At 72.1% G+C, this 56,012-nt stretch carries 51 protein-coding genes (1 of these 51 running past the window's edge); 27 read left to right on the top strand and 24 right to left on the bottom strand.

Features of this window, described 5'->3' with window-relative positions; all coding sequences use genetic code 11:
- A protein-coding gene (locus CGE01nite_RS09745; RefSeq protein WP_141370590.1) for a DUF6049 family protein crosses the window boundary here: on the bottom strand, window positions 1-1,662 show its 5' portion. It extends 606 nt beyond the left edge of the window; 1,662 of the gene's 2,268 nt are visible here — the first part of the coding sequence; the start codon lies at window positions 1,660-1,662; the stop codon falls past the left edge of the window.
- The gene (locus CGE01nite_RS09740) at window positions 1,659-2,225 is read right to left on the bottom strand and encodes an NUDIX hydrolase (RefSeq protein WP_048341985.1); all 567 of its coding nucleotides are present in this window, start codon (window positions 2,223-2,225) and stop codon (window positions 1,659-1,661) included. The genes CGE01nite_RS09745 and CGE01nite_RS09740 overlap by 4 nt, the downstream gene beginning before the upstream one ends.
- 93 nt (window positions 2,226-2,318) lie before the next feature.
- Between CGE01nite_RS09740 and CGE01nite_RS09735 the strand changes: the two genes are divergently transcribed.
- The 3 genes from CGE01nite_RS09735 to CGE01nite_RS09725 all read left to right on the top strand — a co-directional run bounded on the left by CGE01nite_RS09735 (window position 2,319) and on the right by CGE01nite_RS09725 (window position 5,878).
- Window positions 2,319-3,791 (top strand): CCA tRNA nucleotidyltransferase, encoded by a 1,473-nt coding sequence (locus CGE01nite_RS09735; protein ID WP_287920309.1) that lies wholly within the window; start codon window positions 2,319-2,321, stop codon window positions 3,789-3,791.
- A 133-nt stretch (window positions 3,792-3,924) separates the two neighbouring features.
- Window positions 3,925-4,470, top strand: coding sequence for a sigma-70 family RNA polymerase sigma factor (locus CGE01nite_RS09730; RefSeq protein WP_141370588.1), 546 nt, complete (start codon window positions 3,925-3,927; stop codon window positions 4,468-4,470).
- Window positions 4,460-5,878, top strand: coding sequence for a hypothetical protein (locus tag CGE01nite_RS09725; protein ID WP_141370586.1), 1,419 nt, complete (start codon window positions 4,460-4,462; stop codon window positions 5,876-5,878). The genes CGE01nite_RS09730 and CGE01nite_RS09725 overlap by 11 nt, the downstream gene beginning before the upstream one ends.
- Window positions 5,879-5,906: 28 nt before the next feature.
- Here the strand turns inward: CGE01nite_RS09725 and CGE01nite_RS09720 are convergent, their stop codons facing one another.
- Together CGE01nite_RS09720 and CGE01nite_RS09715 are read right to left on the bottom strand one after the other, a co-directional pair.
- Window positions 5,907-6,320, bottom strand: coding sequence for a hypothetical protein (locus CGE01nite_RS09720; RefSeq protein ID WP_141370584.1), 414 nt, complete (start codon window positions 6,318-6,320; stop codon window positions 5,907-5,909).
- 80 nt (window positions 6,321-6,400) lie between these two features.
- The gene (locus tag CGE01nite_RS09715) at window positions 6,401-7,705 is read right to left on the bottom strand and encodes an MFS transporter (RefSeq protein ID WP_170210935.1); all 1,305 of its coding nucleotides are present in this window, start codon (window positions 7,703-7,705) and stop codon (window positions 6,401-6,403) included.
- Window positions 7,706-7,869: 164 nt separating this feature from the next.
- Here CGE01nite_RS09715 and CGE01nite_RS09710 point away from each other — a divergent pair, with 164 nt between their 5' ends.
- Both CGE01nite_RS09710 and CGE01nite_RS09705 read left to right on the top strand, forming a co-directional pair.
- Window positions 7,870-8,412: an RNA polymerase sigma factor gene (locus CGE01nite_RS09710; RefSeq protein ID WP_048341981.1), complete on the top strand. Its 543-nt coding sequence runs from the start codon at window positions 7,870-7,872 to the stop codon at window positions 8,410-8,412.
- Window positions 8,402-9,766 (top strand): hypothetical protein, encoded by a 1,365-nt coding sequence (locus CGE01nite_RS09705; protein WP_141370582.1) that lies wholly within the window; start codon window positions 8,402-8,404, stop codon window positions 9,764-9,766. Before CGE01nite_RS09710 ends, CGE01nite_RS09705 begins: the two co-directional genes overlap by 11 nt.
- Window positions 9,767-9,877: 111 nt before the next feature.
- On the opposite strand, the gene CGE01nite_RS09700 is transcribed toward CGE01nite_RS09705, so the two are convergent.
- The 3 genes from CGE01nite_RS09700 to CGE01nite_RS09690 form a co-directional block, all read right to left on the bottom strand.
- Window positions 9,878-10,942: a hypothetical protein gene (locus tag CGE01nite_RS09700; RefSeq protein ID WP_229747327.1), complete on the bottom strand. Its 1,065-nt coding sequence runs from the start codon at window positions 10,940-10,942 to the stop codon at window positions 9,878-9,880.
- 233 nt (window positions 10,943-11,175) lie between these two features.
- Window positions 11,176-12,270 (bottom strand): inositol-3-phosphate synthase, encoded by a 1,095-nt coding sequence (locus CGE01nite_RS09695; protein WP_141370580.1) that lies wholly within the window; start codon window positions 12,268-12,270, stop codon window positions 11,176-11,178.
- Window positions 12,267-12,917 (bottom strand): PadR family transcriptional regulator, encoded by a 651-nt coding sequence (locus CGE01nite_RS09690; RefSeq protein WP_141370578.1) that lies wholly within the window; start codon window positions 12,915-12,917, stop codon window positions 12,267-12,269. Before CGE01nite_RS09690 ends, CGE01nite_RS09695 begins: the two co-directional genes overlap by 4 nt.
- Window positions 12,918-13,371: 454 nt before the next feature.
- Here CGE01nite_RS09690 and CGE01nite_RS09685 point away from each other — a divergent pair, with 454 nt between their 5' ends.
- From CGE01nite_RS09685 to CGE01nite_RS09660, 6 genes are all read left to right on the top strand, one after another.
- Complete coding sequence (locus CGE01nite_RS09685) at window positions 13,372-15,780, top strand: transglycosylase domain-containing protein (protein WP_048341975.1); 2,409 nt, start codon at window positions 13,372-13,374, stop codon at window positions 15,778-15,780.
- Between the two features lie 228 nt (window positions 15,781-16,008).
- Complete coding sequence (rpsF, locus tag CGE01nite_RS09680) at window positions 16,009-16,302, top strand: 30S ribosomal protein S6 (RefSeq protein WP_048341974.1); 294 nt, start codon at window positions 16,009-16,011, stop codon at window positions 16,300-16,302.
- Between the two features lie 75 nt (window positions 16,303-16,377).
- The gene (locus tag CGE01nite_RS09675; RefSeq protein WP_141370576.1) at window positions 16,378-16,887 is read left to right on the top strand and encodes a single-stranded DNA-binding protein; all 510 of its coding nucleotides are present in this window, start codon (window positions 16,378-16,380) and stop codon (window positions 16,885-16,887) included.
- 80 nt (window positions 16,888-16,967) lie between these two features.
- Window positions 16,968-17,204 (top strand): 30S ribosomal protein S18, encoded by a 237-nt coding sequence (gene rpsR / locus CGE01nite_RS09670; protein WP_013885186.1) that lies wholly within the window; start codon window positions 16,968-16,970, stop codon window positions 17,202-17,204.
- Window positions 17,205-17,219: 15 nt separating this feature from the next.
- Window positions 17,220-17,669 carry a 50S ribosomal protein L9 gene (gene rplI / locus CGE01nite_RS09665; protein WP_048341972.1) on the top strand — a complete coding sequence of 150 codons (450 nt, stop codon included), beginning with the start codon at window positions 17,220-17,222 and terminating at the stop codon, window positions 17,667-17,669.
- A gap of 219 nt (window positions 17,670-17,888) precedes the next feature.
- Window positions 17,889-18,380 (top strand): aromatic ring-opening dioxygenase LigA, encoded by a 492-nt coding sequence (locus CGE01nite_RS09660; protein WP_229747326.1) that lies wholly within the window; start codon window positions 17,889-17,891, stop codon window positions 18,378-18,380.
- A 148-nt stretch (window positions 18,381-18,528) separates the two neighbouring features.
- Here CGE01nite_RS09660 and arsA read toward each other — a convergent pair whose 3' ends face one another.
- The 3 genes from arsA to CGE01nite_RS09645 all read right to left on the bottom strand — a co-directional run bounded on the left by arsA (window position 18,529) and on the right by CGE01nite_RS09645 (window position 21,253).
- A complete protein-coding gene (gene arsA, locus CGE01nite_RS09655) occupies window positions 18,529-20,328 on the bottom strand; it encodes an arsenical pump-driving ATPase (RefSeq protein WP_141370574.1) in 1,800 nt (599 codons plus the stop codon).
- A 1-nt stretch (window position 20,329) separates the two neighbouring features.
- On the bottom strand, window positions 20,330-20,707 hold the full coding sequence (gene arsD, locus CGE01nite_RS09650; RefSeq protein ID WP_141370572.1) for an arsenite efflux transporter metallochaperone ArsD: 378 nt from the start codon (window positions 20,705-20,707) through the stop codon (window positions 20,330-20,332).
- A 120-nt stretch (window positions 20,708-20,827) separates the two neighbouring features.
- Window positions 20,828-21,253, bottom strand: a complete 426-nt coding sequence (locus CGE01nite_RS09645; RefSeq protein ID WP_141370570.1) for an arsenate reductase ArsC — start codon at window positions 21,251-21,253, stop codon at window positions 20,828-20,830.
- Between the two features lie 129 nt (window positions 21,254-21,382).
- Here CGE01nite_RS09645 and CGE01nite_RS09640 point away from each other — a divergent pair, with 129 nt between their 5' ends.
- The 4 genes from CGE01nite_RS09640 to CGE01nite_RS09625 all read left to right on the top strand — a co-directional run bounded on the left by CGE01nite_RS09640 (window position 21,383) and on the right by CGE01nite_RS09625 (window position 25,582).
- Window positions 21,383-22,057: an arsenate reductase/protein-tyrosine-phosphatase family protein gene (locus CGE01nite_RS09640; protein ID WP_141370568.1), complete on the top strand. Its 675-nt coding sequence runs from the start codon at window positions 21,383-21,385 to the stop codon at window positions 22,055-22,057.
- Window positions 22,058-22,248: 191 nt separating this feature from the next.
- Entirely contained in the window at window positions 22,249-22,941 is a 693-nt protein-coding gene (locus CGE01nite_RS09635; RefSeq protein WP_141370566.1) for a TetR/AcrR family transcriptional regulator, read from the top strand.
- A gap of 53 nt (window positions 22,942-22,994) precedes the next feature.
- Entirely contained in the window at window positions 22,995-23,927 is a 933-nt protein-coding gene (locus tag CGE01nite_RS09630; RefSeq protein WP_048341964.1) for an ABC transporter ATP-binding protein, read from the top strand.
- An 86-nt stretch (window positions 23,928-24,013) separates the two neighbouring features.
- The gene (locus tag CGE01nite_RS09625; protein WP_141370564.1) at window positions 24,014-25,582 is read left to right on the top strand and encodes an ABC transporter permease; all 1,569 of its coding nucleotides are present in this window, start codon (window positions 24,014-24,016) and stop codon (window positions 25,580-25,582) included.
- Window positions 25,583-25,675: 93 nt separating this feature from the next.
- Here the strand turns inward: CGE01nite_RS09625 and CGE01nite_RS09620 are convergent, their stop codons facing one another.
- Window positions 25,676-26,533 (bottom strand): NAD-dependent epimerase/dehydratase family protein, encoded by an 858-nt coding sequence (locus CGE01nite_RS09620; RefSeq protein WP_141370562.1) that lies wholly within the window; start codon window positions 26,531-26,533, stop codon window positions 25,676-25,678.
- A 344-nt stretch (window positions 26,534-26,877) separates the two neighbouring features.
- Here CGE01nite_RS09620 and CGE01nite_RS09615 point away from each other — a divergent pair, with 344 nt between their 5' ends.
- Window positions 26,878-28,329 (top strand): non-reducing end alpha-L-arabinofuranosidase family hydrolase, encoded by a 1,452-nt coding sequence (locus CGE01nite_RS09615; protein ID WP_141370560.1) that lies wholly within the window; start codon window positions 26,878-26,880, stop codon window positions 28,327-28,329.
- A 158-nt stretch (window positions 28,330-28,487) separates the two neighbouring features.
- On the opposite strand, the gene CGE01nite_RS09610 is transcribed toward CGE01nite_RS09615, so the two are convergent.
- From CGE01nite_RS09610 to CGE01nite_RS09590, 5 genes are all read right to left on the bottom strand, one after another.
- Window positions 28,488-29,615, bottom strand: a complete 1,128-nt coding sequence (locus CGE01nite_RS09610; RefSeq protein WP_141370558.1) for a GNAT family N-acetyltransferase — start codon at window positions 29,613-29,615, stop codon at window positions 28,488-28,490.
- A 107-nt stretch (window positions 29,616-29,722) separates the two neighbouring features.
- A complete protein-coding gene (locus CGE01nite_RS09605) occupies window positions 29,723-30,418 on the bottom strand; it encodes a VanW family protein (protein WP_229747325.1) in 696 nt (231 codons plus the stop codon).
- A gap of 288 nt (window positions 30,419-30,706) precedes the next feature.
- Entirely contained in the window at window positions 30,707-31,204 is a 498-nt protein-coding gene (locus CGE01nite_RS09600; protein ID WP_141370554.1) for a DUF427 domain-containing protein, read from the bottom strand.
- Between the two features lie 272 nt (window positions 31,205-31,476).
- The gene (locus tag CGE01nite_RS09595; protein WP_141370552.1) at window positions 31,477-31,860 is read right to left on the bottom strand and encodes a PIN domain-containing protein; all 384 of its coding nucleotides are present in this window, start codon (window positions 31,858-31,860) and stop codon (window positions 31,477-31,479) included.
- The gene (locus CGE01nite_RS09590) at window positions 31,857-32,120 is read right to left on the bottom strand and encodes a type II toxin-antitoxin system Phd/YefM family antitoxin (protein ID WP_141370550.1); all 264 of its coding nucleotides are present in this window, start codon (window positions 32,118-32,120) and stop codon (window positions 31,857-31,859) included. The genes CGE01nite_RS09595 and CGE01nite_RS09590 overlap by 4 nt, the downstream gene beginning before the upstream one ends.
- 19 nt (window positions 32,121-32,139) lie before the next feature.
- On the opposite strand from CGE01nite_RS09590, the gene CGE01nite_RS09585 reads away from it, so the two are divergent.
- The 3 genes from CGE01nite_RS09585 (at window position 32,140) to CGE01nite_RS09575 (ending at window position 33,695) form a co-directional block, all read left to right on the top strand.
- Window positions 32,140-32,559 (top strand): transposase, encoded by a 420-nt coding sequence (locus CGE01nite_RS09585; RefSeq protein WP_197080751.1) that lies wholly within the window; start codon window positions 32,140-32,142, stop codon window positions 32,557-32,559.
- On the top strand, window positions 32,540-32,812 hold the full coding sequence (locus CGE01nite_RS09580; RefSeq protein WP_141370548.1) for an integrase core domain-containing protein: 273 nt from the start codon (window positions 32,540-32,542) through the stop codon (window positions 32,810-32,812). Before CGE01nite_RS09585 ends, CGE01nite_RS09580 begins: the two co-directional genes overlap by 20 nt.
- A gap of 235 nt (window positions 32,813-33,047) precedes the next feature.
- Complete coding sequence (locus tag CGE01nite_RS09575; protein ID WP_141370546.1) at window positions 33,048-33,695, top strand: hypothetical protein; 648 nt, start codon at window positions 33,048-33,050, stop codon at window positions 33,693-33,695.
- Between the two features lie 527 nt (window positions 33,696-34,222).
- Here CGE01nite_RS09575 and CGE01nite_RS09570 read toward each other — a convergent pair.
- A complete protein-coding gene (locus tag CGE01nite_RS09570; RefSeq protein WP_141370544.1) occupies window positions 34,223-36,616 on the bottom strand; it encodes a replicative DNA helicase in 2,394 nt (797 codons plus the stop codon).
- Window positions 36,617-36,932: 316 nt separating this feature from the next.
- Here CGE01nite_RS09570 and CGE01nite_RS09565 point away from each other — a divergent pair, with 316 nt between their 5' ends.
- Window positions 36,933-38,267, top strand: a complete 1,335-nt coding sequence (locus tag CGE01nite_RS09565) for an MATE family efflux transporter (protein ID WP_048341993.1) — start codon at window positions 36,933-36,935, stop codon at window positions 38,265-38,267.
- A 41-nt stretch (window positions 38,268-38,308) separates the two neighbouring features.
- On the opposite strand, the gene CGE01nite_RS09560 is transcribed toward CGE01nite_RS09565, so the two are convergent.
- Window positions 38,309-38,677, bottom strand: coding sequence for a VOC family protein (locus CGE01nite_RS09560; RefSeq protein WP_048341952.1), 369 nt, complete (start codon window positions 38,675-38,677; stop codon window positions 38,309-38,311).
- Between the two features lie 61 nt (window positions 38,678-38,738).
- Between CGE01nite_RS09560 and CGE01nite_RS09555 the strand changes: the two genes are divergently transcribed.
- Window positions 38,739-39,200 carry a MarR family winged helix-turn-helix transcriptional regulator gene (locus tag CGE01nite_RS09555; RefSeq protein WP_048341951.1) on the top strand — a complete coding sequence of 154 codons (462 nt, stop codon included), beginning with the start codon at window positions 38,739-38,741 and terminating at the stop codon, window positions 39,198-39,200.
- Window positions 39,201-39,227: 27 nt separating this feature from the next.
- Here the strand turns inward: CGE01nite_RS09555 and CGE01nite_RS09550 are convergent, their stop codons facing one another.
- Window positions 39,228-40,091, bottom strand: a complete 864-nt coding sequence (locus CGE01nite_RS09550) for a GNAT family N-acetyltransferase (protein ID WP_141370543.1) — start codon at window positions 40,089-40,091, stop codon at window positions 39,228-39,230.
- A 137-nt stretch (window positions 40,092-40,228) separates the two neighbouring features.
- Here CGE01nite_RS09550 and CGE01nite_RS09545 point away from each other — a divergent pair, with 137 nt between their 5' ends.
- The 4 genes from CGE01nite_RS09545 to CGE01nite_RS09530 all read left to right on the top strand — a co-directional run bounded on the left by CGE01nite_RS09545 (window position 40,229) and on the right by CGE01nite_RS09530 (window position 45,432).
- On the top strand, window positions 40,229-40,996 hold the full coding sequence (locus CGE01nite_RS09545) for a MerR family transcriptional regulator (protein ID WP_141370541.1): 768 nt from the start codon (window positions 40,229-40,231) through the stop codon (window positions 40,994-40,996).
- A 76-nt stretch (window positions 40,997-41,072) separates the two neighbouring features.
- Window positions 41,073-41,372, top strand: a complete 300-nt coding sequence (gene merT, locus CGE01nite_RS09540) for a mercuric ion transporter MerT (protein ID WP_048341949.1) — start codon at window positions 41,073-41,075, stop codon at window positions 41,370-41,372.
- Window positions 41,373-41,439: 67 nt separating this feature from the next.
- Window positions 41,440-41,772, top strand: coding sequence for a YnfA family protein (locus CGE01nite_RS09535; protein ID WP_141370539.1), 333 nt, complete (start codon window positions 41,440-41,442; stop codon window positions 41,770-41,772).
- Between the two features lie 180 nt (window positions 41,773-41,952).
- Complete coding sequence (locus CGE01nite_RS09530; RefSeq protein ID WP_141370537.1) at window positions 41,953-45,432, top strand: EAL domain-containing protein; 3,480 nt, start codon at window positions 41,953-41,955, stop codon at window positions 45,430-45,432.
- Between the two features lie 40 nt (window positions 45,433-45,472).
- On the opposite strand, the gene CGE01nite_RS09525 is transcribed toward CGE01nite_RS09530, so the two are convergent.
- The 5 genes from CGE01nite_RS09525 to CGE01nite_RS09505 all read right to left on the bottom strand — a co-directional run bounded on the left by CGE01nite_RS09525 (window position 45,473) and on the right by CGE01nite_RS09505 (window position 52,926).
- A complete protein-coding gene (locus CGE01nite_RS09525) occupies window positions 45,473-46,465 on the bottom strand; it encodes a phosphotransferase family protein (protein WP_048341947.1) in 993 nt (330 codons plus the stop codon).
- 140 nt (window positions 46,466-46,605) lie between these two features.
- A complete protein-coding gene (locus tag CGE01nite_RS09520) occupies window positions 46,606-48,090 on the bottom strand; it encodes a glycoside hydrolase family 10 protein (RefSeq protein WP_141370535.1) in 1,485 nt (494 codons plus the stop codon).
- Between the two features lie 112 nt (window positions 48,091-48,202).
- Entirely contained in the window at window positions 48,203-50,344 is a 2,142-nt protein-coding gene (locus CGE01nite_RS09515) for a family 43 glycosylhydrolase (protein WP_141370533.1), read from the bottom strand.
- A gap of 111 nt (window positions 50,345-50,455) precedes the next feature.
- Complete coding sequence (locus tag CGE01nite_RS09510) at window positions 50,456-51,775, bottom strand: hypothetical protein (RefSeq protein ID WP_141370531.1); 1,320 nt, start codon at window positions 51,773-51,775, stop codon at window positions 50,456-50,458.
- Window positions 51,775-52,926, bottom strand: coding sequence for a HesA/MoeB/ThiF family protein (locus CGE01nite_RS09505; protein ID WP_048341944.1), 1,152 nt, complete (start codon window positions 52,924-52,926; stop codon window positions 51,775-51,777). The genes CGE01nite_RS09510 and CGE01nite_RS09505 overlap by 1 nt, the downstream gene beginning before the upstream one ends.
- Before the next feature lie 379 nt (window positions 52,927-53,305).
- Between CGE01nite_RS09505 and CGE01nite_RS09500 the strand changes: the two genes are divergently transcribed.
- Both CGE01nite_RS09500 and CGE01nite_RS09495 read left to right on the top strand, forming a co-directional pair.
- The gene (locus tag CGE01nite_RS09500; protein ID WP_048341943.1) at window positions 53,306-54,343 is read left to right on the top strand and encodes a LacI family DNA-binding transcriptional regulator; all 1,038 of its coding nucleotides are present in this window, start codon (window positions 53,306-53,308) and stop codon (window positions 54,341-54,343) included.
- Between the two features lie 260 nt (window positions 54,344-54,603).
- A complete protein-coding gene (locus CGE01nite_RS09495) occupies window positions 54,604-55,902 on the top strand; it encodes an ABC transporter substrate-binding protein (protein ID WP_048341942.1) in 1,299 nt (432 codons plus the stop codon).
- Window positions 55,903-56,012 lie beyond the last annotated feature (110 nt).

Here is a 56,012-nt window from a genome sequence, read left to right as displayed (position 1 = left end):
CGCGACGGCCAACGGAGCGAGGACCTCGTCGTCGATGCCCGCGAGGTACGCCTCCGGGTCGTCGAGGACCTCGGCGAACGAGCGCGCGTCCTCACGCGCGTCGGCGAGCGCGGTCACGGACTGCGCGCCGAGCTCGTTCTTGCCGTCCGTCGGCAGCGGTGCGCGCTGCGCCGGGACGGTCGAGTCGCCGGCCAGCACGCGGGACAGGGGCGCGGCCTCGGTCCACGGCGCGGACTTCAGCGCCTCGACGACCGCCGCGAGGGCCTCGCGACCGGGCGCGGTCTCCCGGTCGCCCGCGATGACCACGCCCGCGGGCGGCACCGCGCCGTGCGCGACCACGGCCAGGTCGGCGAGCGCGCGCTGGGCGATGCTCGCGGGCGTGGACTGCGCGCCGGCGCCGCCCGTGACCAGGCTCGTCAGCAGCGCGTCGGGTGCGATCGTGGTGACGTCGCCCGACGACGTGGCGACGGTCTGCAGCGCCTCCGACGACGCCTGCGCCTGCTGCGGCCCGGTCACCATCGCCGCGGCGCGCGTCACCTGCACGCCCGCGAGCGTCTGGGCGTCGGGCGTGCCGGGGTCGGCGCTCCACAGCAGGGTGTTCGCGTCGGCGAGGTCCTCGGTGCTGCGGGTGCGCTCGACCGCCACGGTAAGGAGCTCGCCCTGGTCGGCGTGCTGCACCGCAGCGACGTCCGGGTCCGCCCACGGCAGCGCGTACGTCTCGTGGTTGCCGATCGCGGTGCGCAGACGCTCAGCGAACCGCTGCGCGGTCGCACTGCCGGAGTCGGCCGCGGCGAGCAGCGACGGGTCGACGACGAGCGTCACGGACTCGTCGACGTTCGCCGCGGCGAGCATCCGGCGCAGCCGGCCGCCCTCGTCGGTGAGGTCGTCGAGGTCCTCGTCGGCCGTGGCGGCCGCGGTGACGGCTGCGGACGCGGCCGATGCGGTGCCGTCCGTCGGGGTGGGGTCGGGCGAGGGCTCCTCGGGCGACTCGGGTGCGGTGCGCGGCACGGGTGCGGTCGGGGGGCCGACGAACGGGACGACGACCGCGACGGGCACGCGCGGGGGCTCGTCGTCGGTCGTGCTCCACAGCACGTACGTCCGGGCCATGCCGAGCCGCTCCCGGTCCGCCCGGAACTCGAGCGCGAGGCCGCGCGGCCCCCACAGCCCGGGCAGGTCCGTGAGCCGCACGGACTCGGCCGGGACGATGATCGAGACCGTCCTGGTCGCGCGTGGCCCGAGCGGCTCGTCGAGCGGCTCCGAGACCGAGCGCTGGCCGGCGGGGTCCTGCAGGTCCCGCGCGGCCCACTCGGCGACCTCGTCGCGGCTGAACATGCGGAACCGGTTGAACCAGACGACGACCTCGGGGTTCTCGAGCACGTCGTCGGTCGTGTTGGTGACGGTCGCAGAGATGTGCAGGTCCTCGCCGGCGCGCAGCACCTGCGGCGCGATCGAGGTGAGGCGCACGGTGACGGGTGAGGCCTCGACGGGCGACAGCGCCGGCGTGCTCCCCGCGGCCGAGAGCGGCGACGGGTCGAGCGGGTCGTCCGCCGACGCGCGGCCCGCGCCCGGGCCGGCCACGAGGAACGGGACGAGCACGGCCAGGACGAGGGCCACCCGGGCGAGGGTCGCGCTCACCACCGGGCGCGCGGTACGTGCGGTCATGCCTCGCCGACGAGCACCACGAGCGCGGCCTCGGCGAGCCGACGCTCGTTGGGGTACGCCAGGCGGTCGGGGAGCATCGAGACGGGCACCCACGCCGCGTCCTCGGCCTCGCCGTCGGGGTCCCCCTCGACGGACAGCGAGCCGCCGACCGCACCGAGCAGGAAGTGGTGGACGACCTTGTGCACGCGGCGGTCGTCGCCCGAGAACCAGTAGTCGATGACGCCGAGCCGCCGAAGGACCTGCCCGCGGATGCCGGTCTCCTCGGCGATCTCCCGGACGGCGGCCTCCTCGGGCGTCTCCTCGCCCTCGAGGTGACCCTTCGGCAGGCACCACTCGAGCCGACCACCGCGGTTGCGGCGCGCGATGATCGCCGCGTGGTAGACGCCGTCCTTCATCAGGACGACGAGGCCGCCCGCGGAGGTCTCGTCGACGACGGGCAGCGGGGGAGCGGCCGGACCGTGCACGGGCCGGACCGGGGCGACGGGGCGTGGCGCCTGCAGGCGGTGCCCGCCGGGCGGCGCCGGGACGCCCCGCGAGGGGGACGGGTGCGCGGCGCCGGACATGCGTGCCACTGTAACGACTTGCCCGGGTCGAGCCCGAACCGACGGGACCCCGCGGCGCGGTCGGGTGAGCGGCAGCCACCTAGAATCGGGCAGGTGCCGGACGAGACGCCCTCCCTCCTCACGCTGCAGAAGCGTGCCATCGGCGTGCTCGCCGCCCTCCCGGCTGACGCCCTGGCCCTCGGTGAGCTGTTCCGCGCGGCCGGTCACGAGCTCGCGCTCGTCGGCGGGCCCGTGCGTGACGCGTTCCTCGGCCGCTCGTCGTCGGACCTGGACTTCGCGACGTCGGCGACACCCGACGAGACCGAGGCGATCCTCGCGCGGTGGGGCGACGCCCACTGGGACATGGGCCGCGAGTTCGGCACGATCGGGGCGCGCCGGTTCGGCTCGCGGCACGGCGGTGGCGCGGACGTGGTCGTCGAGGTCACGACGTACCGGACCGACGAGTACGACCCGTCGTCCCGCAAGCCCGAGGTCGTGTTCGGAGACACGCTCGAGGGCGACCTGTCGCGACGCGACTTCACGGTGAACTCGATGGCCGTGCGCCTGCCCGAGCTGGCGTTCGTCGACCCGTTCGACGGGCTCGCGGACCTCGCGCGCGGCGTGCTGCGCACCCCCGTGGACCCGCGGCAGTCGTTCGACGACGACCCGCTGCGCATGATGCGCGCCGCGCGGTTCGCCGCGCAGCTCGGCTTCGCGATCGACGACGCCGCACGCGCCGCGATCGTCGAGCAGGCCGAGCGGATCTCGATCGTGTCGGCCGAGCGCGTGCGCGACGAGCTCGTCAAGCTCCTGCTCGCGCGTCAGCCGCGGCTGGGCCTGCAGGTGCTCGTCGAGACCGGGCTGGCCGACCACGTCCTGCCCGAGCTGCCCGCGCTGCGCCTCGAGATCGACGAGCACCACCGGCACAAGGACGTCTACGAGCACTCGCTCACGGTGCTCGACAAGGCGATCGCGCTCGAGACCGGACCGGACGGCGCCGTGCCCGGGCCGGACCTGGTGCTGCGGCTCGCCGCGCTGCTGCACGACATCGGCAAGCCCCGCACCCGGCGGTTCGAGGAGGGCGGCGGCGTCTCGTTCCACCACCACGAGATCGTGGGCGCCAAGCTCGTCTCGAAGCGGCTCAAGGAGCTGCGGTTCGACAAGGCGACCGTGCAGGCCGTCGCGCGCCTCACCGAGCTGCACCTGCGGTTCCACGGCTACGGCGAGGGTGGCTGGACCGACTCCGCCGTGCGCCGCTACGTCACCGACGCCGGCCCGCTGCTCGAGCGCCTGCACCGGCTCACGCGCTCGGACTGCACGACGCGCAACGTCCGCAAGGCGCAGCGACTGTCCGCCGCGTACGACGACCTCGAGGTGCGGATCGCGCGGCTGCAGGAGCAGGAGGAGCTCGACTCCATCCGGCCCGACCTCGACGGCACGCAGATCATGGCGATCCTCGACCTGACGCCCGGCCGCGAGGTCGGCGAGGCGTACAAGCACCTCCTCGCGCTGCGCATGGAGCACGGCCCGCTCGGCCCGGAACGCGCCGAGGCGGAGCTGCGCTCGTGGTGGGCCGCTCGCTCCTGACCACCGCCCGGGCGTCGTCCCGGCGGGTGATCTCGACAGCTCCTTGCCGTCTCGCACAACCAGGCGTGACGCGGCTGCGTTCTCATGGTTGTCATCCGAGAGGTCGGGCCGGATCGAGAACCGGGAGGACGCCGTGGGCCATCGGTGGGAGCCGATGCTCGACGAGCTGGTGCGGAGCAGGTACCCGCGGCTCCTGATGCGAGCGCTCATGCTGACGGGATCGCACGCCGACGCCGAGGACCTGGTTCAGGAGGCGCTGGTCGCAAGCTTCTCGGGTGGTGCCCGGTTCTCCAGCCTCGGCGAGGCCGAGCACTACGTGCGTCGGGCGATCGCGTCGCGCTCGGTCGACCGGGCGCGACGCGCCGCCCGGTCGCGGACTGCGGAGCGTCGGCTCGCCGCGCTCGCCGTGCACCCGACCGAGATCGAGCTGCCCGGTCTGACCCGCCAGGTCGTCGACGCCCTCGCGACGCTGCCACCGCAGATCCGCGCGTGCGTCGTGCTGCGTCATCTCGAGGACCTGTCGGTGCGCGAGACGAGCGACGCCCTCGGCGTCTCGGAGGGTGCCGTCAAGCGCTACACGTCCGACGGCGTGCGCGCCCTGAACGCGATCCTCGGGACCGTCCCGCCGAGCGGCGAACCGGTCCTGCTGACCACGACGGAGGTGCACGGTGGAGCGTGACGACTCGCAGGGCCGCGACCTGGCGGAGATCCTGCAGGAGGCCGCCGACCGTGGCGAACGTCGCCTGGTCCGTGTGCCGACGCAGCAGCCCGCGCGCCGTGCGGCGCACGAGGTCGCACGCCGGTGGCGCGCCCGCGTCGGGGCACGGTGGGCGGCGGCAGCGGCGGCCGTGCTCGTCGTCGGGACGGGCGCCGTGCTGGCGGGCTCGGTGATGTCCGACGACGCCACGACGCCCGCGGTTCCGACGAGCACGCCGACCGATGTCTCGTCGACCCGGCCGACGCCCACGGCCGCGCCGAGCGGCGACCCGTCCACCACTGCCGACGCCGGCCCGATCCTGACCCGGCCGGGGCTCCCTCCGTATCGCGACCTCACGCCGGCCGTGCTCGCGAGTGCCGGCGCGGGGTGGGTCGCCGTGGCCTACGACGGCCAGGGCCACGACGACACCGACACCGGCACGAGCCGGTGGCCGACGACCTTCTTGCTCACCTCGCCGACGGGTGACGTGTACCTGGTGCCTGGTCCGGAGCGCACCGACGTCGTCGACGTCGTGAGCTGGCGCGCGGGCTCCTCGTCCCTCGTGGTCAGCCTCGACGACGCGCGACGGGCCAGGCTCGACCTGGCGACCGGTGCCGTCGCGAACGAGGCCCGCGGGCTCCCGACCGACGCCGCGTACGTCGGCCTCGGCGACGGCGGCGTCGAGATCTGGCGTTCGCCGCAGGGCTGGTGGACCGTGCCCGATGGCGGCGACGCGGTCCGGGGAGGGGCTCCCTCAGCCCTCGCGCAGCTCGACCCGAACGGGCGACGCAGTATCGCGCTCGCGGACGACGACCCGGCGAGCCTCGTCGTGACGGACCTGGCCACCGGGGTGACGAGCCGTGTGGCACCGGTGGAGCTCGCCGGCTCGGTGTGCACGGCGGTGGCGTGGCTCGACGACGCGCGTGTGGTCGTCGTGTGCGGCCGGGACGTCGACTCGGGCGGGACCTGGACGTCGTTCGTCGTCCGGCTCGACCCGGGCGGGCCGCAGGTCACCTCCGAGCACCCGTACGGCGCCGACGAGCCCGTGCCGTTCGACCTGACGCACCGATGGGACGGAGGCCTTGTCGGCACGGTGACCGACGCACAGGCGGCAGACCCGTGCTGGGGCGGCGCGGCTCTCTTCGACGACGACGGGCGGATGACCCGGTTGCTGCAGGGACGCGGCGACGGGGACAGCCGGTTCCTGACCGTGCTCACCGGCCGCGTGGCCTACGTGATCGCCAGCCCCGGCTGCCAGGAGGTGGCGGCAGGCACGCTCACGGCGCACGACCTCGTGACGGGTACGCGGACGCCGCTGGTGCCGGCGCCTGGCGGGCTCGCGTCGCTCGTCGGGTTCGGGGGCGTGCGCCAGGTGGTCGCGGCGTCCTGAGCCGTTCGCGGGCGCCGACGGGACCCGCTCACGAGTCGGGGCAGACGACCTCGGCGGACAGCATCGCCTCCGCGCTCACGCGGGTCTGCGTCCCGGAGATGCCCGACCGCACGACCGTCCCCGTGACGCCGTCGACCTGGATTCCGCCCTGCGGGGCGCTGGCCGTGCCCTTCGACAGGAACGACAGCTCGTCGCCCAGGCGCACCCGGAACGTCGCCTCGCCGGTCACGGCGACGACGAACACGATCTCCTCGTCGGGCGAGCCCAGCCGGCGCGGCTCGGCCTCGTCGCACCGCGCGCCCTCGGTCGCGACCTCGACGCGCTGCTCGCCGGACTCGTCGACGTAGGTCACGACCGCCGAGGCGGACCCGGACGGGGCCGACGAGCAACCGGTCACGGCGGCGACCAGCAGCAACGGGACGATCAGGCGATATCGGGACACAGCCCGCACCGTAGCGGCGCGAGCCGGTGCGTCAAGGTGATCCGGATCGATTCACGGCTGGCGGGAGCGTCGGCAAGGCGTCAGGCGACCTCGGCGGGCACCGGTCGGCGGCGCGCGGCCAGGCCGTAGGCGACCGCGCCGGCCACGTAGCCGAGGGCGAGGACGACGAACAGCCCGCTCGACCAGCCGGTGTCGGGCAGCGCCGCGGCGGCCAGCGCGGCGGCGCCGACGAACGCGGCGTTGTAGAGGACGTCGTACAGCGCGAACGCGCGGCCGCGGTAGGCGTCGTCGGTGTCGCGCTGCACGATCGTGTCGACGGCGATCTTGGTGCCTTGCGCGGCCAGCCCGAGCAGCGCGGCGGCCACGAGCACGGGGACCAGCTCGTACGTCACGACGAGCACGCACTGGCTGACCGCGGCGAGCACCAGGCACCCGGTGATCCACGCGTGGATCCCGGTGGACGGTGAGAGCGTGGGCGTCAGGACGATCGCGAGCGCGAACCCGACCGCGGTCGCCGCGAGCACGGTCGCGAACGTCGCGAGGCCCTCCTGCGCGTCTGCGGGGTCGGACAGCAGGTTCCGTGAGATGAGGATGCTCGCGAGGAACACCACGCCGTAGAGGAAGCGGTGGTACGCCATGACCGCCAGCGCGCGGGCGGGAGTGCCACGCGCGACGAGGTAGCGACCGCCCTCGACGAACCCCCGCACGAGCGTCCCGAGCTGCGCGCGCAGCTGCTCGGCGTCCGACCGGTGCTCGGGCCCCAGCCGGTGCCGGTCGATGCGGGCGGCGAGCCCGGCGGCGGCGGCCATGGTGAGGGCGGCGGCGAGCAGCGCGGCGGCGTCGCGCGCCCGGCCGGCCGGCACGACCCAGCCGAGCACCAGGGCGACTGCGCTACCGATCCCGTTGGCCGCGGTGCCGAGCGTCGGGGTCACGGAGTTGGCGGTGAGCAGGAGCTTGCCCTCGACGACCTGGGGGAGCGAGGCCGACAACGCCGAGAGCAGGAACCGGTTGACCGAGAGCGTCACGAGCGCGAGCACGTACACGGCCGGCCCGACGCCCACGGTGACCATGAGCGCGGCGAGCACCACCGCGAGCCCCATCCGCACGAGGTTGCCGACGAGCAGCACCTGCCGCCGGCTCCACCGGTCGAGCAGCACCCCGGCCCACGGCCCGACGATCGTGAACGGCAGCAGCAGCACCGCGAACGCCGCCGCGACGCCGCCCGCGGTCGTCGCGTTCTCCGGGGAGAAGAAGAACAGGGTCGCCAGCCCCACCTGGAACATGCCGTCGCCGCACTGGCTGACGAGTCGCACCGCGAGCAGCTTGCGGAACTCCCGCAGCGGCCACAGCGCCTTGAGGTCCGCGATCACCTGCACGCGCGCCATCCTCGCACCCGCGCCGTCCCCGCCCGGCGTCGCGCGCGTGGCGCCCCGGCGCCTTCGTCGGGCCTGGCCTGCCGATACGCTCCCGGCTGCCACCCAACCCCCGCGCGGGACCTCACGTTCTCAAGGGTGTCCGGCAGGTGCGGCCCGAGGAACCAGGGGGACACATGAGCAGTCGGTGGGAACCGATGCTCGACCAGCTCGTGCGGGAGCGATACCCGCGCCTGCTGTCACGAGCGACCTTGCTGTGCGGGTCGCGGCACGACGCGGAGGACCTCGTCCAGGACGCGCTCGTCGCGACCTTCGGCGGGCGCGCGCGCTTCGACTCGATCGGCGAGGCCGAGCACTACGTCCGGCGCGCGATCGCGACGAGGTTCATCGACCGCGGTCGCCGCACGACGAGGGAGCGCGACGCGCACCGCCGGCTCGCGGGCCACGCGCAGCCGGTCGTCGAGATCCAGCTGCCCGGCCTGACGCGCGAGCTCGTCGACGCCCTCGCGCAGCTGCCGCCCCGGACGCGTGCCTGCGTGGTGCTGCGGCACCTCGAGGACCTGTCCGTCCGTGAGACGGCCGACACGCTCAACCTGTCCGAAGGCGCCGTGAAGCGCTACACCGCGGACGCCGTCGCCCTGCTCAACGCAGCGCTCGGCACGACGGCCCCGGCCGAGACCATCCCTGTGCAGACGACGGAGGTGCGCCGTGGAGCGTGACCTGAACGACTACCTGCGTGCCGTGGCGGAGGCCGACGAGCGCTCGCTCGACGGTGTGAGCCCGGTCGGCCCGCTCGAGCGTGCGGCCCGCGGGGTGCGGCGCCGACGGCTGCTGCGGCACACGCGCGTCGCGGTGCTGAGCGTCGCCGGCCTCGCGGCGGTCGGCGGTGGCGCGCTGCTCGCCGGTCCCGCGCTCCAGCACCCGGTCGACCCGGCTACCCGGGGCGCGGTCGTCACGACGCACCCGACCCCGTCGGGGGAGCAGATCGAGACCCCCGGCATCCCGCCCTACGCCGAGCTCACGCCTGACGTCCTGGCGCAGACGGGCGCTGGCTGGGTGCTGAGCGTGCACCTCGCCGAGACGTACGACCCGAGCGGCGTGCGCGACGACGGCGGGGACACGGTGCTGCTCACCTCGCCCGACGGTTTCACCTACCGGGTCCCTGGCGTCCTCGCGGGCTCGCGGCTGCGCGTCGTCGACTGGCGCGCGGGTGCGACGACGGCGGTCGTGCGCGAGTTCGTCGACGGGCACTCCCACCGAGCCGTGCTCGACCTCGCCGACGGCACGGTGACCCCCGACGAGCGCGGTCTGCCGGACGACGCCACGTTCGTCGGCCGGTCCACGCAGGGTGAGCTGTGGCACGGCGGCGTGTTCGTCCTGCTCGCCGACGACGGCACGAGCCGGAGCGTCTACGACGGCCCGTCCGAGGGCCTCGGCCAGCTCGACCCGACCGGCCGCCGGATGATCGGCAGCCGCGACGTCATGACCACCGGCGACCACACGACCTTCGAGGTCGTGGACCTCGAGACGGGCGACGTGACCGGCCCGTTCTCCCTGACGGTCGACGGGCTCCGGTGCGGCATCGAGACCTGGCTCGACCCGGTCAACCTGCTGGCGCGGTGCGTCGAGCCCGGCGCGTCCTACCAGGACGGCTTCGAGGAGCTCGAGCTCGACGTGTCCGGGGCGCAGCTCGCGTACCGGTCGGTCCGGACCGTCGGAGCCGACGACGACTTCATCGTCGGCGCGCAGTGGTTGTCCGACCGGACGCTGGTCGGTGACACGGTCACCCTCGACGAGCAGCAGTGTGCGAGCACCGGGACGTCCCTGCGGCACCGGGACGGCAGCCTGGAGAACATCCACGTGCTCGAGCCCGGGGCGTTCGGGGCGACCGTGCCGAAGGTCGCCGCCGGGATCGTCTACGTCCAGTCGGAGCAGGGCTGCAACGGCGAGCAGGCACCGTCCACGCTCACCGCGCACGACCTCGCGGGGCACATCAACACGCTGCTGCTCGGCTTCCCCGTCGACAACCGGGGCGACCGCCCGGGGATGCTGAGCTGGGTGGTCGCCCAGTGAAGCGCTGACCCGCAGGTCGGCCGACCGGGCGAACCCGCCCCGCGCGCGCGAGCAACGGGTGGGGTTCCGCTCGCTCAGCGAGCGCAACCCCACCCACTCAGCCCTGCGCGGTCAGGTCGTGATGGCGCAGGTGGCGGTGCAGGGGTGGGGGCGGCCGGGCCAGCCGCGGTCGCGCAAGGCCCGGGCGACCTGGGCCGCAGTGGCGCACGGGGTCACGGCGACGTGCCGCCAGCGGTAGCGCAGCGTGGTGTCTCCGGTCGCGAGGAGCGTGGCGTTGTCGCGCCAGACGTCGTCGTCGGTGGCGCCGAACGGATGCGCGAGCCGCCCGTCTAGCTCGGCCCGGACCGCGAAGCCCACGTACACGCGATCCGCTCGGATCCACCGGCCGTCCACGCGCTCCCAGCGCTGCGCGACAGCCCGCGGCAGGCGGTGCCGACGCTCGACGTCCCGCGCATACCGGTGCTCGAGCGGCGACTCGACCCCCTCCGCCACCTGCCCGAGCATCTCGACGAGCAGCCGGCGGCCGGACATGCGCGTGCGCCGCGCGGCCCGCAGCAGCAGGTCGTCGGGGTGGACCCCGGCCCGCACCGCGTCGCAGAGCAGTCCGACGAGAGCGTCGGTCAGGTCTCGCCGGACCGCGCCGGCACGAGCCGTGGACTCCGCGCCGCGGGAGTGGGCGCTGGTCGTCGTCGTGACGATGCCGAGGATCGCCTCGGCGGGCTCGACCGAGCGCAGACGCCCGCCGGCCCAGGGCATCGTCCGGCTCCGGTGCACGACGAGCCCGAGTTGCGGCATGACCGTGCGGGTGTGCGGCACGGTGACCACCACCGACCGGCCCGGCTCCGTGAGGATGCCGTGGTGGAAGGCCGCCGACTCGTGCGAGAGGGCAGCGTCAGGCCCGCAGTACAGCAGCGCGGCGCGAGCGCGCTGCCGCCAGCTCGTCGGCCCGGACTGCAGCACGACGACGCCCCGGAACGCGCGCCGCCAGTGCCCTGCCGCGACCTTGCGCCGCACGGCGGCGGAGGACACCCCCCATCCGACGAGCTGCGCGACGCTCGCCACGCCGTCCTGCCGCACGACGACGTCGCGCCCCTGGCCGGACAGCGCCCGCACCCCAGGCAGCTCCGCCACCCCACCCGGCCCGCCCCCGAACCCGCCGCTCCCGCCGCTCTGCACCCCCACACCCTCCCCGCAGCGCCGACCCTCCGTCCGACGTCATCCACACCCCGCCCCGAAGCAGCGAGCCTCCCGAGCGTGTGGGTGGAGATCTGCTCGCTCAGCGAGCGCAACCCCACCCACAACGAGCCGGGCCTCCCCTGGCGGGGGACGCGAGAGAGGGCCCGACGCGGGTGCGTCGGGCCCTCTCTCGGGTGCTGCGCCGGGTCAGCGGCGCGCGGTGGTGCGGTCGATCAGCGCTCGATCTCGCCGCGGATGAAGGCCTCGAGCCGCTCGCGGCCCAGGCTGTCCTCCATCTGCACCGGCGGGGACTTCATGAAGTACGTCGCGGCGGACAGGATCGGGCCACCGACCCCACGGTCCTTGGCGATCTTCGCGGCGCGCAGGGCGTCGATGATGATGCCGGCCGAGTTGGGGGAGTCCCAGACCTCGAGCTTGTACTCCAGGTTCAGGGGGACCTCGCCGAACGCGCGGCCCTCGAGGCGCACGTAGGCCCACTTGCGGTCGTCGAGCCACGCGACGTAGTCCGACGGGCCGATGTGGACGTTGCGGTCCTCCTTCTTGCCGGCCAGGGGGCCGTCGTGGAGGTTGGACGTCACGGCCTGCGTCTTCGACAGCTTCTTGGACTCCAGGCGCTCGCGCTCGAGCATGTTCTTGAAGTCCATGTTGCCGCCGACGTTCAGCTGGTACGTGCGGTCCAGGATGACGCCGCGGTCCTCGAACAGGCGGGCGAGCACGCGGTGCGTGATGGTCGCGCCGACCTGCGACTTGATGTCGTCGCCGACGATCGGGACACCGGCGGCCTCGAACTTCGCGGCCCACTCCGGGTCGGACGCGATGAACACGGGCAGGGCGTTGACGAACGCCACGTTCGCGTCGATCGCGCACTGCGCGTAGAACTTCGCGGCGTCCTCGGACCCGACGGGCAGGTAGCAGATGAGGACGTCGACACGCGCCTCACGCAGGGCCGCGACGACGTCGACCGGCTCGGCGTCCGACTCCTCGATGGTCTCGGCGTAGTACTTGCCGATGCCGTCGAGCGTGTGACCGCGCTGGACCGTCACGCCGAGCGGCGGGACGTCGGCGATCTTGATGGTGTTGTTCTCCGACGCGAGGATCGCCTCGGACAGGTCGAAGCCGACCTTCTTCGCGTCGACGTCGAACGCCGCGACGAACTCGATGTCCTTGACGTGGTAGTCACCGAGCTGCACGTGCATGAGCCCGGGAACCTTGCCGTCGGCAGGCGTGTCGGCGTAGTAGTGCACGCCCTGGACGAGCGACGCGGCGCAGTTGCCGACGCCGACGATGGCGACGCGGATGGAGGTCATCCTCGCTCCTTCTCGGTGGTTCTGGCCGGAGCGGCGAGGTCGCCGTCGGCGGTGGACGCTGCAACGGTGCGGTGACCGGTGCTAGCAGGACGCGCGCGGCGGACGCCACGCTCGTTGTCGATGAGTCCGTCGAGCCAACGGACCTCGCGCTCGGCCTGCTCCAGGCCGTGCCGCTGCAGCTCGAGCGTGTACTCGTCCATGCGCTCGCGGGTGCGGGCGACGGACATGCGGATGGTCTCGAGGCGCTCCGTCAGGCGCGTGCGCCGACCCTCGAGGATCCGCAGCCGGGTCTCGGCGTCGGTCTGCGCGAAGAACGCGAACCGCACGTCGAAGTTCTCGTCCTCCCAGGCCGCAGGGCCTGAGGAGGCGAGCACCGACTGCAGGTGCTCCTTGCCGTCCGCGGTGATCTGGTAGACGATCCGGGCCCGCTTGCTGCCGACCGCGTGCGGGTCGGCCGGGGACTCGGTCCCGACTATCCATCCGCGCTCCGCGAGCGACTTCAGGCACGGGTACAGCGACCCGTACGACAACGCGCGGAACGACCCGAGCACGAGGTTGAGCCGCTTGCGCAGCTCGTACCCGTGCATCGGAGACTCGTGGAGCAGCCCGAGGATCGCCGGCTCGAGCACGTCGGAACGACCGCGCACCGGGGCACCTCCTCTAGGCTGTGGGGTCGTGCGTCGGTGACGCACGGTGTGTGTCTCGTTCGATGTATCGCTCGTATGTATCAGCGCGATACATCGAGAAGAGTAGAGCGCGACGTTCGTCGTGCACAAGTCGCGCCGTCGCGCCAGCGTGTGCGCACGTCACCGACCCGCTCCGAGGTGCGTCCCGCGGCCGAGCACCGATGACGACACCGCAGCGACGCCACGACGACGACGCGCGGCGCCACTGGTCGCGCAGGGCCCGAACCCGGTTCGCGGGTGCCGAGTGCCGATCGTGTGAAGGGTCGCAGGACGCCGGCCCGCGGCCCGCCCGGGGCAGGGCCTGGTCGCGCATACTGGACGGCGCGTCCGCTGACGCCTGCCCTCGCCCGCCTCGTCGTGGTGCGAGGGTGCGTGCGGAAGGGACGCTCCTCGTCGTCGTCAGGAAGGCAACACGTTGGCCGGCTCGTCTCGCGCCTCCGCCCCGCGGTCGCGTCGCAGCGCCCCTCGTGGATCCGGCGCTCGCCCCGCGAACGCCCCCAAGCGCAAGTTCTTCGACTACCCGCGCTCGGGGTACCACGGGCTCCACCGCTGGCTGCCGTCGTGGCGGTTCCTGCTCGGCTCGTTCCTGACCGTCGCGTTCCTGGGCGCCGGCGCGCTCGTCGCGGCCTACGTCGGGATCAAGGTGCCCGCCGCGGGTGCCGAGGTGCAGTCGCAGACGACGACCGTCTACTACGCGGGCGGCCGCAAGGTCATGGGCACGTTCGAGGTCCAGAAGCGCCAGCTCGTCGAGCTCTCGACCCTGCCGACGTACGTCGGCGGCGCCGTGATCGCCGCCGAGGACCGCACGTTCGAGACGAACTCCGGCATCTCCGTCACCGGCATGGCGCGTGCGCTCATCAACAACGCGACCGGCGGCAAGAAGCAGGGTGGCTCGACGCTCACGCAGCAGTACGTCGAGCGCTACTACGTCGAGAAGACGACGACCGACTACATCGGCAAGTTCCGCGAGACGCTCCTGGCGCTGAAGATCACGCAGGAGGAGTCCAAGCCGGAGATCCTCGAGCGCTACCTCAACACGATCTACTTCGGCCGGGACTCCTACGGCATCCAGGCCGCGGCGCAGTCGTACTTCAAGGTCGACGCGAAGGACCTGACGATCTCGCAGGCCGCGCTGCTCGCGGGCATCATCCCGTCCCCGAACAACTGGGACCCGGCGGTGAGCCCGACGAAGGCCGAGGCGCGCTGGAACATCGTCATGAGCGCGATGCTCGAGGACAAGCACATCACGCAGGCGGAGTTCGACGCCGCGCAGTTCCCGACGACCGTGGTGTACCAGCGGTCGGCGAAGTACACGGGCACCGCGGGGTACCTGCTCAAGATGGTCGAGGACGAGATGGCGACCGAGGCCATCAACATCAGCAAGGAGCAGCTCGACCGCGGCGGCTACAAGATCATCACGACGGTCCAGAAGCCCGTGCAGGACCAGCTCACCGCCTCGGTGGAGAAGCTCTGGTCGGGTGAGCTGACCGACGGCGCGACCCCGCCGAGCGAGAACCTCAAGGTCGCGGCGTCGTCGGTCGACCCCTCGTCGGGCGGTGTCATCGCGCTGTACGGCGGAAAGGACTTCCTGACCGACCAGGTGAACCGCGCGACCTACGGCAACGGCATGCAGGCCGGCTCGACGTTCAAGCCGTTCACGCTCGTCGCCGCGCTCAAGGAGGGGATCTCGCTCGACACGCGGTTCTCCGGCAAGTCGCCCATGACGCTCGACGGCTGGGGCTCCGGCGACCAGAAGGTCAGCAACTTCGGCGGCTCGTCGTACGGCTCGATCGACCTCGTCGACGCGACCGCCGACTCGGTGAACACCGTGTACGCGCAGCTCAACCTGGAGGTCGGCGCCGACAAGACCGCGCAGGTCGCGAAGGACGCGGGCATCCTGACGCCCGTCGAGGCCGTCCCGTCCAACGTGCTCGGCAGCTCGTCGGTGCATCCGCTCGACATGGCGAACGCGTACGCGACGTTCGCCGCGCAGGGCGTGCACCACGACGTGCACATCGTGTCCCAGGTGCTCAACCCGGACGGCTCGGTGAACTACCAGACCGACGGCGACCCCGAGCGCAAGTTCGAGCAGGACGTGATGGCGGACGCGACGTACGCGATGACGCAGGTGGTCCAGAAGGGGTCCGGCAAGCCGTACATCGCCCCGCTGGGTGTGCCGATCGCCGGCAAGACGGGCACGTCGACCGGCAACATCTCCGCGTGGTTCGTCGGCTACACGCCGACGATCTCGACGGCCGTCGCCCTCAGCCAGGTCGGCGACGACGGCTCGTCCGAGGTCACGATCAAGCCCTTCGGTCCGAGCCCGTACGGCGGGCCGCTCGGCGAGGTGACGGGTGGCTCGATCCCCGCTCGTCTGTGGGCCGAGTACATGGGCCCGGTGCTCGACATGGAGCAGTTCGCCAAGCAGCGCGACTTCCCGCCGCGCGCGGACGTCGGCGACAAGCCGACCTCGTCGCCCACGCCCACCCCGACGGCCACGCCGACGACGGAGCCGACCGAGGAGCCGACGATCGACGCGACCGTCAAGGTCCCGGGCAGGCTCGCGGGCAAGACGCAGGCGGACGCCACGGCCGCGCTGCTCGCCGTGGGTCTCGAGCCGGTGATCGTCTCCCAGTCGTCGGAGAAGGTGGCCGCGGGACGAGTGATCTCCGTGGAGCCGTCGGGCGGGACCAAGGTGCCCGTGGGGACCCAGGTGACGATCGTCGTCTCGACCGGGCCCGAGCAGCAGCCGGACCCCGAGCCGACGGGCGACCCGGGCCCTGACCCGACCGAGGCGGCCCCGCCGCCGAAGAAGAACGACTGAGCGTCGTCGCCCTGGGGCGCGGCCGGGTGATCCCCGGCTGTCCACAGGGCGACGATTTCACCGGGCCGTCACCGGGCCGGTAGGCTAGAACACTGCTGTGCCTCCGTCTCGCCGCTGCCATCAGCGCCGGACGGGGGACGACGAGGGCTCCGGCCCCCGTCGACAGCGACGCATGAGAACCCTCCTGTCACGGAACGACCGTGACCGCTGAGACCAGAGGAGGTGGGTATGAGCCTGCGTCAGTACGAGATCATGATCATCCTCGATCCCGAGATCGAGGAGCGCACCGTCGCCCCGTCGCTCGACAAGTACCTGTCGGTCGTCAAGACCGACGGCGGCAACGTCGACAAGGTGGACATCTGGGGTCGCCGTCGCCTGGCCTACGAGATCAACAAGAAGGCCGAGGGCATCTACGCGGTCGTCGACTTCACCGCGGAGCCGGCCACGGCCAAGGAGCTCGACCGCCAGCTCGGCCTCAACGAGGTCGTCCTGCGCACGAAGGTCCTGCGCCGAGGCGTGTGACCCGTCGGTGCGCGCCGCTCGCGTGCGCACCACATCGAAGGACAGAGCAGTTCGAGGATCGATCGAGGAGCTGGCATGGCTGGTGAGACCGTCATCACGGTGATCGGGAACCTGACCGGGGACCCGGAGCTGCGCTTCACCCCGTCGGGTGCGGCCGTGGCCAACTTCACCGTCGCGTCGACGCCCCGCACGTTCGACCGCCAGAGCAACGAGTGGAAGGACGGCGACACGCTGTTCATGCGCTGCTCGATCTGGCGCGAGGCTGCGGAGTCGGTCGCGGAGTCGCTCACCAAGGGCACGCGCGTGATCGTGACCGGCCGCCTGGTCCAGCGCTCGTACGAGACCCGTGAGGGCGAGAAGCGCACGGTCGTCGAGCTGCAGGTGGACGAGGTCGGTCCGTCGCTCCGTTACGCCACGGCCAAGGTCACCCGCGCCCAGCGCTCGGGTGGCGGCGGTGGCTTCGGCGGCGGCGGTGGCGGCTACTCCGGTGGCGGCCAGTCGAACACCGGCGGCGACGACCCGTGGGCCACGCCCGCGAGTGGTGGCAGCGCCGGTGGCGGCTACTCCGACGAGCCCCCGTTCTGATCCTCTAGATCCTTCGAGACCCCAGACATCACATCCCCGGGCATGGCAACGCCCGGGGCTCCAGAGACAGGAGCACCGCGATGGCCAAGGCCGTTGTTCGCAAGCCCAAGAAGAAGCAGAACCCGCTCAAGGCAGCCAAGATCGAGGTTGTCGACTACAAGGACACCGCGCTGCTGCGCAAGTTCATCTCCGACCGCGGGAAGATCCGCGCTCGCCGGGTGACCGGTGTGTCCGTGCAGGAGCAGCGCGCGATCGCGCGTGCCGTCAAGAACGCGCGCGAGATGGCTCTGCTGCCGTACTCGTCGTCGGCTCGCTGAGAAGGAGGCCTGAAGATGGCGAAGATCATCCTCACGCACGAGGTCACCGGCCTCGGCGCCCCGGGCGACGTGGTCGAGGTCAAGGACGGGTACGCCCGTAACTACCTGATCCCGCGCAACCTTGCCGCCCCGTGGACCAAGGGTGCGGAGAAGGACATCACGGCGATCCGCAAGGCCCGCAAGGCCCGCGAGATCGCGACCCTCGACGACGCCAAGGCTGTGCGCGACTCGCTGCAGTCGAAGGCCGTCGTCGTGTCGGCCAAGGCCGGCGACGCCGGTCGCCTGTTCGGCGCCGTGACCACCGCGGAGATCGCGGACGCGGTCAAGGCGTCGGGCGCCCCGGCGATCGACAAGCGCAAGGTCGAGATCGCTCAGCCGATCAAGGCCCTGGGCGAGTACACCGTCTCGGTCCGCCTCCACCCGGAGGTCGCCGCGACCGTGACCGTCAAGGTCGTCGCCGCCTGAGCTGACGCTCGGTCGACTCGAGGCCCCGTCCCCTTCCTGGGGGCGGGGCCTCGTGCTGTGCCGGCGCGGGGGAGCCGGCGTCGGCGGCGGTGCCGCGGAGTCTCGCGCACGCAATTGCGTACCGATCCGGTCCAGGTGAATTGATTCGCCAGGGTGCGGTCGCTTGCCTGCGCCCGAGACGGTGGTGGACCGACCACTCGCAGACCGAAGGGGGCACCCGTGTCCGCTCAGCCCACAGCGACCGAACCCACCCGCATCACCGAGGACACCAAGCCGCCGCCCCCCGTCAACAAGCGTGCTCGCCTGTTCGGCACGCTCCTGCTGGTGCTCGGCGCGATCATGATCGTCGGCGGCATCGGCGCCTGGGGTGCCGTCGCCCAGGGACTCGCGCAGGAGAACGTCAACGTGACCGACACCGCGCCGGCGTTCGTCGGCGAGCGGGTCGACGCACCCTGGGAGGCGTGGGCGCAGTCCGAGGCGATCCGCACCGACCTCGAGCAGATGACCGACGGCCGCACGTACGCCGAGATCGACCGCGAGGACCCGCTGCGGCCGAGCGTCGCGACCGGCACGTTCCTGCGCGCGTCCCTCATGACCTCGGTGATCGGGTTCGGCGTCGCGCTCGCGGTCGTCGGCGTCGGCGTCGGGTTCGTGATCGGCGGCCTGGGCCTGCGCAGCCTCGCCCGCCGTCAGGCGGCCCTGGCGGCGTGAGCCGACTCGACCGTCATGGACGCACGGTCGACACGAGGCCCCGTCCCTCTGGGGGGCGGGGCCTCGCACGTGCCGGCGTCGTTCGGCCGGCGTCAGCCGGCGGTGCTGCGAACAGTGCCGACGAGACCTCGTGGGCGGTCGGCGGCGGTCAGGACCCGGTCGGGGTGAGCAGTGCGTGCAGGCCGGGTCGGCCGATCGGCGGGTGGTCGGTCCACGGGAGCACGACGGGTGGTCGCGGGCTGAGCTCGGCGACCTCGGCGATCCGGTGCACCTCGTCGGCGGACTGTGCGGCCAGGACGCGGTGGTGGGTGCTCCGCTGCGAGAGCGCCGCGTTGACGACCCAGGTCCAGGGCACCAGCCCGGTGCGGGCCAGGTCCTCCTGCAGCGCGCGGGCCTCGTGGACCGGTGTCGCCTGCGGCAGGGTGAGCAGCACGATCCGCGTGCGATCGGGGTTGCTCAGCCGTTCGTAGAGGCGCGCCGAGTCGGACGTCGCGAGGTCTCCCGAGCGCGTGTGCTCCTGGGCGACGAAGGAGTGCGACGACTGCAGGAGCAGCAGGGTGTGCCCGGTCGGGGCGGTGTCGATCACGACCCAGCGGTGCTCGGCCTGGGCGACTGTGCGGGCGAACGCGTGGAACACCGCGACCTCCTCGGTGCACGGCGAGCGCAGGTCCTCCTCGAGCAGGTCGCGAGCCGCCGGGTCGAGCTGGGACCCCGCCTCGTCCATGACCTGAGCGGTGTAGGCGGTGGTCTCGAGGGACGGGTCGATCCGGGTGACGTGGAGGTTTGCCGGTGGGTCCTGCAGCACGAGCTCGACGTGGGCCGCGGGATCGGTGGTCGTGAGGGTGACCGGCAGGCCGCGCTCGGCCAGGGCGAGCGCGATCGCGGCGGCGACGGTCGTCTTGCCGACGCCTCCCTTGCCCATCGTCATGACGATCCCCGGCCCGGCCGCGGCCACGGCGTCCACGAGGTCGACCAGTCGGCTGGTCGAGGGGGACTCCGGTGGGAGCGACGGCGTCTCGGCTTCGTCGGCACACGGCTGTGCCGCGGCGCGCAGCGCGTCGACGCCGAGCGGGGCGCGGGCGAGCAGAGGCATCTCGTCGCCGGACCACACCCTCCTCAGAGGCTCGGGCATGGCGGCCAGCGCGGCGAGCTCGTGGTCGCTGCGGGCCTGGGCGAGCGCGTCGTCGTCCGGGTCGCCCAGGACGCCGTTGACGACGAGACGCTGGTTGAGCATCCCCAGATCGGTGAGCTCTCCGCTCGCCCGCGCCGCCTCGCTGAGCGAGGCGTCGTCGGGGCGGGCGACGAGCACCACCGTGGTGCGCGAGCCGTCACGCAGCGCGTCGAGGCCATCGGCGTAGGACTCCTGGGTCTGCCCGAGCGCCGAGACCGGGCCGACGCACGTGATCCCGCCGGTGTTGGACTCGAGGAATCCGTCCCACGCGGCCGGGAGGCTGAGCAGGCGCAGCGTGTGGCCGGTCGGCGCGGTGTCGAACGCGACGTGGTCGTACCCACCGACCAGCTCGTCATCCACCAGCAGCCGCACGAACTCGTTGAAGGCGGCGACCTCGACCGTGCACGGCCCGGACAGCTCTTCCTCGATCTGCGCGACCGCCTCGGGTGGCAGCAGCCCCCGGTACGGTCCGACGACCGTGTCGCGGTAGCGCGACGCGGCGGCCGTGGGGTCGAGGTCCAGCATGACCAGGCCGGGGACGTCGGGCACCGCCACGGGACGATCGTCGTCGCCGGTGACGCCCAGGACTTCCGGAAGGTTGCTCGCCGGGTCCGTCGAGACGATCAGCACGCGGCGACCCGCGTCCGCCAGGGCGACCGCGGTCGTCGACGCGCACGACGTCTTGCCGACGCCGCCCTTCCCCGTGAAGAAGAGGAACGGCGTGGCGTGCTCGACGATCCCGGCCAGCCACGCGTGCTGGACGGCGGTCGTCGTCATCTCAGCACCCGCCTGCGCCGCCGCAGCACCCGCCGCCGGCCGACTGCGCCAAGGGCAGCAGCCGGTCCACCGGTGCAGCCAGCCCGGCCCAGCCCGCGAGCTCGGCGCGGTCCGGGTAGCGGCCCGTGGCGCGGACCTCGCCGTCGACCAGCAGCGCAGGCAGACCGTCGACGCCGTGCTCGGCCAGCACTGTCGCCACCAGCGGGTTGCCGACGAACTTGCCCGGCTCCTGGGAGAGCGTCGCGCGGCTCACCTGGACGCCCTGGCCGGACAACCACTCCAGGTCCGCCGCGAACCTGCTCAGCGTCGGGTCGACGTCCGTCCCGCACACCCCCGTCGAACAGCACATCGCGGGGTCGAAGACCTCGACAGTCGCCATGACGCCACCTCCATCCATCGATGTACGTTGATGGGACCACCGTCTCATCGACACGCGTCGATGCCTCGGACGAAGGTCCCGGCCGTGCACGACGTCAGGCGTCGAGGAGGCCGCGGGGTTTCACGCCCCGACGGCAGGGACGCCGAGCTCGTCGAGCAGGGTCACGATGCGTGAGCGGATCTCGTCGCGGATCGGGCGGACCGACTCGATGCCCTGGCCCGCGGGGTCCTCGAGCTTCCAGTCCTCGTAGCGCTTGCCCGGGAAGTAGGGGCACGCGTCGCCGCAGCCCATGGTGACGACGACGTCCGAGGCCTGCACGGCCTCGATGGTGAGGATCTTCGGCTGCTCGGCGGCGATGTCGACGCCGACCTCCGCCATCGCCGCCACCGCGACGGGGTTGACCTGGTCGGCGGGCATCGAACCGGCCGAACGGACCTCGACGGCCCCACCGGACAGGGCGGACAGGAAGCCGGCGGCCATCTGCGAGCGGCCGGCGTTGTGGACACAGACGAACAGGACGCTGGGCTTGTCGGTGGTCGGGGCCATGACTCACTCCTCAGGTCGTGGGGGGACAGGCTCGTGACGAGGGCCGCTGCGCGGTGGCTCAGGCGCTCACTCAGAGGTCGGACGCGGACATCTTGACCACCCGTACGTCGATCAGTCAAAATTGACTCAATGAACACTGAGTGGCTAGCCCTGGTCGAACGCCGCGCGGCGCTGCACGGCGCTCTGTCCGACCCCGGCCGTCTCGCCGTGGTCGACCTGCTCTCGCGCGGGGACGCCTCCCCGTCCGAGCTCGCCGCTGAGCTGTCGATGCCCTCCAACCTCCTCGCGCACCACGTCAACGTCCTGGTCGAGCACGGCCTCGTCGAACGCACGCGCTCGGAGGGCGACCGCCGCCGCACCTACCTGCGCCTGCTGCCCACCGAGCTCGGCCCCCTGACGACGAGCCCTCTGCCGCGCCCGGCCCGCGTCCTGTTCGTCTGCACCGCGAACTCCGCGCGCTCGCACCTCGCGGCGGCCCTCTGGCGGCGCGCCAGCCAGATCCCGGCGGCGTCGGCCGGCACCCACCCCGCACCCGTGATCCACCCGGGGGCGATCGCCGCGGCGGCGCGCCACGACGTCGACCTGCGCGACGGACGACCGCAGACCATCGATGACGTCCGTCGTGAGGGCGACCTCGTCATCACGGTCTGCGACCGCGCCCACGAGGAGGTCGGGCTCACCGCCGACGTGCACTGGTCCATCCCGGATCCGGTCCCCTACGGCAGCGACGACGCGTTCGACCACGCCGTCACCGAGCTGAGCCGCCGCGTCGCCCAGCTCGTCCCCCGCCTCGTCATGAGCTGAGGCGCCAGCAGGACGTGCGCAGATCGTCGGGACCACAGGCACGAGCTCCGCGGAGGCCGCGGGCCTGCCCCCAGCCCGCGTCATCCCCGGACGTCGACTCCGGCCGGGCTCGTCCCCGCGCCCAGGAGGACGACGACCCGTGTCGCTGAGACCTCTTGCCGCGGACTGGTTGCGCGTATAGCGTGCTGGTTGTGCGTACAGCATCGTCGCCGGACGACCGGCGCGCGAGCGAGCTCACCGCGTGGGCGAGGATTCGCGACGCGGCCGTCGAGTGCTTCGCCGAGCAAGGGTTCGACGCGCCGTTCCGGGTGATCGCCGAGCGCGCCGGCGTCTCGCCCGCGTTGATCACGCACCACTTCGGCTCGAAGGCCGGCCTGCGTGAGCACTGTGACGCCGAGGTGCTGCGTCGCTACGGGGCCCTCAAGGCGAGCAGCCTGGCCGACCCGAGCGCGTACCTGTTCGCCAACCTGACCGACCCCGGGCCCTCCGCCGAGCTCGTCGTCTACATGATCCGCGCGATCCATGCCGGGGGTGAGCCCGCACAGCAGTTCCTCGAGCATCTCGTCGACGAGGCGCGCGACATCATGCGCGACAGCGTCCAGTCCGGACTCGTGCGTCCCTCGCGAGACGAGGAGGCGCGCCTGCGCTACCTCGTCTTCCAGACCATGGGGTCACTGCTGATGCAGTTCCTCACCATGCCCGACGCCACACCCCGGGCATTCGTCGAGGCCGTGAGCGCGCGCAACCACGACCAGATCCTGCCGACCCTGGAGCTCTTCACGGAGGGCTTGCTGACCTCCAGGCGGATGCTCGACGACTACCTGCTGTACGTCGGCGACCCGCCCGACGGTGACCAGCAGCAGTCAGATCGACAGAGTGCGTGACGGCGCAGCCGTCCGCTCCCTCCACCTGCCACGACACCTCCCGAGGAACGTTCATGCCCACGGCAGCCTCCATGGCGGTGCAGGTCGAGAACCTGCACAAGAGCTTCGGCCACGTCCACGCCCTGCGAGGGCTGGACCTGACCGTCCCGACCGGTCAGGTGACCGGCTTCCTCGGCCCCAACGGGGCCGGGAAGACCACAGCCATCCGCGTCCTCCTCGGTCTGCTCAAGGCCGACTCCGGACGCGTCGCTCTCCTCGACGGCGACCCCTGGACGGATGCGGTGCGGCTGCACAGGCGCGTCGCGTACGTGCCCGGCGACGTCACCCTCTGGCCGAACCTCACCGGCGGCGAGGCGATCGACATCCTCTGCCGGATCTCCGGCCCGCTCGACCCGCGGCGGAAGCACGCCATGCTCGAGAGGTTCGAGCTCGACCCCACCAAGAAGGCACGGACCTACTCGAAGGGCAACCGGCAGAAGGTCGCGCTCGTCGCCGCCCTCGCCTCCGATGCCGAGCTGCTCCTCCTGGACGAGCCGACGAGCGGACTCGACCCGCTGATGGAGGCGGCGTTCACCGAGTCCATCCGCGAGATCAAGGCGCAGGGGCGGTCGGTGCTGCTGTCGAGCCACATCTTCGCCGAGGTGGAGAAGCTCGCCGACCGCGTCACGATCATCCGCGAAGGTGCCACCGTCGAGTCCGGGACCATCGCCGAGCTCCGGCACCTGACGCGCACGCAGGTCACCGCTGTGCTCGACGGGGGCGTGGACGGCCTCGCGACGCTGCCCGGTGTGCACGACCTGACGGTGCTCGACCGGCACGTGACCTTCGCCGTCGACGAGGCGGCGCTGCCGACAGTCCTGGCGCGCGTCGCGGTGCTCGGGCCGCGCTCGCTCGTCGCCAACCCGCCGTCACTGGAAGAGCTGTTCCTGCGGCACTACGGCGACGAGCTCGCAGCTCTGTCCGCACGTGCGGAGCGGCAGCCGTGACGGCCACGACCGCCACGCCTCCGCGGCGACTCGCGCCGACAGCCCGTCGAGGACGCACGCTCGAGAGCTGCGCAGGGTGGCGACCGATGGTGCGCCTCCAGCTGCGCCGCAACCGGGTTCGTCTGGCGGCGTGGCTCGTCGCACTCGTCACGATGTTCGCGTACGTCGCGTCCTACTACCAGGAGCTCTTCCCCACCCAGGCGGCGCTCGACGACTTCGCCGCCGTCTCGAACACGCCCGGTATCAGGGCCCTCACCGGCCTGTCGCCAGCGGCGAACACGCTCGGCGGTGCGGTCTGGACGAAGGCCTGGATGACGATCGCGCTGGCCCTGGCGCTCGGGGTCGTGTTCCTCGCCACCCGGAACGGCCGGGCCGACGAGGAAGCGGGCCGCACCGAGCTGCTGCGCTCTCGGATGCTGGGGGTGCACGCCGCCACCGTCGCCTCGTGGCTGGTCCTGGCGTGCCTGTGCGTCCTGGTGGGCGTCGGCATCACCCTCGTCTCCGCCGCACAGGGCCTCGATCCTGCGGGCGCGGGACTGCGGGGTTCATCCGTGCTGGGCGCGTCAGTGGCGGGAGTCGGTCTCGTCGGCCTGGGCGTCGGCGCCGTTGCCGGACAAGTGGCCGGGACCGCGCGAGCCGCGAATGCACTCGGATCGGCGGTGATCCTCGGCTTCTACGTCCTGCGCATGGTGGGCGACCTCGGTGACGGCGCGCTCACGTGGGCGTCACCGATCGGGTGGGGCCAGAAGATGGAGCCGTTCGCGGGCGATCGGTGGTGGCCCCTCGCGCTGCTCGCCCTCCTTGCCGTCGTGCTGTGCACGGTCGCGATCACGCTCGAAGCCCGGCGTGACCATGGCGCAGGACTGATCGCGGCGAGGCCAGGGCGGGCATGGGCGCCACGCCGGTTCGCCTCGCCCCTGGGGCTCGGGCTGCGGTTGCAGCGCGGGCCGATCGTCGGATGGACGATCGCGGTCGTGCTCGCCGCGGTGCTGTTCGGCTCCGTCGCCGAGGCCATGGCCGACCTCCTGGACGACGCCGGCGGCGATACGGCCGACCTGCTGCGAGGCGCGGGTGTTCCGGCGCTGCTGTCGATGCTCGCCAGCATGATCGGACTCGTCACGGCGGTCTTCGCGACCCAGTCGGCAGTGTCGCTGCGCGGCGACGAGGCGACCGGCATCCTCGAGCCGCAGCTCGCCGGAGCCATCTCACGCACCCGTTGGGCTCTGGAGCGCCTGCTCATCCCCGTGGCCGGCTCCGCCGTGCTGCTCGCCGTCGGAGGCGCGGTCCTCGGAGCCGTGTACGGAGCGACGGTCGACGACCCCTCTCAGTCAGCCGCGATGGCCGGCGCCACGCTCGCGTACTGGCCGGCGGTCATGGTCCTGGTCGGGCTCGCGGTCGCCCTGTTCGGCTGGGTGCCCCGCGTCGCGGTGCCCGCCACGTGGGGCGTCATGGCCGCGATGTGGTTCGCCACCATGCTCGGTGAGGTCTTCGGGCTGCCCGACTGGGTCCTGGACGGACTGCCGTTCGCAGCAGTCCCGTACCTTCCGCTGGAGCCCTTCTCCTGGACGCCCCTGGTGGCGCTGACGATGGTCGCCGCTGTGCTGACCTGGTCGGGCGTCCACCGGTTGAGGCGGCGAGACCTCCAACCTGCCTGACTCGCGCGAGCGGCGGCGCCGCCTCGCGGAGGTGCGGGAGCTGCGGCTCCGACCGTCACGCAGGGTCACGGTCGGACAGACCGGGCACGGGCCTCAGACCTCGTCGCGCCAGGTGTGCTGCGGGTCGTACCCCAGCAGGCGACGTGCCTTGTCGATGGACAGGAGCGTCTCGCGGCCCTCGATCGGGCGTCGCACGGGGACGTCCGGGAAGTACTCGGCGACCAGCTCGGCCGACGGGCGGTCCAGCACCGAGTCGGGTGAGGCGACGATGAAGGCCTCGAACCCCCGCAGGTCGCTCTCGAGCGCGAGGCGGACCGCGAGGGCACCGTCGCGGGCGTCGATGTAGCTCCACAGGTTCCAGATCCGGCTGCGCGGGTCGGCCGCGAAGCTCGGGAACGCGGCGTAGTCGCCGACGTCCATGACGTTGGAGAACCGCAGGCCGATGAGCTTGAGCTCCGGGTCCCAGCGCGTGAAGTGCCGAGCCATCTCCTCCTCGACGGCCTTGCCGAGGGAGTACGTGCTCTCCGGGCGGACGGCGTACTCCTCGTCGACCGGCACGTACGGCGGAGGCGTCTCGAAGGGCAGCCCGAGGACGGTCTCGCTCGACGCCCAGACCACGTTCGTGATGCCTGCGCGGCGGGCGGCGCTGAACACGTGGTGCGTGGCGACGACGTTGTTCGCGAACGTCGCACCGCTCGGGCGCAGACCCGGCGCGGGAATCGCTGCCAGGTGCACCACCGCGTCGACACCGTCGTACCTGTCGTCGATCCCCGTGAGCGCCTCGGTCACCTCGCCGAGATCGGTGAGGTCGACCCGGGTGAACAGCGCCTGCTGATCCGCCGGAGGGGGAGCGGTGTCGACGTTGACCACGTCGTACCCGTGCGCCGCCAGGTGCTCGACGACGGCGCGGCCGAGCTTGCCGCTCCCGCCGGTCACGACGACGCGGCTCATGCGCCGACCCCGACGTGCGACGACGAGACCCGCGCGTCCCCGGCCTGCACGAGAGCTGCCGGGCGCGGCGACGGGACAGGTGCGGAGCGGGGCAGGTTCATGCGCACATCACATCACGGGCCGTCTCGCTGCCAGCCGCAGGGAAGACCGCACTCGTCGTCCACACGAAGCGTTTCAGGCAGGACCGGGGGGCATCGTCCCGTGTGACATTGAGCCCGACGCCGTGTGAACGATCACACGACGGATGCCAGTGGGTCCGTCCACGCGGCGCACCCGCTCCCGGATCGAAGGGAGATGGACAGGTGAGAAGAAGCCCAAGGAGCCCGCGACGACGGTGGTCCGCGATGCTCGTCGCGCTGGGCGTCGCGGCGGCCGGTGCGGTCGCGGTCGCGGCGGCGCCGACGGCGACCGCAGCGAGCATCGACACCTCGGCGTCGTACGTGCTGGTCAACCGCACCAGCGGCAAGGCCCTCGACGTGTACGCCCGGGCCACCACTGACGGTGCCCGCATCACGCAGTGGTCGCGCAACGACGGCACCAACCAGCAGTGGCAGTTCGTCGACTCGGGCGGCGGCTACTACCGGCTCAAGTCCCGCCTGTCCGGCAAGGTCCTCGACGTCAGCGGCCGGTCCGCTGCCGACGGCGCCGCGATCATCCAGTGGACCGACAACAACTCGTCGAACCAGCAGTTCAGCATCCAGGACGTCGACGGGTACATCCAGCTGATCGCGCGCCACAGCGGCAAGGCCGTCGAGGTGCAGGGCGCCTCCACCGCCGACGGCGGCAACGTCGTGCAGTACGCCGACTGGAACGGCAGCAACCAGCAGTGGCAGATGGTCCGCGTCGGCGGTGGCACGCCCACGCCCACGCCGACGCCCACGTCGGGGACCGGGTGCTCGCTGCCGTCGTCGTACCGGTGGGACTCCTCGGGCCCCCTCGCCCAGCCGCGGTCGGGCTGGACGTCGCTGAAGGACTTCACGAACGTCGTCCACAACGGCAAGCACCTCGTGTACGCGTCGAAGGTCGAGAACGGCAGCTACGGCTCGATGGCGTTCAGCCCGTTCACGAACTGGTCGGACATGGCGACCACGAGCCAGAACGCCCTCCCCTCCGGCACGGTCGCTCCCACGCTGTTCTACTTCGCGCCCAAGAACATCTGGGTCCTGGCCTACCAGTGGGGTCAGTGGCCGTTCATCTACCGGACCTCGACCGACCCGACGAACGTCAACTCGTGGTCGTCACCGCAGCCGCTGTTCACGGGCAGCATCACCGGCTCCGGGACCGGCCCGATCGACCAGACCCTCATCGGTGACGGGCAGAACATGTACCTGTTCTTCGCCGGCGACAACGGCAAGATCTACCGCGCGAGCATGCCGATCGGGAACTTCCCGGGCAGCTTCGGGTCGAGCTACACCACGATCATGAGCGACACCACGGCCAACCTGTTCGAGGGCGTGGAGGTCTACAAGGTCGCCGGTCAGAACCAGTACCTGATGATCGTCGAGGCGATGGGCTCGGGCGGGCGCTACTTCCGCTCGTTCACGTCCTCCAGCCTGTCGGGGTCGTGGACACCGCAGGCCGCGTCCGAGAGCAACCCGTTCGCGGGCAAGGCCAACAGCGGCGCGACGTGGACCAACGACATCAGCCACGGCGACCTGGTCCGGTCCAACCCCGACCAGACCAAGACGATCGACCCGTGCAACCTGCAGCTGCTCTACCAGGGCCGCGACCCCAACGTGAACGCCGACTACAACAACCTGCCGTACCGCCCGGGCCTGCTCACGCTCCGGCGCTGACGAGCGGCGCACGACACCCACGAGCGTGGGAGCCAGGGGGTGGGCCCGGTTCATCCGAGCCCACCCCCCCTCCGGCGCCGCCGGCGAAGTGCGTCGAGCAGGTCCTGTGCCGCGGCCGTGTCCGCTGCGGCCGCTTCCGCGACCTTCAGCAGGTGCGATCACGCCAGGTGCTTCTGCCAGACCGCCGCGACACCGTCCGCCACGAAGCCGAGCGCGACGTTGATCGCGAGCATGTGGGCGTTCTCCTGCGCGTTCCACGTGTGGATCCGCTCGACGCCCGGCCGCCACGCGGCGAGCGCACGCAGGTTCGCGACCTTGACGAGCATCCCGAGGCGGTGCCCGCGGTGCTCGCGCAGCACGAGCGTGTCCTCCTGGAACCCGAACGGGACCTCGGGGAAGGGCACCTGGAGCACCGTGAACGCGACGAGCTCGCCCGACGCGACGTGCTCGGCCACCGCGACCAGCACATGCTGCTGCCGGCCCGCGAGGTCCGCGAGGTGGCTACGCACGCGGTCGGCGTCCCACGAGTCCTCGTCGTAGTCGACCTCGCCGAGCGGCACGTCCGTGCTCATCCGGGTCCACAGCCGCGCGAGGTCGTCGAGGCGGTCCTCGGGGATCTCGTCGCGCCACGTGACGATCCGGTAGGTGTCACCGGCCGCGGCGGCGGCATCGTCGCCGAGGCGGTCGAGCACCGGCGACGGAACCGGCAGGTACAGCGTGGAGTGGCGACCGACCTGCTCGAGCGCGTAGCCGCGCTCGAGCGAGACGACCGCCTCGGGCGAGTCGACCGGCACGCGGCCGGCACCCGTGCGGGGTTCGAGCGCTCCCGGCCCCGCGGGCGGCTCCGGGGCGTGCGGTGCCGTGTAGACGACGGTCGTACAACCGAGCGCCGCGGCCTCCTCCTCGATCCCCGCGAGCAGCACGTCGAGAACGCCGTCGTGAGCGTGCGCGGGACGCACGGCCAGCGGTCCGGCCCAGAGCAGGTGCGTGTTGGCCTCGCGGCCGACGACGACGAGCGCGACCCCGACGACGTCAGCGGGCTGCGGCGGGACGTCCTGCGGGTGCGAGGCGCGCACCACCAGGAGCATCTGCTTGCGGTCGTACTCCTGGTGACGGACGACGCCGTGCATGACCCACGGCGGAGCCCACTGGTCGGTCCAGCCCCACACGGCGGCCTCGCGCTCGCGCTCGACGTCGCTGAACGCGTGCAGCGCCCACGCGTCGGGGTGGTCGAGGTCGGCGGGTGGTTCGGGAGCGCGCACGACGCGCCAGCTTCGGTCGGTCACGCGCCGAGTCTGGCGACCCGGCACCGGGCCTGACCAGGCATTAGTGTCCCGCTCAACGCTTGGGTGCGCCCTCGGCCCCGGATGACGTTCGGCACCGGGAGACGCGCCTAGCCGGCGCCGCCGGCCCCCAGGAACGGCTGGTACATGAGCCTGCCCTGGTTGACCGCGAGGAGCTCGTCGTCCACCTCGTTCCCGGCCCCGTCGAGCACCCGTCGGCGCAGCACGTTGTGACGCGTGAAGACGCCGGGCAGGTCGTTCCTCATCTCGTGCGCGGCTTCATACACCTCGTAGGTGTGCAACGGTGCCTGGTCGCTGGTCCACGCCCCGACGAGGTGCGTCTGCCCGACCGTCAGCGAGAGCCGGAACGTCGCGGACGTGCGGTTCTCGATCTGCAGGTCGAGCACGGGCCACGAGCACGTCGCGCCGCTGCCGAACGGCTGCGTGCGGCCGGTGTCCGGGAAGACGTCATAGGTGTGCCGCCAGCGCTCGACCACGGTCAGCGGTGAGTGCACGGTCATCCAGTACAGGAGGTTGGTCATCTGGCACAGCCCACCGCCGACGCCCTCGTCGACCTCGCCCTGCCGCAGGACCAAGCCGTCGGTGAACCCGCGCCGATAGCTCGGTCGCCCGACCACCCGCCAGAACGACATCCTCTGCCCGGGCCGTAGCGCACTGCCGTCCAACCGCCCGGCCGCGATCGCCAGGTTCACCGCCTTGTTCTCCTGCAGGCGGCGGTCCACCCCGGCCAGCTCGCGGAAGATCGGTGTGCGGTGGGCCGCGACCTCGTGCTCGAAGCCGTCCACGGCCACACGGTCCAGCCGCGCCTGCACGCCGGCCTGCCGCCACTGCCACTCCCGACGCAACCGCCACACTGCCGGCCCGAGCGACCTCCGGGCGCGCTCGCGCACGGAATCGGTGACCCTCGATGTGCCGCCCGGCCTCGTGCCCACCGCAGCTCCGCCCCCGCCCGCCGGGGCTCGATCCCCGTGCTCGCCAGCGCCGATGCGCTCGACGGACGTGATCGTCCCGTCCCCGGGCACGGCATGGCAAGGAGTGCCGGACGACGGTCGTCCAGACCTGGCGTCCGGCGGTCACCAGTTCTGGGTGCCCGGACCGCCCTTGAACGGTCCGACGACGTGCGAGGTGATCCAGCCGCCGTAGAAGCCGCCCTCCTGGGCCTGGACGACCTCGCCGTCGACCGTGCAGCGGTCCATGGCGCCCGGCATCACGGCGATCGAGCCGGCGAGCACCTCGTAACCAGCCGCCGGGTCCGGGTACGTCCACCCAGCACGGGGCGCCACCAACCCCCCGCCCACGACGTCGACGTACGCGGCCTGCCCCTTCCACTCGCACCAGGACGCTCCGGGGACGGCGCGCAGCGACCCGGCGACGAACGCCGACCGGGGCAGGTAGTACGTCGGGGGGTGGCTCGTCTCCAGCACCCGCCCGCTCGACGACGTCCGCGCCACCACCTCACCACCGAGCACGATCACGAGCTCGGCCGTGCACGGCTCGACGCGCGGGGGGCGCGGGTAGTCCCACACCGACTCCTGCCCAGGCGCGGGACGGATCGGGACAGGACGGGGCACGTCCTCGACCGTACGTCGAGCCCGGCCGCGTCGCAGCCCCGCGTCTGGTTCGGCGAGCAGGACGGGTCGCCGCCTGCCGCGCGACGACGCCCGCTGCGGGTGACGATGGCGCGATGACGTCGACTCAGCACGGACCGGACGGCTCGAGCCGACCTACCGGAGCATGCGAGCCGACACCGGCACACGCGGCCATCCGTGGTACCAGAGACGCGCTGCGCCCCCGACGGGCCAGCTGCCTCGGGCAGGCGGGCGCAAGCCGGTGGCCCGACCGGTCAGGGCGCGCGAACCTCGAGGACGTCGTCGAGCCCCGCGAAGTCGCCGACGTCCCGTGTGACCAGCACCGCGCCGTGTGCGTGGGCGGTCGCTGCGATCAGCAGGTCGAACGCGCGGGCCCGCGGCTGCCGTCCGGCCGCGACGGTCTTCGTCGCCAGCAGCGCGTACGACGACGCGACCGAGTCATCGATCGGCAGGGCGGCGAGCGCGCCCTCTGCACTCGACAGCACCCGCATCCGCGCCGCCCTGCTCTCGGGTGTCCGCGCGATCAGGACTCCGAAGCGCAGCTCGGCCAGCGTCGCCATGCTGATCGCGGCTTCGTCGCCCGTATCGGTAGGCACCAGCCCGTCGATCAGGACGTTCGTGTCGAGGATGAGCCTCACAGGTGAGCGTCCCGCTCGAACGGGTCGGTCGGCGCGCCGTCGACCAGCGACATGTCCTGGTCCCAGTGCGGGTCATCCACCCCGGGGAAGAGTGCCGCCAAGTCCGTGACCGGACGCCAGGTCGGTCGGGTCTCGAAGTGGGGCACGAGGTCCGCGACCGGCCGTCCGTGAACAGTCACGACGACGCGCTCACCCTCCTCGACGCGACGCAGAACTCCTGACGCATCCTGCCTGAGCTCCCGAACCCCCACGGTCGTCATCCACCCAAAGTAGCACCGTGTGCTACTCAGGCGCAGTCGAGCTCGGTCGCTCGCGCCTGGACTGAGACGTCAGCCCGGGAGATCCCGACAGCCCACACCAGGTCGCGCAGGGGGTGGCTCAGATCCTCGACGGGTCCGGTCCGAGCCGGCGTTCGCCAGGCTCTGCGGGGTCGCCCCGATCCCAGCTTCCTCGGGGACGACCACCCGCCACCGACTCAACCGCGGCGGTCACCGACAGGCCAACGCAGCCCTCTACCTGGTCGTGATCGTACGGATGCAGCACCACGAACCGACCGGGTCCTACGTCACCCGCCGCATGACCGAGGGCAAGACCAAGTCCGAGATCATCCGCTGCCTCAGACGTCACCTCGCCCCCGCGCTCTGGGCCGCGATGCGACCCCTCCGCGTCGTAGCGACGGGTGCAGCGCAAGCCGCTTGACAGACGGAGGAGCATCAACGCCCTCGCTGAGGCGTTCAACTCCCTGTTCAAGGCCGAGCTCGTCCGCAGCAAGGGTCCGTGGAGAAGCGTCGACGGCCTCGAGATCGCCGTCGCGGAGTACGTCGACTGGTTCAGCCACCGGCGCCTGCACGGCAAGATCGGGCTGATCCCACCCACCGAGCACGAAGACAACTACTACCGTCAGAACGACGCACCGACAACCGTCGACGCGTCACTTGCGGGCCCCCACTGAAGCCGGGTTCAGACTTCCCTTGCGAAACCACCCACGCGCGGCCGGGAGAACCGCTACTTTGCACACGCAGGCATCTTGACTCGACGCGCACTGACAGGGGAGCTTCGGGCCGCATCACCTACTACAAGGCCTCTCCCAGTGCGACGGCGAAGGTGAGCTACTGCGGAAACAACGGCAAGCCTTCAGTCGCGGACATCGCGATCGAAGGCAAGCCGCCGGCGGACACTGGACCGGCATGATGGTCGAACCGAACGAATCCCGCACGCCTACCACCCAGATAGGTAGCATCGACGCGCACGAGGAGCCCCCGAAGCGGCGCCGCCGCATTTCGATTGCCGCGTCCGCAATCCTCGCAATCGTCGGGGTGACCGCTTGGCTTGTATTCCGGACCGTCCCGGGTGGCCCGCTGGAGGGCAGCGACAACACCGGCGTGATCGTCGACGGTTTCCCTGCCGACACGTGGGTAACCTTCGGGCTGCAAGACCTCACCAACCCAAGCGACAAGGACATCACCGTTGAGCACATCGAGGTGCTCTTCGGGGAGATCCCATTGCAGATCGCAGACCCGATCGACGCGATCGGTCCCGAGCGCGTGTTGCAGCGCGGCTCGAACCTGTTCGACGTTGCGCCAGGCTGGCCGCGGGCCGCGGGCAAGCCAGTCGAAGGAATGGCCATCCGCGCCGGTGACGACATCGGGCTCGAGTTGTACATCGGAGTGAAGGTTCCAGACGCGCAGTCCGGCATCGGAACCCTCGCAGGCGTCAGGGTCACTTACCGTGCAGGCTGGCTCCGTTACGCCAAGACGTTCAGGACCGGGCTCACGATCTGCCCACAGGGCGACGCGGCGAAATGCGATTCATACGAGCCGCCAACTATCGGGTGATCGGTCCGCGTCAGGTAGTCGGTCGGCGACGTCCCGCCCTGCGCGGCGAACCTGTGCCAGGCTGGGCGCCCGGCCCGCTGTGTGCGGTCCGGCTCGTACAGCGGGCTCGGGGCCCACGAGGCCGGACGAGGCCCTCGTACGACATCGTCGCGTAGCGCTCCTGATCGGCGGCGTCACTGATCGGCCATGTTCCGCGGTTCAACTCCCACGGCTCGGTGTCGGTGAAGTCGGCCCGCCAGCCGATCCACGAACGCCCCCAGGCGTCGTCGGCAGGAGCTTCGTGCCAGCCCGTGAGGTGGAGGTTCACCTCTGCCGACCTCGCGGCGGTCGCGCCAGTAGGCCAACGCCACGACCCCCGCCGGCCCTCCAAGTCCCCGGGCCAGCGGACGCCAGCATGCTCGGGACATTCGACGTCGCCGTCGCATCTCGACACCGCGGCGCCGCAATCAGTCGCAGAACGCCGCAACGACACAGCATTCAGGAGATGGACTCCGCAACTGCTGCGCGGAACCTACACCGGCGGCGGCTTAAGCCTGCATGTCGACGAAGCGGCTGAAGTGGCCCTGGAAGGCGACCGTGATCGTGTCCGTCGGGCCGTTTCGGTGCTTGGCGACGATCAGGTCCGCCTCGCCCGCTCGCGGTGATTCCTTCTCGTACGCGTCCTCGCGGTGGAGCAGGATCACCATGTCGGCGTCCTGCTCGATGCTGTTGTGGACGGCGATGCCGTTGGCGATGAAGTTATGGGTCCCCACGACGGTCGCGTCGAAGACCTGCTGATCCCCCATCGGCTCGATCGCGACGACCTCGTCCCACAGCAGGTCGTTGACGGCGTCAACCTGCAGGTCGGCGCGGTCGAGCACGTCGACGACCTGCGCGAGCGGCGCCCGTCCTTCGGCCTGGGAACGAGCGGCCGCGGCCATCAGGACCGTGCGGACCTCATCCCACATGCGGACCGGCTCGGTCGACGCATCGGCGTCGCGTTCCCGGACCCGCCTGAGCAACTCGTCCGCGGTGACCGCGTGACGGCCCTCGATGCCGACCTCCTGAAGGAGGCGCCGCAGGTCGTCCTTCTCCACCAGCTCGAGCACCATGCCGTCGGTGGACCGGCGGATGCGCGTGGAGATACCGAACCGCAGCAGCAAGCGGCTCACGCCGTCGAGCACGCGGCGACCGGTTGCCCGAAGGGTCACCAGGCCCGTCCCGCCGTCGAGCGTCACCGCGCCGTTCTGGGTCAGCAGTGTGCGTAGGAACAGCGCGATCTGCGGCTTGGGCAGGTGGAACAGCGAGGCCGGCAGCGACTCGCCGAGCTGCTCCCACACCTCGTCGTCCCAGACTGCGGCACCCGGGGCGGTGCGCCCGGCGATCATGCGCGCCAGCATCGTCACGTCGCGGTCCAGCCACGTAGCCGTCTGCTCCGGGCCGGGGACGTGCCTCGGCACGCCGATGCGTGAGCCGGGCTCGAGCTCGCCGAGTGGGGTCCAACCTTCGTACGTCAGGAACGGGTGGTTCGCCGTCGCGGTGACCTCCTTGCCGGAGGCCAGGCGGAGCCGGTAGGTGGGCTTGACGCCCGTCGGGAACACGTGGGTCAGGTGGCGTCGGACGTACTGCAGCCGATCGTCGAGCGCCCACACCGGCACGTCGGTGGCGCGCAGCGCGTACAGCTCGCCGAGCGTCGTCTCGGCACCGGTGTCCGCGCGCAGGACGCGCGTGTCCTCCGTGAGGCATCCCGACTCGCGAAGGTCGCTCATCTGCGGCTTCTTGTCCGTGCGCTGTTCCGGACCACGGTTCAGCTGCGAGATCGCGATGACGGGGACCTCGAGCTCCTTGGCGAGGAGCTTGAGCGCACGCGAGAACTCGGAGACCTCCTGCTGGCGCGACTCGACGCGCTTGCCGGACGTCATGAGCTGCAGGTAGTCGATGACGACGAGCTTGAGGTCGTGCCGCTGCTTGAGGCGCCGGCACTTGGCACGGATCTCCATCAGCGACATGTTCGGCGAGTCGTCGATGAAGAGCGGTGCCGCGGAGATCTTGCCCATCGTCTGAGCGATCTTCGCCCAGTCGTCCTCGCCCATCTGACCGGTGCGCAGCTTCTGCAGGTGCACTCGCGCCTCGGCCGACAGCAGTCGCATGACGATCTCGTTGCGACTCATCTCGAGCGAGAACACGACAGCCGACATGTTGTGCTTGATGGCGGCCGATCGGACGACGTCAATTCCCAGCGTACTTTTTCCAATAGCCGGCCGGGCGGCGACGACGATCATCTGGCCGGGGTGCAGGCCGTTGGTCAGGCGGTCGAGGTCGGAGAAGCCCGTGGGGACGCCGATCATGCCCTCGCCGCGGTGACCGGCGGCCTCGATCTCGTCGACGGTCCCGCCGATGATCTCGGACAGCGGCAGGTAGTCCTCGGACGAGCGTCGCTCGGTGACCGCGTAGACCTCGGCCTGCGCGTTGTTGACGAGCTCGTCGACGTCGCCGCCGTCGGTCCCGTAGCCGAGCTGCACGATGCGCGTGCCGGCCTCGACGAGCTTGCGCAGGATCGCGCGCTCGCGCACGATCCGCGCGTAGTACCCGGCGTTCGCGGCCGTGGGGACGGACGCGATGAGGGTGTGCAGGTAGGGCGCACCGCCGATGCGGCCGATCTCGCCGCGCTTGGTCAGCTCGTCGGCGACGGTGATCGCGTCCGCGGGCTCGCCGCGGCCGTACAGGTCGATGATCGCGTCGTAGACGACCTCGTGCGCGGGGCGGTAGAAGTCGGTGCCGCGGATCTGCTCGATGACGTCGGCGATGGCGTCCTTCGAGATCATCATGCCGCCGAGGACCGAGCGCTCGGCCTCGAGGTCCTGCGGAGGGGTGCGGTCGAACTCGCGCCGTCCGGATCCGGCGTCGGACGGCATGCCGTACTCGAGCTCTTCGATCGTCACCTACGCACCCAATCCCCGCTGGACGAAGTCCTCGAACCCGTGTTCTACCCCCACCCTCCGACATGCACGGCGAAGCACCGCTCGTGGGAAGGTTCCCGCGCACAGTAGGACCGCCGGGGTGCGCCGCGCGAATCGCCCAGAGCCCCTGTGGAAACACGCCGTCGAACCTGTGGATCGCCGTGGGGACGCCTGTGCATCAAGATGTGCACAGGCCGTGGACAGACTTGTGGATACCGCGGGTCGGGTCGGCGAATCGCCGGTGCGACGAGCACATACGCAGTTCAACGGGTGTGGAGCACGCCAGGGGGTCGGAACCATCTCAGCCACCGGACAGCCCCGTGTCACGATCGACCGGCAGATCCTCGCCCTCGCGATCCCCGCGCTCGGGGCGCTCGTCGCAGAGCCCCTGTTCATCCTGGTCGACTCGGCCGTGGTCGGGCACCTGGGCACCTCGGCGCTCGCGGGTCTGGCGCTCGCCTCGAGCGTGCTGCTCACGGTCGTCGGACTGTGCGTGTTCCTCGCCTACGCGACCACCGCGTCGGTCTCCCGCCGCCTCGGCGCCGGGGACCACGCGGGTGCGTTGCAGGTGGGTGTGGACGGGATGTGGCTCGCGCTGGGGCTGGGGGTGGTCCTCGCGGCGGGGCTGTGGATCGCCTCGCCGTGGGTGGTCGCCTTCATGGGCGCCGACGACGAGACCGCCCGGCAGGCCGTCACCTACCTCCGCTGGTCGGCGCCCGGCCTCGTCGGGATGCTCGTCGTCCTGGCCGCGACCGGGACCCTGCGCGGGCTGCAGGACACCCGCACCCCGTTGGGCGTCGCGGTCGTCGGCGCCGTGGTGAACACCGTCCTCAACGTCACGCTGGTGTGGGGGCTGCACCTCGGCATCGCGGGATCCGGCGCCGGCACCGCCCTGACCCAGCTCGGCATGGGCGTGGTGCTGGGGCTCGTCGTCGTGCGCGGTGCGCGGGCCGCCGGGTCGTCGCTGCGGCCCGCCGCCGGTGGGATCTGGGCGAGCGCGCGGCACGGGTTGCCCCTGCTCGCGCGCACCGCGACGCTGCGCGGCGCGATCCTGCTCACCACGTGGGTCGCCGCGGGGCTCGGCGCGGTGACGCTGGCCGGGCACCAGGTCGTCAGCTCCGTCTGGGGGCTCGCGGCCTTCGCTCTCGACGCGCTCGCGATCGCCGCGCAGGCTCTCGTCGGCCATGCCCTGGGCTCGGGCGACGTGCCCCGCACCCGGGGCATCCTGCGGCGCACGCTGCAGTGGGGGGTCGGGGCGGGCGTGGTGCTCGGGCTGATCCTCGGTGGCGCGGCCGCGCTGTACGCGCCGCTGTTCACGTCCGACGACGAGGTGCGGCACGCGATCGTGCTCGGGATGCTGGTCGCCGGCGTGTGCATGCCGATCGCCGGGTGGGTGTTCGTGCTCGACGGCGTGCTGATCGGCGCGGGCGACGGCCGGTTCCTCGCGTGGGCGGGGCTCGTCACGCTCGTCGTCTACGTGCCGTTCGCCCTCGCGGTGCGCGCGTACGCCCCGCCGGGCGCCGACGGCCTGTTGTGGCTGACCGCCGCGTTCTCCGGCGTCTTCATGCTCGCCCGCGCCGCGACCACCGGCTACCGCGCCCGCGGCACGGCCTGGATGGTCACGGGCACCTGACGGGGCCCGAACCGCGCGGCCCGACAGCCGCGCCGCCCGGGTCACGCCCGGTCGTGCAGGGTGATCTGGTAGCCGTCGGGGTCGGCGAACGTGAACGTGCGGCCGAACGGTCCGTCGACGGGGGCCGCGACGATCGTGTGCCCGTCGGCCGCCAGGGCGTCGTGGATCTCCTGCACGTCGGTCGCGTGCAGCCAGACGGCCGCGCCGATCCCGGGCCGGGGCGCGGAGTCGAGGTCGGTCCCGGGCATCACGTCGCGGACGGCGAAGGCGATGGGCCGGGTCTCGAAGACGACGGCGTGCGGGGGACCGGCCGGCGACCGGACCAGGCCGAGGTACTGCTCGTAGAACGCCTGCGACGCGGCGAGGTCGCGGACCTGCAGGGAGACGAAGTCGGGACCGGTGACGGGCATGGGGGCTCCTCGGGGTCTGTGTCAGGTTCCTGACACGGAGAACGTATGTCAGGATGCTGACATGGGTCAAGGGGATGCCGGCGTCGACCTCGGGACGTCCATGGGCTACGCGCTCAAGGAGGTCTCGGCCGCCCTGCGCACGGCCATGGAGGAGGTGCTCCGGCCGCTCGGCATGAACGTCACGCGGTACGCGTGCCTCGAGCTGCTCGCCCAGCGGCCCGGGATGTCGAGCGCGGAGCTCGCGCGGCGCGCGTTCGTCACGCGGCAGTCGATGAACGCGCTGCTCCAGGCGCTGGAGCAGGAGGGCTACGTCAGCCGGCCGAGCGAGGCGCCCGTGGGGAAGGTCCTGCCCACCACGCTCACCGACGCGGGGCGGCGCAGCCTGCAGCAGGCGACGGTGGCGGTCCGGTCCGTCGAGCTCGCGATGCTGACCGGCCTGACGCCCGACGAGCAGCGCAGCGCGTTCGACGCCCTGCGGACCATGGTCCGGAACCTGCGCGACGACAGCGACGACGAGCAGTAGCCCTCCGGGCTGCGCCGTGACCGCGGCTCAGCCGCGCGTCCGGTCCAGCCGCTCGGGCTCGGGCTGGAAGCCCGCGGAGCGGTAGGTGGCGACGGCCGTCACGTTGGCGGTCGGCGTGCAGACCAGCGCCGACGACGAGCCGAGCGCCCTGAGCTCGGCCGCGGCGGCGAGGCAGATGCGCCGCCCGTACCCGCTCCCGCGGTGCGCGGCGTGCACGCCCATCGGCTCGAGCAGCCCCGGCCGCCCGGGACCGGCGGACCAGACCGTGACCCCGGCGACCGGCACGCCCGCCGCGTCCCGGCCGAGCAGGCACCGCGCGTCGACGAACGCCGACCCGGCGGCCATCGTCTGCCAGACCTCGTCGGTGAACCGCTCGTTCCCCCACGCCGCGCGGTGGACCGCGGTGAACTCCGCGGTCCGCCCGGCCTCGACCACCTCGACGTGCAGCCCGTCGACCTCGACCGGGTCGGTGAGGTCGCGGCGCAACGGCGTCCAGGGCCCGCCCGCACCCCACCCGCGCTCGCCCAGGAGCTCGTGGACCCGCGTCGCGTGGGGCGCCTCGACCACCACCGCACCGTCCGGCAGGACACCTCGCACGGGGTCGCACACGTCGGCGACGACCTGCTGCGCGACGTCGTCGTCCTGCCACGCCCCGGGTGCGACGGTCATGCGCAGCGCGTCGGGACCGTCGAGCAGGCCGATCGCGACGACCTCGTCGTCCCGGCTCCAGGTCCGCACGGCGGCGGCCGCGGCGTCGGTGCCGAGCCGCCAGTACCAGCCCAGGTCACCCGGGTGCAGCTGCAGGGGCGCGGACTCGTCCTGCCAACCGCGCAAGGTCTCGACGACGCGGGGCAGCAGCTGCGGTGACGGCGTGCCGAGCTCGACGGTCATGGGCTGATCCCACACCGACAGCACCGCCGTCTCACGGCATTTCCGCCCGCCGCGGAGCGATCTGGGGCCCGCGCCCTGCCGGCATCCGCCCGCGCGGGCTTGACCTTCGACTCGGGTCGAAGGTCTACCGTCGCCGCATGAGCTACCGCATCGCTGAGGTCGCCGGGCTGGTCGGGGTGCCGGCCACGACGCTGCGCTACTACGAGGACATCGGCCTCGTCACGCAGCCCGCCCGGGGTGGCAACGGCTACCGGTCCTACGACGACGACGACATCGCCCGGCTGCGGTTCATCACCGCGACCAAGAACCTCGGCATCCCGCTGACCGACGTCGCCGACCTGGTCAAGGCGTACGACCTCGACGACTGCTCGAGCGTCGCGCACCAGGTGGTCGAGATGGTCGCCGTGCGGCTGGTCGAGACGCAGACGCGCATCGGTGAGCTCGTGGCGCTCGCGGCCCAGCTGCAGCGCGTCTCGGCGCGGCTCGCCGAGGCCGAGACCTCGGGCCCGTGTGGGCAGGGGTGCCCGTGCGCAGCCGCGGCGCCGGAGCCGCTGGCGGACCGGCGCACGTTCGTCCCGCTGACCCGCGCTCCGGGCACAGCACCGGACGCTCCCGTGATCGCGTGCTCGCTCGACGCCGGCTCGGTGCCCGACCGGGTTGCCGAGTGGCAGGGCCTGGGGGCCCGGGCGGTGCGCCGCGAGCCGATCGCCGGCGGCGTGGCCCTCGAGTTCGTGGCCGCGCCCGAGCTGGTCGCCGAGGTCGCCCGGCTGGCTGCCGCCGAGCAGGACTGCTGCACGTTCTTCGACTTCACCGTCCGGCTCACCACGGGGCAGATCCGCCTCGAGGTGCGCGCACCCGACCACGCCGCCGACGTCGTCGCCGCGATGTTCGGCACCGCGGCCTGAACCCGCACGAGCCTCGGCCGCACCGCACTCGGTTCCGGCCGCGATCCCCTCTGCTCGCACACCCCTGGGAGACGCCATGAACGCCTCGACCACCCCCGACCACGCGACGAGCGCGAACGCCACGACGAAGAAGGGGGTACTGGCTGGGTTCGGCCTCGCGCTGGTGTGTGCCGTGGCCTGCTCCGTGCCGCTGATCGCCGCGGGCGGCGTCGCGGCGGGGGTCGGGGCGTTCTTCACGGGTGGGGTGGCGCTCGCGCTGGGCGTGGTCGCACTCGTCGCCGTCGTGGTCGGTGCTGCCCTGTGGCTGCGAGGCCGTCGGGCTGCCGCGGCGACGACCGAGCCGGAGAGCACGTGCGGGTGCGGCGGCGCGTGCTGAGCGCGACCACTCGACGACCTCGCACGGCCTGCCGCGAGCGGGAGCCGAGGCACGAGAGACTGCGCGCATGACCGTGCTGCGCTCGCTCCTGCTGTTCGCCGTCGCGGCCGTCGCCGAGATCGGCGGTGCGTGGCTGATCTGGCAGGGCGTGCGCGAGCACCGCGGGGTCGTGTGGATCGGTGCCGGAGTGGTCGCCCTCGGCGCCTACGGCTTCGTCGCGACGTTGCAGCCGGACGCACACTTCGGGCGGATCCTGGCGGCGTACGGCGGGATCTTCGTGGCCGGCTCGCTCGCGTGGGGCATGGCCGTCGACAAGTTCCAGCCCGACCGTTGGGACGTCGTCGGCGCGGCCATCTGCCTGCTCGGCGTCGCCGTCATCATGTACGCCCCACGCACCTGACCCCGAGCCGCCCCATGAGGTCGCGGTGACGCCGCCCAGGTTCGCCCGGAAGGCACCCGATCTGGCTGAATCCGCGCTTCCGACGAGGATGGGCGATACGTATCGGTAGCCGGTGCGCAAGCGCACACGCGGTACGTCGAAACTCTCAGGTGAGCGCCTGATCCTGTCGATTGCTGGACCATGAGCGGAGCGAGCAGAGACGACCAGCGGCGCGATGACGTCGCGGGTGTCGCTCGCCCGCCCGTGATCGGGTACCTCGCCCCGAACGTGCACGGGTACTTCTACGGCAGCATCCTCGACGGCGTGATGGACACCGCGGCCGCGCACGGAGCCAGGGTCCTGGCGATCCAGGCCCGCGAGGCGGGGTTCTTCAAGGCGATCTCGGACGAGCAGTTCACGGCCCAGGTCGCCTGGGATCATCTCGACGCGCTCGTCGTGGTGGTGACACCGGCCGACGACTCGTACCTGCACGAGTTCGCCGCCACGGGCAAGCCGCTGGTCACCATGTACGCCGCGCCGTCGGGACTGGCCTGTCCCACCGTCGTCCCGGACAACGTCCAGGGCGTCTCGGCGGCCGTGGACCACCTCATCGGCCACGGGCACTCGGACATCGTCTTCGCGGGCCGGGAGCCCGCCAACGCGGACGACGCGATCCGGTACGACGCGTACCGCGGGGCGATGGAGGCCAACGGCCTGGTTCCGACCGACCCGATCATGGTGCCCTGGACCGGTGAGGAGAGGCACGACGGCTCGGCCGCCGCGCGACGCCTCAGGGAGCTGGACCGGATGCCCACCGCCGTGGTCGCGTGCACCGACGCGACGGCGATGGCGGTGGTCAAGGCGCTCACCGAGGACGGCCTCGTCGTGCCGGACGACGTCGCGGTGGTCGGCTTCGACGACATCGCCGCGGCCGCCGAGCACCACCCGCCGCTGTCCACCGTGGCACAGAGCTTCAGCCTCGCGGGCGTGACCGCCTGTGGGTTGGCCCTGCGCGCCCTGAGCGGGGAGCACATCGAGCCCGGCCAGCACTGCATCCCGGTCAAGCTGGTCGTGCGCGAGTCCTGCGGCTGCCAGGCGACCGTGGCCGAGACGGTGCCCGGCCGGGCGGCCCTGGACGAGGTGAGCCAGCCGTTCGTCGACCAGCTCGGTGACGCGCTGTACGGCGACGAGGAGCTGCCGTCGCCGCAGCACCTCGGGCTCCAGCTTGCGGTGCAGCGCCTGGTCACGCTGTTCGTCGAGACCCTGCGGGCGACGGACTCCGAGCCGGGCGCCCTGCTCGAGCTCGACAAGGCGGACAAGGCCGCCGCGGACGCCCTGCGCCGCGCGGTCTCCCGGTCGCGGTACCCCTTGAGCGCACTGCTCGTGGTGCGTCAGCTCGCGGAGGCCGTGGTCGACCACCTCGCCCCGGGGGACACGCTCGCCGGGGCAGCCGTGCAGGAGCGTGCCGTGGACGTCGCGACGCGCGCGCTGCAACGCCACCTCGAGCACGACAGCGCAGTCGTGCTCAACCAGCACGTCGACATCCAGCGTCGCCACTACCGGATCAGCACCGAGCTGGTGCGACGCAAGGGCCGCAACGCCAGGTCGTTGACGTGGCTGGCCGACACCGGCGTCCGCACGGCCAGCCTCGCGCTGTGGAACGACCTGGGAGAGCTGCGGCTCGTGGGCGTCTACCCCGGCGACGCGACCGGCACCGGGCTCGACGAGCCGTGCGACGTGCGGGCCTTTCCCCCGGCAGCCCCGGAGCAGCCCGGCGGGACCGAGCACGACGAGCTGACGTTCGTCGTGCCGGTGACCTTCGACGGCAACGACCACGGCTTCCTGGCGCTGACCGGCGAGTTCGACGTGATGGAGGAGGCGGTCTTCGAGCGGGTCAACCACTGGGCGGTGCTGCTCTCGGTGGCCCTCGAGCAGGACCGGTCGCTCGAGCGGCTGCGCGTCAGCGAGGAGCGGTACGCCCTCGCGGCCGAGGCCGCCAACGACGGCATGTGGGACTGGGACCTGGTGACCGGCGCCGCGTACTACTCGGCGCGCTGGAAGGCGCTGCTCGGCTACCGCGACGACGAGCTCGACGCCACGTCCCAGGAGTGGCTGACGCGCATCCACCCGGCCGACCGTGCCGCCTTCGACAAGGCGCTGGCGGACCACCTGTCCGGACTCGAGCCGTCGCTGGAGGTCGAGTACCGGCTGCGCACCGCGGACGGCAGCCACCGCTGGATGATCACCAACGCGTTGTCGGTGCGCGGCACTGACGGTCACGCCATCCGGCTGGTCGGCTCGATGACCGACGTCACCGAGCGCAAGGAGCTCGAGGACCGCCTGCGCAACGACGCCCACTACGACCCGCTGACCGGACTGCCGAACCGCGCACTGTTCCTGGAGCGGCTCGACCAGACGATCCTGCGCACCCGGCGCAACCCCGACTCCACCTTCGCGGTCGTCTTCCTCGACCTGGACGGCTTCAAGGTGGTCAACGACAGCCTCGGCCACCAGGTCGGCGACGAGCTCCTGGTCGAGGTCGCCACCCGGCTCTCCGCCGGCCTGCGGCCCGGCGATACCGTCTCCCGGTTCGGCGGCGACGAGTTCGTCCTGCTCCTGGACGACGTGCGCGACATCTCCGGCCTGCCCGAGGTCGTCAGGCGCCTGCTCACCGTGATGTCCGTGCCTGTGGTCCTCACCGAGGGCACGCGCGCGGTCAGCGCCGCCGCTGGCATCGCCGTGTCCGCGAGCGGCTACACCTCGGCCGACGAGTACCTGCGCGACGCCGACACCGCCATGTACCGCGCCAAGGCGCAGGGGCCCGGGTCGGTCGTCATGTTCGACGGCGCGATGCACGCGCGCGCGATGGCCCGCCTCCAGCTCGAGTCCGCGCTCGACCAGGGCATCGCGCTCGAGCAGTTCGAGCTGTACTACCAGCCGATCGTGCGGCTGGACACGCGTCGCATCGTCGCACTGGAGGCCCTGATCCGCTGGAACCACCCCGAGCGCGGGCTGGTCCCGCCCAACGACTTCCTGCCCGTCGCGGAGGCCACCGGCCAGACCCGTCAGATCGGGCAGTGGACCATCACCCAGGCATGCCGCCAGATCGCCGAGTGGCGCGGGACCGTCCCCGGCTTCGACGGCATCACCGTGAGCGTGAACCTGTCCAACCGCCAGTTCTGGGACCCCGAGCTGCTGCCGACGCTGCGCGCCGTCATCAACCGCTACGACGTGCCCGCCACCTCGATGATCTTCGAGGTCACCGAGGGCGTCATCATGCACAACCAGGACGTCGCGGTCAGCTTCCTGCGTCAGCTGCGCGACGAGGGCATCGAGTTCCAGATCGACGACTTCGGCACCGGGCACTCGTCGCTGTCCGCCCTGCACGAGCTCCCCGTCGCGGCCCTGAAGATCGACCGCTCCTTCATCCAGCGCATGCAGGCGAGCGCGCGCAGCCGCGAGCTCGTCGGGCTCATGATCACGATGGGCGCGCGCTTCGGCCTGACCGTCATCGCCGAGGGCGTCGAGACGGAGGACGAGGCCGCCGCCCTCGCCGAGCTCGGCTGCCCGTTCGTCCAGGGCTACCTGTTCTCCCGCCCGGTCCCCGCAGCCGAAGCCACCCACCTGCTGCTCGCCCAGGCCGCCGACGCCGTCCCTGCTCCGGTGTGGGTCGAGGCCTGACCTGACCCGACAGCGCGTGGTGCGCGCCACGCCACGACGGTCAGTGGCGGAGGCGGGTCGTGAGCCAGTCCAGCGCCGCGTCGCGGTACCACGCCTGGTGCACCCGGAGCCACGGCGACGTCTCCACCGGCGGGCGGCCGGCAGCATCGACGAAGTACCCGGCCAGCGCGACGAGGAACGCGTCGATCGAGGCGCGTGGGACGTCTCGGGTCAGGGAGTGCGTCGCGAGGATGCGCTCGGCGTCGAGTCCGTCGCCGTGCACGCTCACGAGCAGTCCGACGAGGTCCACCCAGGGCGCGGCCAGCTGGATCCAGTTCCAGTCGCACACCAGCACCCGGCCGTCCGTGGCGAGCAGCACGTTGTCGTCGCGCAGGTCGAAGTGCACCGCCGTGGTCCCGGATGCGGCCTGCGCCCACGCTCCCTCCCTGACCGCGAGCTCCGCGACGCGCGCCCGCCACGGGCCCGGGACGAGCGCGAGGTCGACCTCGCCGGACGCGCACCGACGCCAGAAGTGCAGGTCGCCGTCGAGGTCGGCGGTCGTGCCGAGCGGGAGCAGGGCGTCGGGCGCAGGTGTCAGCGCCTCGGCGAGACCCTCGAGGGCGGCGAGCACCGCGGCCAGCTCGTCGGGCTGCCACGGACGCTGCGGCGTCGCGCCCTCGACGTCCTCGAACCCCAGGACGACCCAGTCGCCGGCCTCGACGCTCCAGAGCAGCCGTGGCGCCGCGACGGTCTCGGGCAGCAGGGCGACGACCCGCGCCTCGTGCCGGTACGCCGGGTGGGCGTGCTCGCCGCGCGACGCCGTCGCGGCCTTGACGAAGACGCGCGTGTGGTCGGCCAGCTCGAGGCGGCTCGCGAACCCCTCGGTGAACCCGCCGTCCTGCGAGTGGGCGTGCAGCACGGCCGCCCCGGCGTGCGACTCGACCGCCGCGCGCACGGCGTCGGGCAGCTCGTGCCACGCGGGCCGCAGCGCGGTCCTGCGGTGAGGCGCGAGGCGCTGGGCGCGCTGGGCGTCGGTTCTCGCGTCGTCGTGCATCCCGGGACGCTAGCGGGCCGTGACCCGGCCAGTCGCTCGAATACCCGTCGGGCGCTCTGCGGACCGGGTGCGGGGTGACGAGCCGAGGGCCGGCCCGGTCGCGCAGACCGGGCCGGCCCTCGTCGTTCCCTCTCGACCGGTCAGCCGACCTTGACCAGCTGCCACTGCTGGTTGGCGCCGTTCCAGCTGCTGTACTGCACGATGTTCGCGCCGTCCGCCGTCGAGGCGCCCTGCACCTCGAGGGCCTTGCCGCTCAGGCGGCTGATGAGCGTGGCGTACCCGCCGGAGACGGTCGCCCGCCACTGCTGGTTGGTGCCGTTGTTGTCGCTCCACTGCACGATCGCCGCACCGTCAGCGGTGGACTTCGCGTACACGTCGAGGTTCTTGCCCGACAGACGCGAGCGGATCTCGTAGTACCCGTCACCGGTGCTCACGAACTGCCACTGCTGCTGGTTGCCGTTGTTGCGCGACCACTGCGTGATCCGGGCGCCGTCGTTGGTCGCCAGGTTGTAGACGTCGAGCGCCTTGCCGCTGTTCCGGTTGAGCAGGACGTACCAGGCGCTCGTGTCGATCGAACCGTCACCGCCGCCGCCGTTGTTGCTGCCGGCGTTGAGCGCGTTGAGCACCGAGGTGTAGGCGGCCTTCTTGTTGCCCGACGAGTCGAACAGCAGCGGGTTGGCCCCGGTGCGCCACGAGTCGCTGTCCCGCACGCCCCACACGGTGATGCCGTTGCACCGCGCGACCGCGAGGCAGGCGTTGGTCACCGCGGCATACATGTTCGCCTGGTTGCCGCCCTGCTCGATGTCGAGCTCGGTGATCTGCACGTCGACGCCCAGGTCGGCGAACCGTTGCAGGTTCGCCTGGTAGTCGCCCGGCAGGCCCGTGCCGAGGTGCGACTGGAAGCCGACGCAGTCGATGGGCACGCCGCGCGACTTGAAGTCACGGACCATGTTGTAGACGCCCGTCGACTTCGCGTTGATGCCGTCGGTGTTGTAGTCGTTGTAGCAGAGCTTGGCGCCGGGGTCGGCGGCGCGAGCGGCGCGGAACGCCGCCTCGATCCAGTCGTTGCCCGTGCGCTGGAGGCTCGAGTCACGGCGGCTGCCGCGCCCGTCGTCGGCGAACGCCTCGTTGACGACGTCCCACGAGTGGATCTTGCCGCGGTAGTACGTCGCGACCTTGGTGACGTGGTTGATCGCGGCGTTGCGCAGCGCGCTGCCGGACAGGTTCTGCGCCCATCCGGGCATCTGCGCGTGCCACAGCAGTGCGTGACCGCGGACCTGCTTGCCGTTGTTGCGCGCCCAGTTGGCGATCTGGTCCCCGCGGCTGTAGCTGAAGGAGTTCTGCGACGGCTCCGTCGCGTCCCACTTCATCTCGTTCTCCGCGGTGATCATGTTGAACTCGCGGTTGGCGATCGACGAGTACGTCGAGTCGCTCAGCCGGCCGGCGGCGATCGCGGTGCCGAAGTACCGGCCCTTCTCCGCGGCCGACGCCCCGAGCGTCGAGGCCGCCTGCGCGGGGTTCGCCAGGGCGACGGCCATGGTCGCCACCAGCCCGGTGGTGGCGAGGAGTGCGCTCGCCTGTCGTCGCCATCCGGGGCGGCGCAGGTGTGCGGGCGTCGTGCGCATGATGTCTCGCTCTCTTCTCGGTGGCCTCGCGTCGGTCGCGGGGTCGGCGGTTCGTCGCACGACGAAGCAGCCCTCGTCGTGCGGCGACGGTGGATCAGTCAGGACGCCCGGGTCAGGGCGTCGTGAGGTCGAAGCTGCGGACCGTGACGGCTCCGCCGAGCGCCTGCGTGGCGTAGTTGAAGATCCCGAAGCGGTAGCCCATGAAGAACTCCCACTGGTTGTTCAGGGTGAACGCGGGACCGAGCGGTACGAACGTGGTGCCGTCGGTGCTGTAGGAGAACGTCGCGGTCCGGCCCGAGCCTGGGCGGATGTCGGCGGTCGTCCGCAACCAGATCCGGCCGCCGGACACGTTCGCCGACGCACGCTCGACCCCGGTCCCGGTGGTCGCCCACGAGCTGTTCATCGTCAGCCCGTCGGTCATGACGACGCGCGTCGAGCCGCCTGACTTGACCACGCCGATCCACGCCGACGACTGCCGCAGCATCGCCAGGCCCGACCGGTCGCCGTTGGCCATGGCGGAGTAGTCGAGCTCGACCGTCGCCGTCGACGACGGGCCCTGGATGCGGTGGGTCAGGGTGTTGCGCGCGTTGTAGAGGTCGTTGGTGACGGTCGCGGTCTGCAGCCGCAGGCCGTTGCCGACGCTGAACCGGCTGGTGTCCGGGTTGTGGTTCCACTCCCAGCGGTGGCCCAGGGTCGGGCCGACGAAGGTGTCGCGGCCGATCATCGGGGCGACCGTCTTGCTCGTCGTGATGTTCGGGCGGTTGTACGTGGTGCCCCAGCGCCCGTTGACCGTCTGCAGCGTGGGCCACCCGTCGCCGGTCCAGGTGATCGGTGCGAGCGTGGGCACCCGCCCACCCGGGAAGGCGTCGGTGAAGGCCATGTACCACCAGTCGCCGGCCTGCGTCTGGACGAGGCCGCCCTGGTGCGGGACGCCGCCGCCCGAGATCGGGCCGGGCAGGTCGAGCAGCACCTGGCGCATCTCGTACGGGCCGAACGGCGAGCTCGAGCGCAGCACGTACTGGCCGTTCGCGGGACGCGTCAGCCAGATGTAGTAGTAGCCGTTGCGCTTGTAGAACCGGGCGCCCTCGAGCGTGCCGACGTTCGACGGCGTCTGGAACACCTGCTGGGCGCGCACCTGCCCGGTGCCGTCCGCGTTGAGCTGCGCGACGCTGATCGTCCCGTTGCCGTACGCCACGTACATCGTGTCGTTGTCGTCGACCAGCAGGCCCGCGTCGTAGTAGCAGCTGTTGATCCGGGCCTTCTTCGACCACGTGCCGTCGACCGCGGTGGCCGTGTACACGTAGGTGCGGTTGAACTCGGTGCAGCCCAGCCAGTAGTAGGTGGAGTTGCTCTTGCGGTAGCCGAGCGTCGACGCCCAGATGCCCTTGACGTACTTGCGGCCGCCGGACAGGTCGTACCCGCTGTCGTCGAAGTCGAGACGCGGCACCGAGTGCCCGGCGTACTCCCAGTTCACCAGGTCGTACGAGCGCAGGATCGGGGCGCCGGGGGAGTAGTGCATGGTCGACGCCGAGTAGTAGTAGGCGTCGCCGACGCGGATGATGTCGCCGTCGGCGAAGTCCTGCCAGACCACCGGGTTGGTGAACGTGCCCGTGGGACCCGGCGGGGTCGTGGGCGTGGGCGTAGGCGTCGGTGTGCCGCCGAGGCGGACCAGCTGCCACTGCTGGTTGGCACCGTTCCAGTCGGAGTACTGCACGACGTTGGCGCCGTCCGCAGTGGACGCGTTCTGGATCTCGACGGCCTTGCCGCTGTTGCGGCTGATCAGCTGGATGTAGCCGTCGACGTCCTGGATGCTGAACTGCTGGTTCGTCGCGTTGGTGTCGGTCCACTGGATGAGCGCGGCGCCGTCGGCGGTCGACCGGTTCGCCACGTCCAGCACCTTGCCCGAGACCCGCGACTTCAGCCGGTAGAAGCCGTTCCCGGAGTCGAGGAACTGCCACTGCTGCTGCGCACCGTCGTTGCGGGACCACTGGGTGATCCGGGCGCCGTCGTTGGTGGCGAGGTTGTAGACGTCCAGGGCCTTGCCGCTGTTGCGGTTGACGAGCACGTACGACGCCGAGGTGTCGATGGTCGCGGCGGTCGCGGTGGGTGCCCCGCCGACCGCGACGAGGCCGGCGAGCGCGACGGCGAGCACGACGAGGAAGGCCTGTCGGCGTCGGCGCCGACGAGGTCCGTGCGGCTGCTTCGTCGGGAGCTGTGCGGGCGGTGGTGCGGTGTCGACGTCGTCGTCGCGCATGGTCGTCTCCTGTGCGGTGTGAGACTCACGGGCTCCGCGTGTGATCGCTAACACGGGCGGATGTCGCCACTGTGGCACGCACCGAGACAGACCCGACCAGCGGCCAAACGATTAGTGCGACGGACCGACGCGGAGCGCCGCCGAGGACGCGGGGGGCCGCCGGGCCGCTCGCCGACGGTCGACGACCTCGCGGAGGGCCACGACTGCGGTGAGCGCGCGCGGTGACAGCAGCAGGACGCCGAGGACGAGCGCCTCGTAGAACGCCCAGGTCGTGGGCCCGGCGGAGACCAGCGAGTCGCGCATCCAGCTCAGCAGGTGCCAGGTCGAGGGCACGAACAGCACGACGAAGAACCACGCGGCGACGGCCATCCCCGCGACGTGCACGTACCGGTACCAGCGCGCGACCGCGAGGTCCCGCGGCGGGCTCGCGGCCAGAGCGGCGCGCTCGTCGGGCGTGAGCCGACGCACCGTGCGCCGCAGCAGCAGGCGCGTGGTCCGCTGCAGGTGCGTGCAGCCGAGGACCGCCGTCATGACGGCGTACACGTCGCTGCGCAGGAACACGAAGAACTGCACGACGATCGCGGACACCTCGACGAGCGCGAGCGCCGCGAGCAGTGCGTCCGGTCCGACGCCGGCGACGCGCAGCGCGAGGACGACCGCCAGGACGACCGCGTCGAACGCCATGCCCGCGACCAGCGGCCCGACCCGCCGTCGCGGCGGCAGCGCCCACAGGCCCGTCAGGTTCGTCTCGAAGGTCAGGAAGTACAGCCGCCGCGTGATCCGCAGCCGCGCCGGGACGCCCAGCGCCGCGGCCGCCATGACGTGCGCGAGCTCGTGCAGCCCGGCGAGCACGTATGTCAGGACCGTGAGCGCGGCGAGGCTGCGCGCCGGGGTGCCCAGGAAGAACACGTCGAGCGCGTCGGGGCGCACGTCGGGCACGACGACGAGCATCGCCACGACCGCGGCCGCGCACAGACCCGCGAACGCGGCACCCCAGCGTGAGAACAACCAGCGGGCGCGGGCGCGCGGCGCGACGACGAGGCCCCGCGTGGTCGGCGCGGGCGACGCACCGGCGCCCGCGCGCTCGTCGTCCACCTCGGCGACGAAGCCGAGCCGCACGAGGCTGCGCGCGAACGCCAGCACGTCGACGGGCTCGGTCGAGCCCGCGGGCGTCACGGCGGCCTCGACCGCCTCGACCGTCAGACCGGCCTCCAGGAGGTCCAGAGCCTGGGCGCCTACCGCGGGGATCGCCACGAACCGCCCGGTGTCGGCGCGTCCGACGACGACGCGGTCGCCCTGCGTGGTGCGCGTGAGCGGGTGCAGTCGCAGGACGGAGCCGGCCCGGACGTGCGGTGCTGGAGTGGGCTCTGCTGGGGTGGGCGCTGCCGGGGTGGGCGGCGCGGCGCTCGCGCCCGCGTCGAGCGTGGTCATCAGGCGGCGGCGGTGCGCGCCGCGCGTCCGGCGCGGGTCCCGCGGGCCGGGGCCGTCGCGCAGACCGGGCAGTCCGGGTCGGCGGGCCACGCGTCGGTCGTCGTGCGGCCGTCGCTCGCGAAGTCGACGAGCTGGTAGCGACCGAGGGACACCGGCGCGGTCAGCCCGGTGAGGAACCGCATCGCCTCGAGCGACACGAGCCCGCCGAGCACGCTCGTCACCGGCCCGATCGCCCGGTTCACACGCGCCTGCTCGAGCACCCGCGGCCGGTCGACGACCTCGCGGTCGATGCCCGTGGCCAAGCGCTCGCGGTGCCGCTCGAGGCACTCGCGGCACGCGCTGCGGCCCGGGTCCACGGACCAGTACAGCCCCTGCGTGTACGCCAGGCCGCCGCGGATGAACGGCACCCCGGCGGCGACGCACGCCTCGTTGACCCAGCGGTCGACCTCGTCGGGCTCGTCGATCGCCGAGACCACGAGGTCCGGCAGCGTGCTCAGCGCGGAGCCCCGCAGCAGCGCAGTGACGTCGTCGGGCGACTCGACCCGACGCGCGAACGCCTCGACGCGCAACGTCGGGTCGAAGGCGGTGAGCCACTGCGCGACCCGCTCGGCCTTGGGCTGGCCGAGCTCGGCCTCGGTGTAGGTGAACTGCCGCGCGAAGTTGCGCAGCTCGACCCGGTCCTGGTCGACCACGGTCACCGCGCCCACCCCGAGCCCGGCGAGGTTCATCAGCACCGCCGACCCGAGCCCGCCGGCGCCGAGCACGAGCACGTGCGCGTCGCGCAGGCGAGCCTGCGGCTGCTCGCGCGGGACGTTCAGGGTGGTGAACGCGTCGAAGAACGCGAGGTTGCTGAAGTAGCGCTCGCGGTCGTGCGTGTCGAACGTCTGCGGCGCGGCGGCGTCCTCCAGCCAGCCGAGGTGGTCCAGCTGGGCGAGCACGGCGGCGACGTCCGCCTCGGTCAGGCCGGGCGCGCGGCCGCGCAGCGCGGATGCGAGCTGCGCGGCGTCGCGGGTGCCGTCCTGCAGCAGCCTGAGCAGGGCGAGCACCTGGCCGTCCGGGTCCGCGACCCGCGTGCGGACCTTGGGGTCGAGGCTCACGATCAGCTCGCCGTCGCCGGCGAGGCAGTTGAGCGACTTGAGTCGGGGCAGCATGGTCGGTCCTTGAGCGAGGCGAGCGGGGTCGGACGAGAGGAGCCGGCCCGGTCGTGGTGACCGGGCCGGCTCCGTGCGGCTCAGGCGCCGCCGGCCTCAGGGTCGAGGTGGATCCGCGTCGCGGTGATCTCCTCGACGTCCATGATCTCGATCGTCATCTTCCTTGCACCCCCCTGCTATCTCGCCGTCCTGCGTCGCTCTCGCGGCGACAACGGGGAGGAGGACCGGGGGCGGCCCGGGCAGATACGGCGACGCGACGGTCTTCACCCTGCGCGGCGGGTCGGGGGGCGGCGGACGACGCTCGTCGTGTCCGATAGATTGCCGCTGCCCGCCCGCTCCCATCGGGCGTGCGCGAGCCTGGTGCGACGACGCGAAGGGGATGGTTGTGCCGACGATGGCCGACGTCGCGCGGCGTGCCGGCGTGTCCGCGAAGACCGTCTCGAACGTTCTGAGCGGCTACCCCTACGTGCGCGAGTCGACGCGCGAGCGCGTGCTGGCGGCCGTGAACGACCTGGGCTACGAGATCAACGTGACGGCGCGCATCCTGCGGTCGGGGCGCAGCGGGCTGATCGGGCTCGCGGTCCCGGAGCTCGGCCAGCCGTACTTCGGCGAGCTCGCCGACGAGGTGCTCGCGGCCGCTCGTCGTCGCGGCGTGCACGTGCTGATCGAGCCGACCGGCTTCACGCGCGAGGGCGAGCTCGAGGCGCTGCGTGAGCCGCGTCGGCGCCTGGTCGACGGTCTGGTGTTCAGCCCGGCGGCGCTCGACCAGAGCGACGCCCACCTGCTCGAGAAGCTCGACTACCCGCTGGTCCTGCTCGGCGAGCAGGTCTTCTCGACGCACGTCGACCACGTGACGATGCACAACGTCGAGGGCGCGCGGGCCGCCACGGACCTGCTGCTCGACGTGGGCCGGCGCCGGATCGCGGCGATCGGCATGCTCCACGCACCGACGGCCGGTTCCGCGTCGCTGCGGTTCCAGGGGTATCGCGAGGCGCTCGAGGACCGCGGGCTCGCGGTCGACGACCGGCTCCTGGGCTGGGCCGACGACGGCTGGCACCGCGCGAACGGCGCGCGCGCGATGGCCGCGGTGCTCGACGCCGGCGTCGAGGTCGACGGCGTGGTCGCGTTCAACGACGCGCTCGCGCTCGGCGCGATGTACGAGCTCGGGGTCCGGGGCCTGTCGATCCCGCGGGACGTGGCGGTCGTCGGGTTCGACGACGTCGAGGACGCCCGGTACTCCGCCCCGGCGCTGACCACGGTGGACCCCGGTCGTCGTGAGATCGCCGAGGTCGCGGTGGACCTCCTGCTGCGCCGCCTCGACGAGGTCGCGTCCCCTGACCTGCCGCGACGCCCGCCCGTGCTGCACGTCGCCGACCTGAGGCTCGTCGAGCGGGAGAGCACGCCGCGCCGCGACTGAGGTGCGCGGCCCCGGGGGCGCGCGCGCGGGCACGCGTGCTCCGTTCCAGGAACGTGCGCAGACCGTGACAGAACGGTGATCCCAGACGATTGACACCACCGCCCGGGGTTGCCACGGTGTTCACGGACGCGTTCTCCAACGGTGAAGAAGGCGGTTCTGAACCGTGGTGGACGAGTGCGACAGAACAGCGCGCGGGTCCGCGCATCGTCGCCTCGTCGGCGCGGCTGCATCACTCAACGAGGAGTACGGAGGCAGCTCGGATGAAGATGAGGGCGATGCTCGCGGCAAGCACCGCGATGCTCCTGTGTGCCACGGGTCTCGCAGCCTGTAGCAGCGACGACGGCGGCGGCGACGGCGAGACCGGCGGGAAGGTCTCGATGACCTTCTGGCACAACGCGTCGACGGGTCCCGGCAAGGCGTTCTGGGACGACACGGTCGCGTCGTTCATGAAGGACAACCCCGACGTCACCATCAAGGTCCAGTCGATCCAGAACGAGGACCTCGACGGCAAGCTCCAGACGGCACTCAACTCGGGTGACGCGCCGGACATCTTCCTGCAGCGCGGCGGCGGCAAGATGGCCGCGATGGTGCGGGCGAACCAGCTCCTCGACATCACGGACCTGGTCTCCGAGGACACCAAGAAGCTCATCCCCGAGGGCTCGTTCAAGGCGAACGAGCTCGAGGGCAAGACGTACGCGATGCCGATCGCGGTGCTCCCCGGTGGCCTGTGGTACTCGAAGGACCTGTTCTCGCAGGCCGGCATCATGGCGACACCGAAGACGATCGACGAGCTCAACGACGCGGTGACCAAGCTCAAGGGCACGGGCGTCGCCCCGATCGCGCTGGGCGCCAAGGACGCCTGGCCGGCCGCGCACTGGTACTACTTCTTCGCGCTGCGCGCGTGCAGCCCGCAGACGCTCGAGGACACGGCCGCGTCGATGAAGTTCGACGACCCGTGCTGGCTCGACGCCGCGGAGAACCTCGAGGCGTTCGCCGCCACCGAGCCGTTCAACCAGGGCTTCCTGACGACCTCCGCCCAGCAGGGCGCCGGCTCGTCGGCCGGCCTCGTCGCCAACCACAAGGCCGCGATGGAGCTCATGGGCGCGTGGGACCCGGGCGTTATCGGCTCGCTCACGCCCGACGAGAAGCCGCTGCCGGACCTCGACTGGTTCGCGTTCCCCGAGGTCCCGGGCGGCAAGGGTGAGCCCGGCTCGATCCTCGGCGGTGTCGACGGCTACTCGTGCTCGGCCAAGGCGCCGAAGGAGGCGTGCGCCGCGTTCCTCAACTACATCGCGCGCACCGACGTGCAGGAGGCGTACTACCGCGCCTTCAACGCGCCGACGGTCAACACCGAGTCGCAGAAGGTCATCGAGGAGCCGTACCTGAAGAGCGTCCTCGAGGCCTACAACGCGGCGCCGTTCGTGTCGCAGTGGCTCGACACGGTCTACGGGCAGAACGTCGGCAACGCGCTGAACGTGGCGATCGTCGACCTGCTCGCCGGCAAGCGTGACGCCGCCGGCGTCGTCCAGGCCGTCAACGACGCTGCCGCCAAGTCGTAAGGGGCAGCAACGCAGATGTCGTCCACGCGAGCGAGCTCGCACCCCGCGAACGGCTCGCCCGTCGACCTGCCGACCGGCGGGGACGGTACCCCTGTGGTGCCGCCCCCGCC

The sequence above is a fragment of the Cellulomonas gelida genome, from assembly GCF_006538725.1.
Classification (GTDB): domain Bacteria; phylum Actinomycetota; class Actinomycetes; order Actinomycetales; family Cellulomonadaceae; genus Cellulomonas; species Cellulomonas gelida.
This window is presented reverse-complemented; position numbering and strand designations above follow the sequence as displayed.

What these genes read in the sequence shown, in the direction of transcription:
- CGE01nite_RS09740 (WP_048341985.1), bottom strand. Translation starts at nt 2,225, where the DNA reads ATGTCCGGCGCCGCGCACCCGTCCCCCTCGCGGGGCGTCCCGGCGCCG.
- CGE01nite_RS09715 (WP_170210935.1), bottom strand. Translation starts at nt 7,705, where the DNA reads ATGGCGCGCGTGCAGGTGATCGCGGACCTCAAGGCGCTGTGGCCGCTG.
- CGE01nite_RS09710 (WP_048341981.1), top strand. Translation starts at nt 7,870, where the DNA reads ATGAGCAGTCGGTGGGAACCGATGCTCGACCAGCTCGTGCGGGAGCGA.
- CGE01nite_RS09695 (WP_141370580.1), bottom strand. Translation starts at nt 12,270, where the DNA reads ATGACCTCCATCCGCGTCGCCATCGTCGGCGTCGGCAACTGCGCCGCG.
- rpsF (WP_048341974.1), top strand. Translation starts at nt 16,009, where the DNA reads ATGAGCCTGCGTCAGTACGAGATCATGATCATCCTCGATCCCGAGATC.
- CGE01nite_RS09675 (WP_141370576.1), top strand. Translation starts at nt 16,378, where the DNA reads ATGGCTGGTGAGACCGTCATCACGGTGATCGGGAACCTGACCGGGGAC.
- rpsR (WP_013885186.1), top strand. Translation starts at nt 16,968, where the DNA reads ATGGCCAAGGCCGTTGTTCGCAAGCCCAAGAAGAAGCAGAACCCGCTC.
- rplI (WP_048341972.1), top strand. Translation starts at nt 17,220, where the DNA reads ATGGCGAAGATCATCCTCACGCACGAGGTCACCGGCCTCGGCGCCCCG.
- arsA (WP_141370574.1), bottom strand. Translation starts at nt 20,328, where the DNA reads ATGACGACGACCGCCGTCCAGCACGCGTGGCTGGCCGGGATCGTCGAG.
- arsD (WP_141370572.1), bottom strand. Translation starts at nt 20,707, where the DNA reads ATGGCGACTGTCGAGGTCTTCGACCCCGCGATGTGCTGTTCGACGGGG.
- CGE01nite_RS09645 (WP_141370570.1), bottom strand. Translation starts at nt 21,253, where the DNA reads ATGGCCCCGACCACCGACAAGCCCAGCGTCCTGTTCGTCTGTGTCCAC.
- CGE01nite_RS09640 (WP_141370568.1), top strand. Translation starts at nt 21,383, where the DNA reads ATGAACACTGAGTGGCTAGCCCTGGTCGAACGCCGCGCGGCGCTGCAC.
- CGE01nite_RS09630 (WP_048341964.1), top strand. Translation starts at nt 22,995, where the DNA reads ATGCCCACGGCAGCCTCCATGGCGGTGCAGGTCGAGAACCTGCACAAG.
- CGE01nite_RS09625 (WP_141370564.1), top strand. Translation starts at nt 24,014, where the DNA reads ATGGTGCGCCTCCAGCTGCGCCGCAACCGGGTTCGTCTGGCGGCGTGG.
- CGE01nite_RS09620 (WP_141370562.1), bottom strand. Translation starts at nt 26,533, where the DNA reads ATGAGCCGCGTCGTCGTGACCGGCGGGAGCGGCAAGCTCGGCCGCGCC.
- CGE01nite_RS09615 (WP_141370560.1), top strand. Translation starts at nt 26,878, where the DNA reads ATGCTCGTCGCGCTGGGCGTCGCGGCGGCCGGTGCGGTCGCGGTCGCG.
- CGE01nite_RS09590 (WP_141370550.1), bottom strand. Translation starts at nt 32,120, where the DNA reads ATGACGACCGTGGGGGTTCGGGAGCTCAGGCAGGATGCGTCAGGAGTT.
- CGE01nite_RS09575 (WP_141370546.1), top strand. Translation starts at nt 33,048, where the DNA reads ATGATGGTCGAACCGAACGAATCCCGCACGCCTACCACCCAGATAGGT.
- CGE01nite_RS09560 (WP_048341952.1), bottom strand. Translation starts at nt 38,677, where the DNA reads ATGCCCGTCACCGGTCCCGACTTCGTCTCCCTGCAGGTCCGCGACCTC.
- CGE01nite_RS09555 (WP_048341951.1), top strand. Translation starts at nt 38,739, where the DNA reads ATGGGTCAAGGGGATGCCGGCGTCGACCTCGGGACGTCCATGGGCTAC.
- CGE01nite_RS09550 (WP_141370543.1), bottom strand. Translation starts at nt 40,091, where the DNA reads ATGACCGTCGAGCTCGGCACGCCGTCACCGCAGCTGCTGCCCCGCGTC.
- CGE01nite_RS09545 (WP_141370541.1), top strand. Translation starts at nt 40,229, where the DNA reads ATGAGCTACCGCATCGCTGAGGTCGCCGGGCTGGTCGGGGTGCCGGCC.
- merT (WP_048341949.1), top strand. Translation starts at nt 41,073, where the DNA reads ATGAACGCCTCGACCACCCCCGACCACGCGACGAGCGCGAACGCCACG.
- CGE01nite_RS09535 (WP_141370539.1), top strand. Translation starts at nt 41,440, where the DNA reads ATGACCGTGCTGCGCTCGCTCCTGCTGTTCGCCGTCGCGGCCGTCGCC.
- CGE01nite_RS09530 (WP_141370537.1), top strand. Translation starts at nt 41,953, where the DNA reads ATGAGCGGAGCGAGCAGAGACGACCAGCGGCGCGATGACGTCGCGGGT.
- CGE01nite_RS09525 (WP_048341947.1), bottom strand. Translation starts at nt 46,465, where the DNA reads ATGCACGACGACGCGAGAACCGACGCCCAGCGCGCCCAGCGCCTCGCG.
- CGE01nite_RS09520 (WP_141370535.1), bottom strand. Translation starts at nt 48,090, where the DNA reads ATGCGCACGACGCCCGCACACCTGCGCCGCCCCGGATGGCGACGACAG.
- CGE01nite_RS09515 (WP_141370533.1), bottom strand. Translation starts at nt 50,344, where the DNA reads ATGCGCGACGACGACGTCGACACCGCACCACCGCCCGCACAGCTCCCG.
- CGE01nite_RS09510 (WP_141370531.1), bottom strand. Translation starts at nt 51,775, where the DNA reads ATGACCACGCTCGACGCGGGCGCGAGCGCCGCGCCGCCCACCCCGGCA.
- CGE01nite_RS09505 (WP_048341944.1), bottom strand. Translation starts at nt 52,926, where the DNA reads ATGCTGCCCCGACTCAAGTCGCTCAACTGCCTCGCCGGCGACGGCGAG.
- CGE01nite_RS09500 (WP_048341943.1), top strand. Translation starts at nt 53,306, where the DNA reads ATGGTTGTGCCGACGATGGCCGACGTCGCGCGGCGTGCCGGCGTGTCC.
- CGE01nite_RS09495 (WP_048341942.1), top strand. Translation starts at nt 54,604, where the DNA reads ATGAAGATGAGGGCGATGCTCGCGGCAAGCACCGCGATGCTCCTGTGT.